Genomic DNA, 57,353 nt, shown 5'->3' with positions numbered 1-57,353 from the left:
GGTGGTGTTCGTGCCGACCGGGCAGCCCTGGCAGAAGAGCCACAAGACGGTGTCCCCGGCCGAGGACCGCTACCTCATGACGGTCATCGCCACGGCGTCGAACCCGCAGTTCTCGGTCAGCCGCATCGACATCGACCGGGCGGGCCCCACGTACACCATCGACACCCTGCGGGACCTGCGCTCCCTCAACCCGGACACGGATCTGTTCTTCATCACCGGCGCGGACGCGCTGTCGCAGATCATGCCGGGGTGGCGCAACGCCGAGGAGCTCTTCTCCCTCGCGCACTTCATCGGAGTGACCCGTCCCGGCCACGACCTGTCGGACGACGGCCTGCCCGAGGGCGGCGTCTCCCTCGTCGAGGTGCCGGCCCTGTCCATCTCGTCGTCGGACTGCCGTCAGAGGGTCGCGCAGGGCGATCCCGTCTGGTACCTGGTACCGGACGGCGTGGTGCGCTACATCGACAAGCGCCAGCTGTACCGGGGCCAGTGAGCCGCGGAGAGGGGCACCGGTGAACGACCAGAACAGCCAGTACGACCCGTACCACCCACCGCAGCCGCAGATCGTCGGCTACGACGAGTACGGGCAGCCGGTGTACCAGCAGGCCCAGCAGCCGTTTCCGCCCCAGCCGCCCCAGTACGCGGGGCAGCAGGACCACGGGTACGGCCACGACCCGTACGCGCAGGCGACCCAGCCGTACCCCGAGCCGCAGCAGTATCCCGGCGACCAGGCGTACCAGGGGTACGAGGGGTACGAGGGGCAGCCGGCCCACGGCGGCCACGACCCGTACGGCCCCTGGCAGTGGCAGGCCCCGCAGCCCCCGCCGTCTCCGCATCCCTCCGCCGCCCGGCCGCCGGAACCGTCCGCGCCGCCGGCGCCCGGCGGGGTCGCCGCGCCCCCGGGCGTGCCCGGACAGCGCCGTCCCGCCCCCGGAGCGCGGGACCTCGCGGAGTCCGAGCCGCCCGCGAAGGCCCCGGCAGGCGATGGTCCGCGCATCGACCGCGAGGCCGGCGAGTCCCACGACCGGCCCGGCTCCGGTGACTCCGGGGAACGGCGGAACGCCGGCGACGGCGGGGGCTACCGGACCGAGCAGTTCGCCTTCGTCGACGAGCCCGACGAGGAGTCCGAGGACGCCATCGACTGGCTCAAGTTCACCGAGAGCCGTTCGGAACGCCGGGAGGAGGCCAAGCGGCGCGGCCGCAACCGGATCGTCGCGCTCTGCGTCGTCCTCGCCCTCGCCCTGGTCGGCGGCGTCGGCTACCTCTGGTACGCGGGAATGCTCCCGGGTCTGTCCCGGGGGGAGGACCGGCAGGGCGGCGCCACCGCCACCGGCCCGCAGAAGCGCGACGTGATCGTCCTCCACCTGCACAACACGAGGGACGAGGCCACCTCGACGGCCCTCCTGGTCGACAACGCCACCACCGGGCGGGGCACCACGGTCCTCCTGCCGAACGCGCTCGCCGTCGCCGACGACGACGGGACGACCACCACCCTCGGCAAGTCCGTCGAGGACGACGGCTCCTCCGGCACCCGCGAGGCCATCGGCTCCCTCCTCGGCACGAGGATCACCGGCACCTGGCGGCTGGACACCCCGTACCTGGAGAACCTCGTCGAGATCGTCGGCGGTGTCGACCTCACCACCGACACGGAGGTGCCCGCCGAGAAGGAGGGTGAGCCGCCGGTCGTGCGGAAGGGCGAGAACCAGACGCTCGACGGGCGCATGGCCGTCGCCTACGCCACGTACCGGGGCCCGGGCGAGCCCGAGACGGCGCAGCTCCAGCGGTTCGGCCAGGTCGTGCACGGAGTGCTGCGCAAGGTCTCCACCGACCCCGAGGGCGCCACCGCGACGGTCCGGTCGCTGGCGCAGATCCTGGACCCCTCCCTTCCCGAGAAGGACCTCGGCGCGTCGCTGGCGAAGCTCGCCGAGCGCGCCAGGAAGGGCGCGTACAAGACCGCGCTGCTGCCCGTACGGGGCGACGGGCGGCTCACCGAGGAAGCCGGCCGCGGTGTGGTCCGGGACATCCTCGGAGGGTCCGTCAGCGCACCCGCGCCGGGCTCCGTGGTGCGGGTGGGCCTCCGCAACGCCAGCGGCGACGGCGATGCCACCGAGGCCGCGCGGATCGCCCTGGCCAACGGCGGCTACGCGGTCGTCGACGGCGGCGCCGCGGACGGCACGGAGAGCGCCTCGGAGGTCGTCTACGGCGACGCGACGCAGAAGGCCAGGGCGGAGGAGGTCGCCAAGACGCTCGGCCTCCCCGCCCGCGCGGTCCGCAAGGGCGAGGCGTCCCCGAACGCCGATGTCACCGTCGTCCTCGGCGGGGACTACCGGGGCGAGTGACGGCTCGCCGGGCTGTCGGTGCCACGTGAGACCCTTGAGATGTCCCCGATCGCCGACGAAAGCCTGCTTGTGACCGCCACCGACCGATCCATCGCGCTCGTCCACGCCGCCGCCCAGGCGGCCGCCGACCGGCTCGCCCACGACATCATCGCGTACGACGTCAGCGACGTGCTGTCGATCACCGATGCCTTCCTGCTCGCCTCCGCGCCCAACGACCGCCAGGTCAAGTCGATCGTCGACGAGATCGAGGAGCGGCTGAACAAGGAGCTGGGTGCCAAGCCGGTGCGCCGCGAGGGCGACCGCGAGGCCCGCTGGGTCCTGCTCGACTACGTGGACATCGTCGTCCACGTCCAGCACAGCGAGGAGCGGGTGTTCTACGCCCTGGAGCGGCTCTGGAAGGACTGCCCCGAGCTGCCCCTGCCCGAGGACGCCGTGAAGACCCGCGGCAAGGCCGCGGAGCACGCCAGGCTCAGCGGAACCGACGGCTCCGGCCCCGACGCGCTGCCCGGCGACGGAACGGACGGTGAGCTGCGCTGAGCGCCGGCAAGGGCCGCCGCGTCGTCCTCTGGCGCCACGGCCAGACCTCCTGGAACCTGCAGCGCCGCTTCCAGGGCGACACCGACATCGAGCTGACCGAAACGGGCTTCGCCCAGGCCCGCCGGGCCGCCCGCCTGCTCGCCGCCCTGGCACCGGACGCGATCATCGCCTCCGACCTCAAGCGGGCCGCTGCCACGGCCGCCGAACTCGCCGTGCTCACGGGGCATCCGGTCAGCCACCACGCCGCGCTCCGCGAGACGTACGCCGGCGTCTGGCAGGGGTTGACCCACGAGGAGATCCTCGCCCTCCACGGCGAGGAGTACCGCGCCTGGAAGCGCGGCGAACCGGTGCGGCGCGGCGGCGGCGAACTGGAGACCGAGGTCGCCGACCGGGCCGCCCCCGTCGTACTGGAGCACGTCGGGAGGCTGCCCGAGAACGGCACCCTTGTCGTGGTCAGCCACGGCGGGACGATCCGCACCACGATCGGCCGGCTCCTGGGCCTCCCCGCGCACCACTGGGAGAGCCTCGGCGGCCTGTCCAACTGCTGCTGGTCCGTCCTCGGGGAGGGTGCGCGGGGCTGGCGGCTGCTCGAGCACAACGCGGGCACGCTCCCCGAGCCGGTCCTCGGCGACGACGACTGACCCGGATTTCACTTTCGGGCAGGTAGCAGGCTAGAGTTCTTCTTGTTCGCAGCGCGAAGCGCGAAGAACACGAGGGGCTATAGCTCAGTTGGTAGAGCGCTTGCATGGCATGCAAGAGGTCAGGAGTTCAATTCTCCTTAGCTCCACAATCAAGGATCCCGCCCCTGCGAGGGGGCGGGATTTCTGCGTTCGAGGACGTGCGGGTCCCTCCGCGTTCCGGGACCTCCCCCACCCGCTCTCCCCGGGCCTTCCGCGAAGCCGCCCCGAAAGACACCCGGACCGTTCACCGGACGTCACCGCCGCCGCGCCGGGGCCGTGGCAGAATCGGACGGCCGGAGGGGCTACGGACCGGACGGGAGGGAGTGCGCGATGGCCGCCAGCAGATTCGAGGAACCCACCGCCCGGCCCGCCACCACACGGGTGCGCGCGGGCCTGACCTGTCCCGCCTGCGGCTCCTCGGACGTCGCCCAAGTGCTCGGCGACAACGGCGGCGTGTCCTATGTCTGCACGTCCTGCGGCCACAGCTGGAGCTGATCGATGGGTGCACACAGGCGGAAGTGCGACTGGTGCGGCAGCGGCACGCCGATCGTCCGCGACATGGACCCGGTCAACCCGGCCTACCAGTACTGGTGCGAGGAGTGCGCACGGGCGCTGATCATAAAGGGCGACCCCATCGAGACGTACCGCGAGCTGGAGGGCGAGCCGATCTACGGGCGCCTGCTCGACGAGCACTGCACCCTCAAGCGCTTCTACTCGTTCGCGACGGCCTGAGTCCGTCCGGCGCCCGGCGCCCCGCCACCGAGAGGCGCGCGCCCCGCCCGTGCCGTCCACACGGCGAACACGCCCAACAAGGCGATCCCCAGCAGCGTGTAGAGCCCCGACAGCAGCATCTGCCAGCCGTTCTGGTGGAGTTCCAGCCGTACCGGCGCGGGAGCGTGCGGCACCCACCACAGTGCGAACGACCCGAACACCAGGGCCGTCCCGGCCGTCCACACCGGACGTACGCGCGTGGCGAGCAGGACCAGCAGCGGCACGCACCACACCCAGTGGTGCGACCAGGAGATCGGGCTCACCAGCAGGGCCGTCACGGCACACGCCACCACCGCCACCGCCCGGTCCCCGCGCAGTGCCGCGAGCACCGCCACGGCGAGCCCGGCGGCCCCCACCAGAACCGCCGCGACCATCCACCACGCGCCCGGGTCGGTCGTGTGGAGCAACCGCGCCAGCACTCCGCTCAGCGACTGGTTGGCGGTCTCCTCCGTGCGGCCCACCCGGCTCGTCTCGAAGATCGCCCCGGTCCAGAAGCGGCGCGAGTCGTCCGGCAGGACCAGTGCCGACACGACCGTCACCACCAGGAACGCCCCCGTCGCCCGCATCCCGCGGCGCAGCCACTCGTTCCGCCGCGGCGTCCAGCCGCACTCCCGGGCGCGCGCCGCCCCCACGGCGAGCAGCAGCACCACGAAGAGACCCGGTGTGAGTTTCACCGCAGTGGCGAGCCCGATGCCGGCCCCGACCCAGCGACTGTCCGCCCGGCGTGTCAGATCCCACATCACCGCGACCGCCACCAGCAGGTTGATCTGGCCGTACCGGAACGTCTGCCACACCGGCTCGCACCACACCAGGACCGCCGCCGGCCACAGGGCCGCCCCCGGCCGCGTCCACAGCGTCCCGCCCCGGTGGAGCGCGGGCGTCCCGCCCGGCGCCACCAGCCGCAGCGACAGGCGGACCAGCGCCACCAGCAGCAGCAGGTTCCCGACGGTGGCCAGCGTCCGCATCTCCGGCACGCCGACCAGGGTGAGCGGTGTGAACAGCAGCGCGGCGAACGGCGGATACGTCATCGGCAGGTTCGCCGACGTGGCCCGCATCGCGTACAGGTCCCCGCCGGCCAGGGCGGTCGCCCCCTCCGCCCGGTAGACCGACAGGTCCAGCATCGACACGTGGGCGGCGCGCTGCGCGACCCAGAAGGCCGCGAAGGACAGCAGGCAAGCGGCCAGAGCGGCGAGCGGCAGACTCCGGAGGCGGGTTCGAGCGGTCACGGTCGCGGTCACGTGCGCCGACGCTACCCGGCCCGCCGCCCACCGCCCGGGGAGGGGTGAACAAAGGATTTGGCGGTTCACCGGGGGGACCGTGTAATGTTCTCCGTGTCGCCGCGAGGAAAACCTGCGAGGGAAGCCCGCAGAGCGATACACGCAAGGGGCTATAGCTCAGTTGGTAGAGCGCTTGCATGGCATGCAAGAGGTCAGGAGTTCAATTCTCCTTAGCTCCACAGTTCGAGGAAGGCGGGACACCGGTCGGGTGTCCCGCCTTCCTCGTGTCCGCATGTCCGCCCCCGCGTCGGCCCGTCCCCCCGGCCGCACGCCCCGGTGGGCCGGGAGGCAGCGGTTTCGCGGAAGGACCGGCAGCGGCCCCGGGGCCCCCGGAGCCGTACCGGCGCGTCGGATGGCCTGATGCACGCGCCGCGCGTGACCGCCCCGCGACGCGGCGTGCGCGGACGGCGTGCGCTCGATGCGGTGCGCGGGGCCCCTGCGGTACCCTGACCCCATGCGTGCCGTACGCCTCCTGCTTGGTGAGCCGCGCTGATCAGTGCCGGCGGATGAGACATCCGCTCGGAATCGGCGCGGCGCCCCCTCCTGTGCGAGGGGTTTTTTCGTTTCGCCACGCCGACGGAACCGGGGCGCGGCGGCGGCAGCGAGGCAGAGACGATCGATGGAGCTTCAGGGGATCATGACCGAGACGAATCCGGCTGCCGAGACGGCGGCCCCGCATCGTTACACGGCGGCCATGGCGGCCGACATCGAGGCACGCTGGCAGGACTTCTGGGACGCGCGGGGAACGTACGCGGCGCCGAACCCGAGCGGTGACCTGGCGGGCGACCCGGAGACGGTCGCCCGGCCCAAGAAGTTCATCATGGACATGTTCCCGTACCCGTCCGGCGCGGGCCTGCACGTCGGGCACCCGCTGGGGTACATCGCCACCGACGTCTACGCCCGGTACCAGCGCATGACCGGCCACAACGTCCTGCACACGCTCGGCTTCGACGCCTTCGGCCTGCCCGCCGAGCAGTACGCCGTGCAGACCGGCACGCACCCGCGCGTGTCGACCGAGGCGAACATGGAGAACATGAAGGCCCAGCTCCGCCGGCTGGGCCTGGGCCACGACAAGCGCCGCTCGTTCGCCACGATCGACCCGGACTACTACAAGTGGACCCAGTGGATCTTCCTGCAGATCTTCGACTCCTGGTACGACGAGGAGGCGAAGAGGGCCCGTCCGATCGCCGACCTGGTCGCGCGGTTCGAGAGCGGTGAGAAGGCCGTGCCGGGCACCACGCGCCCGTGGGCCGAGCTGACCGCCGCCGAGCGGGCCGACGTGCTGAGCGGGTACCGCCTGGCGTACGCCTCCGACGCGCCGGTCAACTGGTGCCCCGGCCTGGGCACCGTCCTGGCCAACGAGGAGGTCACCGCCGACGGCCGTTCCGAGCGCGGCAACTTCCCCGTCTTCAAGGCGAAGCTGCGCCAGTGGAACATGCGCATCACCGCCTACGCGGACCGCCTGCTGGAGGACCTGGACGCGCTGGACTGGCCCGAGGCCATCAAGCTGCAGCAGCGCAACTGGATCGGCCGTTCCGAGGGCGCCCGCGTCGACTTCCCCGTCGGCGACGACGCGATCACCGTCTTCACCACGCGCCCCGACACGCTGTTCGGCGCCACGTACATGGTGCTGGCCCCGGAACACGACCTGATCGACCGGATCGTCCCGGACGCCTGGCCGGCCGGCACCCCCGCGCTGTGGACGGGCGGGCACGCCACCCCGGCGCTGGCCGTCGACGCGTACCGCAAGCAGGCCGCCGTCAAGTCCGACGTGGAGCGGCAGGCCGAGGCGAAGGAGAAGACCGGCGTCTTCACCGGCGCCCACGCCGTCAACCCGGTCAGCGGCGAGCGGGTCCCGGTCTTCATCGCCGACTACGTGCTGATGGGCTACGGCACCGGCGCCATCATGGCCGTCCCGGCGCACGACGCCCGCGACTTCGCCTTCGCCCGCGCCTTCGACCTGCCCATGCGCTGCGTGGTCGAGCCGGGCGACGGCCGCGGCACGGACCCGGCCGCCTGGGACGACGCCTTCGACTCGCACGACGCGAAGATCATGGCGTCGGCCAACGACGACGTGTCCCTGGACGGGCTGGGCGTCGCCGAGGCCAAGGCGGAGATCACCCGCTGGCTGGAGTCGCGCGGCATCGGCGAGGGGACCGTCAACTACCGCCTGCGTGACTGGCTGTTCAGCCGCCAGCGCTACTGGGGCGAGCCCTTCCCGATCGTCTACGACGAGGACGGCGTCGCGCACGCGCTGCCCGAGTCGATGCTGCCCCTGGAACTGCCCGAGGTCGACGACTACGCGCCGCGCACCTTCGACCCGGACGACGCCGACACGCAGCCCGAGACCCCGCTGTCCCGCAACCAGGACTGGGTCGACGTCACCCTGGACCTGGGAGACGGGCCCAAGCGGTACCGCCGCGAGACCAACACCATGCCCAACTGGGCCGGTTCCTGCTGGTACGAGCTGCGCTACCTGGACCCGCACAACGACGGGAAGCTGGTCGACCCGGACGTCGAGCGGTACTGGATGGGTCCGCGCGACGGCATGCCGCACGGCGGCGTGGACCTGTACGTGGGCGGCGCCGAACACGCCGTACTGCACCTGCTGTACGCCCGGTTCTGGTCAAAGGTCCTGTACGACCTGGGCCACGTGTCGTCCGCCGAGCCGTTCCACCGGCTGTTCAACCAGGGCATGATCCAGGCGTACGTCTACCGTGACGCGCGCGGCATCGCCGTCCCGGCCGCCGAGGTCGAGGAGCGCGACGGTGCGTTCTGGTACCGGGGCGAGAAGGTCGGCCGCGTCCTGGGCAAGATGGGCAAGTCCCTGAAGAACGCGGTCACCCCGGACGAGATCTGCGCCGAGTACGGCGCCGACACCCTGCGGCTGTACGAGATGGCCATGGGCCCCCTGGACGTCTCCCGCCCCTGGGACACACGCGCGGTGGTGGGCCAGTACCGGCTCCTGCAGCGGCTGTGGCGCAACATCGTCGACGAGTCGACGGGCGAGGTCACCGTCGTCGACGCCGAACCGGACGAGGACACGCTGCGGGCCCTGCACAAGGCCGTCGACGGGGTCTCCCAGGACATGGCCGCGATGCGCTTCAACACGGCCATCGCCAAGATCACCGAGCTGAACAACCACCTGACCAAGGCGGCCGGCCCGGTGCCCCGGTCCGTCGCCGAGCGACTGGTGCTGCTGGTCGCGCCGCTGGCACCGCACATCGCCGAGGAGCTGTGGCACCGGCTGGGCCACACCGACTCCGTCGTCCACCAGGACTTCCCGGTCGCCGACCCGGCGTACGTCGTCGACGAGACCGTGACGTGCGTGGTGCAGGTCAAGGGCAAGGTCAAGGCGCGCCTGGAGGTCTCCCCGTCGATCACGGACGCGGAGCTGGAGGCACTGGCCCTGGCCGAGCCAGCGGTCGTCGCGGCCCTGGGCGGCGCGGACATCCGCAAGGTCGTCACCCGCGCGCCGAAGCTGGTGAACATCGTCCCGGCGTGACCCGCCGCCGGGCCCCGCCGCGCGGCGGCGTCCCGGATTCGACCCCTAGGGGCGGGTTGGGGGTTCCCCGGAACCCCCGACCCGCCCCTCGGCGTTTACCGTGGAGGGAACACACGACGACGAGGGGACCCCATGACGACAGCCGCGATCGTGATCCTGGCGCTGCTTCTCACCGCCTTCGTCGCGCTCGGCGTGTACGCGAGCGTGAAGGTCGTCAAGGCCGCCAAGCGCGGTGTCGACCGTACCGTCACGCAGGCCCGGCGCACCGTCGAGGACACCGCCCTCCGCGCCAAGAGCTACGGGCAGGGCGGCGTCGCGGGGGAACTGGCGCAACTGCGGCTGTCCCTGCGCACCTCCATGCGGGCCACGCAGGACGCCCTGGAGGCCGGTACTCCGCAGGACGCCTCGCTCCAGGAGTCGCTGCAGCTGTTCCGCCAGCTCAGCGCCCACGGACACGAACTCGACGAGGAGCTCAAGCGGCTGGAGCGCGACCCCGACAAGGCCAGGATCGCCGAACGGCTGCCCGACCTGCAGGAGCGCACACGGCGGATCACGGACTCGGCCGACTCCCTGCGCTGGGCCGCCAGGGACCGGGCGCAGCAGTTCGCGCGGGACGACCTGGACCTGCTCAGCGCGCAGATCGACGTGGAGGCCGGCGCGCTGCGCCACTGGTCCGAGCCGGAGGCCCCCGAACCGGCCGGCCGCTCCGGGGCGAAGGCCGCCGCGCCCGGACACGACCACGCCCGGGCTCCGTGGCCGGAGCCGGCGGGGACCGCCCCCGCCCAGACCTGGCCCGCCGGAGCACACACGGAGGAGGACGCGGAGGCGGACGCCCGCCGGACCGCCGGGAAGGGCCCGGCCGACACGGCCCGGCCCGCCATCACCGCGCGGGACCCGCGCATCGACGCCGGTTACCCCTGGCAGAAGTCGGCGCGCCCCGAGACCGCCGACTGATCCCGGCCGCCGGGACGGGCGGAGCCGGGATGCCTTCCGGCGCCACCTGCGGGTAACCTCCCGGTCATGTCCCGCCATGTCGCGATCGTCACCGATTCCACGGCCTACCTGCCGCCGCAGACGATGGAGCGGCACGGTGTCACCGCGGTGCCCCTGACCGTCGTCCTGGGCGGCAGGGCGATGGAGGAGGGCGGCGGGATCTCGGCCCGTTCCCTCGCCCACGCCCTGCAGAGGCGACGCTCCGTCACCACGTCGCGGCCCAGCCCGGAGACGTTCGCCGCCCACTACCGCCGGGTCGCCGAGAAGGGCGCCACCGGGATCGTCTCGCTCCACCTGTCTGCCGAGTTGTCCGGTACGTACGAGGCGGCGCTGCTCGCGGCCCGGGAGGCGCCGGTTCCGGTGCGGGTGGTCGACACCGGGATGATCGCCATGGCGCTGGGCTTCTGCGCCGTCGCGGCGGCCGAGGCGGCGCAGGCGGACTGCGGCATGGACGAGGTCGTGGCGGCCGCGGAGAAGCGCGCCTCCGGTACCTCCGCGTACTTCTACGTCGACACCCTCGACCACCTCCGGCGCGGTGGGCGCATCGGGGCCGCCCGGGCCCTGCTGGGCTCGGCGCTGGCCGTGAAACCCCTGCTGGAGCTGAACGGCGGGCGCATCGAACCGAGGGAGAAGGTGCGCACCGCGTCGAAGGCCATCGCCCGGCTGGAGGAGATCGCGGTCGAACGGGCGGGCCGCGCCCCCGTCGACATCGCCGTCCACCATCTCGCCGCCGCCGGACGGGCCGACACGCTCGCCGGGCACCTGCGCGACCGTGTACCGGGCCTGGTCGACCTGCATGTCAGCGAAGTCGGCGCGGTGATCGGCGCGCACACCGGGCCGGGGCTGCTGGGAGTGGTCGTCTCGCAGCGGTGACGCCAGCCGTTTCACCCTCACGGGTGACCGTGTTTTCCACAACTGCCGGGTTGTCCACGGAAACGGGCGCGGACCACCGGAATCGCACGGGTGTGTCTACCGTGCTGTGACATGGCGACACGAACACGTTCGGTAATCAGGGCCGCTGCGGCGGCCTCCCCCCGCGGCTCCCTCCCCGCCCGCACGCCCGCGGCGACGAGCGGGCCGGGGCGGGCCCGCGGATCCGACGGCCGGACACGCGACCGCGCGAACGGAAGAAGCCGGGGGCGGCATCGCGCCGGAGACCCCGCGGCCCACCGCACCGCGTCACCCGAACCGGCCCTCAGAAGCAGGGCGGACGCGTTGATGAGGGGCGTCGAGCCGCCGCACCGGCCCGCCGGGCCCACGACTCCCCCCGAGACCCCGGACCAGCCGTACGCGCCGCCCGCGGCGCCCCCGGTCGGGGTGAGGGGCGGTGGAGGCTCGCGCCNTGCNCACGACCTCCCGCCNTACGCNTCACACTCCATCTCCGAGCNGGCCGTCGTCCTGGTCGTGGGGGTGGTGCTCGCCGCGCGGTACTTCTGGGCCGGCGGCCCGGAGACCGCGGCCGCGGTGGCCGCCCCGGCGGACCCGCCCCCGCCGGCCGCCGCCCCGAGGGCGGGCCCGCCGTCGGCGGCCCCGCCCTCCGGTGTGGTCGTCGTCGACGTGAACGGCAGTGTGCNGNNNNCGGCTCCCGGCGGGCGCCCGTGTCGTCGACGCGCTCCGCGCCGCTGGCGGCGTCCCACCGGGCACGGACACGACCGGACTGAACAAGGCCCGCGTCCTGGTGGACGGCGAGCACGTCCTGGTCGGTGTCCCCGCAGCCGCCGGCCCGCCCGNCGCCCNCCCGCNCCGCCGGANNNNGNNCNGCGACAGGTCCGGTCAGCCTCAACACCGCCACGGTCGAACAGCTCGACACGTTGCCCGGCGTGGGTCCGGTCCTCGCCCGCCACATCGTCGAGCACCGCGCGCGGCACGGCGGGTTCCGGTCGGTCGACGAACTGCGCGAGGTCCGCGGCATCGGCGCCCGCCGCTTCGCCGACCTCCGCCCCCTGGTACGCCCGTGACGCCCGGTCGGGCGGCGCCGTCCGAACCCGGCCGGGCCGCCCCCCTGACCCCGGAGGAACCGGGCGCGCGCCCCGAGCCGCGTGCCGCGACCCACAGCGCGTCGGGCCACCGGCTGGGCGCCGCCAACCCGCGGTGGGAAGGCCCGGCCGACCTGCGGCTGGTGGCGCCCGCCCTGGCCGCGTGGGCGGCGGCCGCGGTCACCCTGCCCCTTCCCGGCTGGTGGACGGCGACCGGCGCCGCCCTGTGCGGAGCGGGAGGAGCCGCGCTCCTGCTGGGCGGGCGGCGGAGGCGTACGGCCCGGGTGCCCGGCCGGCGGGGGAACGCCACCGCGTGCGCCGCCGTACTGCTGTGCGCCGCGGCCGGCGCGGCCTCGGCGGGGCTGCACGGGGCCGACCTGCGGCGCGGACCGGTCCCCTCCTTGGCGGAGGAGCACGCGACGGTCACCGCCGAGGTGACGGTCCGCTCCGACCCGAGGCCCATCGCCCCCCGGGTGCGCGGGGACCGGCCGATGCCCGCCTCCATCGTCCTGAACGCGGAGGTGACACGGGTGAGGGCGCCGGACGGAACGGCCACGCGGGTCCGCACACCGGTCCTCGTGATGGCCCGCCCCGGGGAGGACGGGCGGCACGGCGCCGCCTGGCTGCGGCTGCTGCCCTCCACCACCCTGCAGGTGACCGGGAGGCTCGCTCTTCCGCGCCGCTCCGGCGACCCGTTCGCCGCAGTGCTGTACGCGGGCACGGGACCGCCCCGCGTCACCGGCCCGCCGAGTGCCCTGCACCGTACGGCGGGACGACTGCGCGCCGGGCTGCGCGAAGCCACCGACGAACTCCCACCGGACGCCCGGGCGCTGCTGCCCGGTCTCGTCGTCGGCGACACCTCGCGCATCCCCGAGGACCTGCGCGGGGCGTTCGAAGCGACGGACCTCACCCACCTCCTGGCCGTCTCCGGCAGCAATCTGACCATCGTCCTCCTGCTGCTCATCGGGCCCGCCGGTACGGCGGCGAGCGCCGAACGGGGCGGGCTGGCGCCCCGGCTGGGCCTCCCGCTCCGGGGGACGGCGCTGCTGGGCGGGGCACTGACCCTGGCGTTCGTGGTGGTGTGCCGGCCCGAGCCGAGCGTGCTGCGTGCCGCCGCGTGCGGACTGATCACCCTGCTGGCCATCGGCACCGGGCGGCGCAGGTCGCTGGTTCCCGCTCTCGCCGGGGCGGTTCTGCTGCTGGTGCTGTACGAGCCGTGGCTGGCCCGCAGTTACGGATTCCTCCTGTCGGTCCTGGCGACCGGCGCGCTCCTCACGATCGCCCCGCGCTGGAGCCTCGCCCTCCGGGCACGCGGACTCCCACCACGTGCCGCGGAGGCCCTGGCCGCGGCGGCCGCCGCGCAGGCGGTGTGCGCGCCGGTGGTGGCCGTCTTCGCGGCACGGGTGAGCCTGGTGGCGATCCCCTGCAACCTGCTCGCCGAGCTCGCGGTGGCGCCGGCCACGGTCCTCGGTTTCGCCGCACTGGCGACCGCCCCGCTCGCCATGCCGGCGGCCCGGCTGCTCGCCGAGTGCGCCGCCTGGCCCGCCGGGTGGGTGGCGTCCGTCGCGCGGACCGGGGCGTCCCTGCCCGGGGCGCAGGCGGACTGGCCGGGCGGCTGGCGGGGCGGGCTGCTGCTGGCCGCCGCGACCGCGGCGCTGCTGCTCGCGGTACGCCGGTTGCCGTACCGGCCGTGGGTGGCCGCCGGTTGCGTCGGGCTGCTGTTGCTCGCCGTGGTACGGCCCGTGCCGCTCGTCCGCGTCGTCACCGGGTGGCCGCCGCCCGGCTGGGTCTTCGCGATGTGCGACGTGGGCCAGGGCGATGCCACGGTCCTGGAGGCGGGGGACGGCACGGCCGTCGTGGTCGACGCGGGACCGGACCCCGAACCGGTCGACCGGTGCCTGCGGGACCTGGGCGTCAGCCGGGTGCCGCTCGTACTGCTCACCCACTTCCACGCCGACCACGTGACGGGGCTGCCGGGCGTGCTGCGCGGCCGGTCCGTGGGGGTGATCCAGACGACCGGGCTCCTCGACCCGCCGGGACAGGCCGCGTTCGTCCGCCGCACGGCCGCCGCCGCGCGCGTGCCCGTGGTCCACGCGGCACCCGGGGAGCGGCGCCGGGCCGGGCCGCTCGACTGGCAGGTGCTGTGGCCCGCACCCGTCGTCGGGTTCGCCCCGGAGGGCCCCAACGACGCCAGCGTCACCCTGCTCGTCCGCGCCCGCGGCGGGGTGACCCTGCTCCTCCTCGGCGACTTGGAGCCGCCGTCCCAGCGCGGCCTCTCCCGGGCCCACCCCGCGTTGCCGAGGGTGGACGTCCTCAAGGTCGCGCACCACGGCTCGGCGCACCAGGACCCCGAACTGCTCGGCAGGGCCAGGCCGCGGCTCGCTCTGGTGTCGGCCGGACGGGACAACCCGTACGGGCACCCGTCGCCGCACACGCTCGACGCCCTGCGGGAAGCGGGTGCGGCCGTGCTGCGCACCGATCGGGACGGCGCCATCGCGGTGACCGGCTCCGGCCGGGACCTGCGGGCGGTCGCCCGCCGCCCGCCGTAGGCGCCCGCCGGACCCGCCGGGACGGTCCGGGCGCCGCCATGCAGCGGGAGCCGGCCGGGCGGTTCGGCTTCGCGCCGGGCCTTCACGGACGGGGCGGCACCACGGCGGGCGTGCCCGCGCCTCGGCCGTCGGCATCGACGGCAACGCGCAGACGGCGTCACCACGCGGGCGTGCCCGCGCCTCACGATCGCGGAGGCGTCGAGGGGCCCGGCCCGGCTTGTCCGCGGGCGCGCCGGCCGAGCGCCCGGCAGGTCGCGTCCCGGCTCGCCTCCGCCGAGGCGCCTCCGCCAGGTCGCCTCCGCCAGGGCGCCTCCGCCGGGTCGACCGCCGGTGCCATGTCACGGTGCCCTACGGGCCGTCCGGTGCGGCGCCTCGGCCCCCGGCCCGCGGACGGAGGACCGGCGGAACGGACCGGCCCCGGGGGTCCGCCTCGCGGGAGGGGACCGACAATGGTGCCGTGAACGCAGTGAACGAGAACCGCACCGGCGACGTCGGACACGTGCTGGTCCTGCCCGACCGGGACGCGGCCGAGGAGGCCGCCGAGGCGTTCGCCGACCGCTACGGGGCGGACGAGGAGCCCCGGTTGGTACGGGACGCCCTCGCCGGGGAGGACGACGCCGAGGACGCCCAGTGGCTCCTGCTGATCGAGGATCCGGAGGGAAGCCTGTCCGCGGCGCAGATGGACGACTTCGCCGCCGAGTGGGACGGCTGGCGCGAGGAGCCGTAGGCGTCCGGCGTCCGGGCCGGGAGCGGAGCCGCCACCACGGGCGGCGGCCGGTGCGGGATGTCGGTGGGCCGTGGGATGCTGGCCGCGATGGCTGCCAAGAAGACGACCGACGACCCGCTCGCTCCCGTCACCCTCGCCGTGGGCCAGGAGGACCTGCTGCTGGACCGCGCCGTCCGGCAGGTGGTGACGGCCGCGCGGGCCGCCGACACCGACACGGACGTGCGCGACCTGACCGCCGACCAGCTCCAGCCCGGCGGCCTGGCCGAGCTGACGAGCCCGTCGCTCTTCGCCGAACGCAAGGTCCTGATCGTGCGCAACGCGCAGGACCTGTCCGCCGACACGGTCAAGGACGTCAAGGCGTACCTCGCGGCGCCCGCGGAGGAGATCAGCCTCGTCCTCCTCCACCCGGGCGGCGCCAAGGGCAAGGGCCTGCTGGACGCGGCCCGCAAGGCGGGAGCGCGCGAGGTGGCGTGCCCCAAGACCACGAAACCGGCGGAGCGCCTGACGTTCGTGCGGCAGGAGTTCCGGGCGCTGGGGCGGTCGGCCACTCCGGAGGCGTGCCAGGCGCTCGTCGACGCGATCGGCAGTGACCTGCGGGAACTCGCCAGCGCGGTCTCGCAGCTCACGGCGGACGTCGAGGGCACGATCGACGAGTCCGTCGTCGGCCGCTACTACACGGGCCGGGCGGAGGCGTCCAGCTTCAACGTCGCCGACCGCGCCGTGGAGGGACGGGCGGCCGAGGCCCTGGAGGCGTTGCGCTGGTCCCTGTCGACCGGTGTGGCGCCCGTACTGATCACCAGCGCTCTGGCGCAGGGCGTGCGGGCCGTCGGCAAGCTCTCCTCCGCCCGGGGCGGGCGGCCCGCCGACCTCGCCCGCGAGCTGGGCATGCCGCCGTGGAAGATCGACCGCGTACGGCAGCAGATGCGCGGCTGGACCCCCGACGGCGTGGCCGCGGCCCTGAGGGCCGTCGCCGAGGCCGACGCGGGGGTCAAGGGCGGCGGCGACGACCCCGAGTACGCCTTGGAGAAGGCGGTGGTCGCCGTCGCCCGTGCCGCCCGCTCCCGCCGTTGACCCCGGCGCCCGCACGCACCCGCGATCGCCGTCCCGCCGCCCGCCCCGCCCGCGGGTACGCCGAAGGCCCCGGTCGCCCGTCTGGGGAAAGAGCGGGGGCCGAGGCCTTCGGTGTGTTCCTGGTGAGTCCGTACCCGCGTGGCGAACGCAGGCCGCGTACGGGCTCGGGGTGCCGGGCGGGAGCGTGGTTGAGAGGGCCCGCTGGATCCCTTCCGGCGATCAAGTCGTCCGGTCCGTCACCCCGGGGCGCAGGCCCGCGGGAGTACCGGCCGGTTCCGGGGACGGTGCCCCGGGACTACAGGAGCTCAGCCCTGCAGGGCGGTCAGCTTGGACGCCAGCGCCGACTTCTTGTTGGCGGCGGCGTTCTTGTGGATGACGCCCTTGGAGACGGCCTTGTCCAGCTTGCGGGACGCCTCGCGAGTGGCCGCGGTGGCCTTCTCGACGTCGCCGGAGGCGGCGGCCTCACGGGCCTTGCGAATCGCGGTCTTGAGCGACGACTTGACGGCCTTGTTGCGCAGGCGCGCCTTCTCGTTCGTCTTGTTCCGCTTGATCTGGGACTTGATGTTCGCCACGAAAGAGCCTTTTCAGGTTCGTAAGGATTCCTCGATGTGTGCCACGCCGCTGAGAGGGCCACGAGACACAGCTGCCCAGGCTACCAGCAGCGCTTCGAGCAGCCCAAACCGAGCGTCCGTCCCCGCCCGTGGGACCCCCGCCCCCGTCCGTGGGACCATGGAACCTACGTATCGATACCGACGTCGACCCGAGCAGAGACACCGGCGTACGCCCGGGCGTCTCGAGAATCAGGACCCTGCGTGCCCGCGACCCCTACCCACGTGCCCGAGCCGAGCCGTACCGACCCGGCGCTGATCCGCAACTTCTGCATCATCGCGCACATCGACCACGGCAAGTCGACCCTTGCCGACCGGATGCTCCAGCTGACCGGCGTGGTCGAGCAGCGGCAGATGCGCGCCCAGTACCTCGACCGCATGGACATCGAGCGCGAGCGCGGCATCACCATCAAGTCCCAGGCGGTCCGTCTGCCCTGGGCGCCCACCGAGGGCGAGCTGCGGGGCACCACCCACATCCTCAACATGATCGACACCCCGGGGCACGTGGACTTCACGTACGAGGTGTCGCGCTCCCTCGCCGCCTGCGAGGGCACGATCCTCCTCGTCGACGCGGCCCAGGGCATCGAGGCGCAGACCCTGGCCAACCTGTACCTGGCGATGGAGAACGACCTCGCCATCGTCCCGGTCCTCAACAAGATCGACCTCCCGGCCGCCCAGCCGGAGAAGTTCGCCGAGGAGCTGGCGAACCTGGTGGGCTGCGAGCCCGACGACGTGATGCGGGTGTCGGCCAAGACGGGCCTGGGCGTCGAGGCCCTCCTCGACCGCGTCGTCAGGGACGTGCCGGCCCCGGTGGGCGTCGCCGACGCCCCCGCCCGCGCGATGATCTTCGACTCGGTCTACGACTCGTACCGGGGCGTCGTCACCTACGTCCGCGTCGTCGACGGACAGCTCAACAAGCGCGAGCGCATCCGCATGATGTCGACCGGCGCCACCCACGAGCTGCTGGAGATCGGCACCAACTCGCCGGAGATGCTCGCGGCCGACGGCCTCGGCGTGGGCGAGGTGGGCTACCTGATCACCGGTGTGAAGGACGTCCGCCAGTCGAAGGTCGGCGACACGATCACCAGCCAGTCGAAGGGGGCCCAGGAGGCGCTCGGCGGCTACAAGGACCCCAAGCCGATGGTGTTCTCCGGCCTGTACCCGCTGGACGGCTCGGACTACCCGGAGCTGCGCGACGCCCTGGACAAGCTCCAGCTCAACGACGCCGCCCTGGTGTACGAGCCGGAGACCTCCGCGGCGCTCGGCTTCGGCTTCCGCGTGGGCTTCCTCGGCCTGCTCCACCTGGACGTGATCCGCGAGCGCCTGGAGCGGGAGTTCGGCCTCGACCTGATCGCCACCGCGCCGAACGTGGTCTACCGGGTCGTGATGGAGGACGGCAGCGAGCACACCGTCACCAACCCGAGCGAGTTCCCCGAGGGCAAGATCGCCGAGGTGTACGAGCCGGTCGTCCGCGCCACGATCCTCGCGCCGTCCGAGTTCATCGGCTCGATCATGGAGCTGTGCCAGAACCGCCGCGGCACCCTCCTGGGCATGGACTACCTCTCCGAGGACCGCGTCGAGATCCGCTACACCCTGCCCCTCGCCGAGATCGTCTTCGACTTCTTCGACCAGCTGAAGTCCAAGACCCGCGGCTACGCGTCCCTGGACTACGAGCCCACCGGCGAGCAGAGCAGCTCCCTGGTGAAGGTCGACATCCTGCTGCACGGCGACAAGGTCGACGCCTTCTCCGCCATCACCCACAAGGACGCGGCGTACGCGTACGGCGTGCGGCTGGTGGCGAAGCTGCGCGAGCTCATCCCGCGGCAGGCGTTCGAGGTGCCGATCCAGGCGGCCATCGGTTCCCGGGTCATCGCCCGCGAGACGATCCGCGCCATCCGCAAGGACGTCCTCGCCAAGTGCTACGGCGGTGACATCTCCCGGAAGCGGAAGCTGCTGGAGAAGCAGAAGGAGGGCAAGAAGCGGATGAAGATGGTCGGCTCCGTGGAGGTTCCGCAGGAGGCCTTCATCGCGGTGCTGTCCAGCGACGAGTCCGGGGGCAAGGCCAAGAAGTAGCCCCGGCGTCCGGCCGCCGACCCGGCCGCCGTTCCGCGCCCCCCGTCGTACGGAGGCGCCCGTCCGGATGACGGACGGGCGCCTCCGTGTTTTCACCGGGAGGCCACAGTCGTTATGAACCGGGTATGAACACCCAGGCCACGGCCTCTTACGCAGGGGACGACGGCGTTCTAACCTGATCCCGCTCGGTGGTTACCCGCGAGTTAAACATCCAGCCGTCGACCCGCTTTTCCCGCAGCAGCGAAGTGCCCGCACGCCGCGTGCGCGGTACCTGCCAGGCCCGCCGGAGGACGCCCGTGAGCGACACGCAGAAGCAGATCGAGAACCGCCCGCCCTCCGTGGCGAGCCTCTTCCTCGAGCGGGTGGCGAAGACCCCGGACGCGGAGGCGTACCGCTATCCGGTGCCGTCCCCCGCCGGCCGGGGGCCCGACGAGTGGAAGTCGCTCACCTGGGCCCGGACCGCGGACCGCGTGTACGCGATCGCCGCGGGCCTCATCGCCCTCGGCCTCCGGCCGGAGGAGCGCGTCGCCCTCGCCTCCGCCACGCGCGTGGAGTGGATCCTGTGCGACCTGGGCGTCATGTGCGCCGGGGCCGCCACCACCACCGTCTACCCGCAGACGGACGCCGGGGAGGCCGCGTACATCCTCGCCGACTCCGGGAGCCGCGTCCTGATCGCCGAGGACGCCGCCCAGCTCGCGAAGGCCCGGGAACGCCGCTCCGACCTGCCCGAACTGCGGCACGTCGTGGTGATCGATGCGGCGGCGGCGGTGCCCGCCGAGGGCGACCCGGAGGGCTGGGTGCTGTCCCTGGCGGAACTGGAGGAGCGCGGCAGGGCCCATCTGGAGGAGCACCCCGAGGCGGTCCGGGAGCGGGTCGCGGCGATCACCGCCGACCAACTCGCCACCCTCATCTACACCTCCGGCACCACGGGCCGCCCCAAGGGCGTGCGCCTGCCGCACGACAACTGGTCGTACATGGCGAAGGCCATCGCCGCGACCGGCCTGGTGCGCGGCGACGACGTGCAGTACCTGTGGCTGCCGCTCGCCCACGTCTTCGGCAAGGTGCTCACCTCCGGGCAGATCGAGGTGGGCCACGTCACCGCCGTCGACGGCCGCATCGACAGGATCGTCGAGAACCTGCCGGTCGTCCGGCCGACGTACATGGCGGCCGTCCCGCGGATCTTCGAGAAGGTCTACAACGGCGTCGCCGCCAAGGCCCGGGCCGGCGGCCCCGTCAAGTACCGGATCTTCCAGTGGGCGGCCGGCGTGGCCCGCGACCACGCCAGGACCGTCCAGGACGCCTTCCGGCGGACCGGCCGGGCGAAGGCCCCCCTGGGCCTGGCCGTGAAGCACCGGATCGCGGACGCGCTCGTGTACTCCAAGCTCCGCGCCGCGTTCGGCGGACGGCTGCGCGCCGCCGTCTCCGGTTCCTCCGCGCTCGCCCCGGAGATCGGCTACTTCTTCTCCGGCGCCGGCATCCACATCCTGGAGGGGTACGGCCTGACGGAGTCGTCCGCGGCCTCCTTCGTGAACCCGGGGGAGGGGTACCGCACCGGCACGGTCGGCAAGCCGCTGCCCGGCTGCGAGGTGCGCATCGCCGACGACGGCGAGATCCTGCTGCGCGGCCCCGGCATCATGGAGGGCTACCACAAGCTGCCCGAGAGGACCGCCGAGGTGCTGGAGCCGGACGGCTGGCTCCACACCGGGGACATCGGGGAACTGTCCGCCGACGGCTACCTGAAGATCACCGACCGGAAGAAGGACCTGTTCAAGACGTCCGGCGGCAAGTACATCGCGCCGACGGAGATCGAGGGCCGCCTCAAGGCGCTGTGCCCGTTCGTGTCCAACGCCCTCGTCCTCGGCGCCGACCGCAACTACTGCAGCGCGCTCGTCGCGCTCGACGAGACGGCACTGCGGGACTGGGCGCGGGAGCAGGGCCTCGCCGACCGGCCGTACGCCGAGCTGGTCGCGACGCCGCAGGTCCGGGACCTGGTGCAGGGGTACGTGGACCGGCTCAACGAGGGCCTGCAGCGCTGGCAGACGATCAAGAAGTTCCGGCTGCTGCCCCGCGACCTCGACGTGGAGCACGGCGAGCTGACTCCCAGCCTGAAACTGAAGAGGCCCGTGGTGGAGCGCGCGTACGGGAACCTCATCGAGGAGATGTACCAGGGGACCCGCGAGGCGTGACCCGCGCGGCCCCGCCCGCCACCGCCGCGCCGCGCCGCGCGGCGGTGACGGACAATGGACCCCATGCCTTCCGTACTGCCCGATGGTGAGCCCGTGCCCGAGGACGGGTCCCTGCCCCCGTCCGCCCTCGACGGGCGCGCGGAGCGGCCGCTCGGGTTCTACCTGCACGTGCCGTACTGCGCGACCCGCTGCGGCTACTGCGACTTCAACACCTACACCGCCACCGAGCTGCGCGGTTCCGGCGGCGTCCTCGCCTCCCGCGACAACTACGCGGCGACCCTCGCCGACGAGGTCCGGCTCGCCCGCAAGGTCCTCGGCGACGACCCCCGCCCCGTGCGGACGGTCTTCGTCGGCGGCGGCACGCCCACGCTGCTCGCCGCGGAGGACCTCGTCCGCATGCTCGGCGCCGTCCGCGACGAGTTCGGCCTCGCGGACGACGCGGAGGTCACCACGGAGGCCAACCCGGAGTCCGTCGACCCGGCGTACCTGGCCGCGCTCCGCGAGGGCGGCTTCAACCGGATCTCCTTCGGCATGCAGAGCGCCCGGCGGCACGTCCTGGAGGTCCTCGACCGCACCCACACCCCCGGCCGCCCCGAGGCGTGCGTCGCCGAGGCCCGCGCCGCCGGCTTCGACCACGTCAACCTCGACCTGATCTACGGCACCCCCGGCGAGAGCGACGACGACTGGCGGGCCTCCCTCGACGCCGCCGTCGGCGCCGGCCCCGACCACGTCTCCGCGTACGCGCTGATCGTCGAGGAGGGCACCGGGCTGGCCCGCCGCATCCGGCGCGGCGAGGTGCCGACGACCGACGACGACGTGCACGCCGACCGGTACCTGATCGCGGACTCCGTCCTCGCCGGGGCCGGTTTCCACTGGTACGAGGTGTCGAACTGGGCGACCTCCGAGGCGGCCCGCTGCCTCCACAACGAGCTGTACTGGCGCGGCGCCGACTGGTGGGGCGCCGGGCCCGGCGCGCACAGCCACGTCGGCGGCGTCCGCTGGTGGAACGTCAAGCACCCCGGCGCCTACGCCGCGGCCCTCGCCCGGGGGTGCTCGCCGGGCGCCGGCCGGGAGGTCCTCACGGAGGAGGACCGCCGCGTGGAGCGGATCCTGCTGGAGTTGCGGCTCCGGGACGGCGCCCCCCTGTCGCTGCTGCGCCCGGCGGGCCGGGCCGCCGCCGAGCGCGCCGTGGGCGACGGGCTGCTCGACCCGGCCCCGTACGGCCGGGGGCGCGCCGTGCTCACCCTGCGCGGCCGGCTCCTCGCCGACGCGGTGGTGCGGGACCTGGTGGACTGAGGGCGCCCGGCGCGGGACGCTACGGCGCCGTCACGAAGTCGATCAGCTCCTCCACCCGGCCCAGCAGGGCCGGCTCCAGGTCCCGGTACGACCGGACCCGGCCCAGGATGCGGCTCCAGGCCGCGCCGGTGTTCGCGGGCCAGCCCAGGGCCCGGCACACGCCCGTCTTCCAGTCCTGGCCGTGCGGCACGGCCGGCCAGGCCGGAATGCCCAGCGACGACGGCTTCACGGCCTGCCACACGTCGACGTACGGGTGCCCCACCACCAGGACGTGCGGGTCCGTGACCGAGGCGGCGATCCGCGACTCCTTCGACCCCGGCACCAGGTGGTCCACCAGCACCCCGAGCCGGGCGTCCGGGCCGGGCCGGAAGTCGCGGACCACCGCGGGCAGGTCGTCGACGCCCTCCAGGTACTCCACGACGACGCCCTCGATCCTCAGGTCGTCGCCCCACACCTTCTCCACCAGCTCCGCGTCGTGACGGCCCTCCACGTAGATCCGCCCCGCCCGCGCCACCCGCGCCCGCGCCCCCGGCACGGCGACCGACCCGGACGCCGTGCGGGACGGCCGGGACGGAGCGGGCGCGGGCGGGCGCACCAGCGTCACCGGGCGGCCCTCCAGCAGGAAGCCGCGCGGTACGAGGGGGAAGACCCGGCACCTGCCGAACCGGTCCTCCAGCGTCACCGTGCCCGCCTCGCACCCCACCACCGCCCCGCAGAACCCGGTGCCGGCCTCCTCGACCACCAGGTCCGGTTCGGCCGGCACCTCGGGAACGGGGGCCTGCTTCTTCCACCGGGGGGTCAGATCGGGGTCGTAGGCGCGCATCCACCAGACGCTACGACACGCCGAACCGGCGGGCCAGCTCATCGCGTTGGGCGTGTACGAACGCGGCGTCCACCGCCGCGCCGTGCCCCGGCACGTACACAGCGTCCCGCCCGCCCAGCTCCAGCAGCCGGTCCAGCGCGGCCGGCCAGCACGACGGGACCGCGTCCGGGCCCGCCTGGGGCTCGCCCGACTCCTCCACCAGATCCCCGCAGAACACCACTCCGGGCGACGCCCCGCCCGCCCCGCCCGGCACCAGCAGCGCCAGGTCGTGACCGGTGTGCCCGGGGCCCGCGTCCACCAGCAGCACCTGCCTGCCGCCCAGGTCGAGGGTCCACTCCCCGCACACCAGGTGGTGCGGGTGGACCAGGACGTCCACGGCCTCGCCCGCCTCGTCCGCGGCGACGCCGTGCCGCACGGCGTCCGCCCGCAGCGCGTCCCGCTCCCGCACCAGCAGCTCGTCGAGGCCCACGGCGCCGAACACCTGCGCCCCCGCGAACGCGGCGGCGCCCAGCACGTGGTCGAAGTGCGGGTGGCTCAGTGCGATGTGCGTCACGCGCCGCCCGCCCAGCAGCCCCTGCACCTGCCCCCGGAGCTCGGCCCCCTCCCGCAGCGTGGAACCCGCGTCGAACAGCAGCGCGGCGCCCTCGCCGACGACCAGCCCGACCGTGGCGTCCCACCCCGGGAGCCGCCTGCGGCCCACACCGGCCGCGAGTCGCTCCCACCCGAACTCTTCCCAAGCGACGTCCATACCGCGACGCTAGCGGCAATGCCCGCGGCGGGCGCGCGGTACGCCGGCCGGCCCGCGTGCCGGACGCCCGACCCGTCGCCCTTGCCAGGCATCGACTCCGGCCCCGTACACTGGCCGCGGGGATGGTTGGCACTCGGACAGGGCGAGTGCCAGCAGACGTCAGCCGACCGGAGCCAGCTGGAGGTGCGCCGTGCTCAGTGAACGCAGACTCGAGGTGCTGCGCGCCATCGTCCAGGACTACGTCGGCACGGAGGAGCCCGTCGGCTCCAAGGCGCTCACCGAGCGCCACAACCTGGGCGTGTCGCCGGCCACCGTGCGCAACGACATGGCGGTGCTGGAGGAGGAGGGGTTCATCGCCCAGCCCCACACCAGCGCCGGGCGCATCCCCACGGACAAGGGCTACCGCCTCTTCGTCGACAAGCTCGCCGGAGTCAAGCCGCTGTCGCCGCCGGAGCGCCGGGCCATCCAGAACTTCCTGGGGGGCGCGGTGGACCTGGACGACGTCGTGGGGCGCACGGTCCGGCTGCTCGCCCAGCTGACCCGCCAGGTCGCGGTCGTGCAGTACCCGTCGCTGACCCGGTCGACGGTGCGCCACGTCGAGCTGCTGTCGCTGGCCCCGGCCCGGCTGATGCTCGTCCTGATCACGGACACCGGGCGGGTGGAGCAGCGCATGGTCGACTGCCCCGCCCCGTTCGGCGAGACGTCCGTGGCCGACCTGCGCGCCCGGCTGAACAGCAAGGTCGCCGGCCGCCGGTTCACCGACGTGCCGCAGCTGGTGCAGGACCTCCCGGAGTCCTTCGAACCGGAGGACCGCGGGACGGTCTCCACGGTGCTCTCCACGCTGCTGGAGACGCTGGTGGAGGAGACCGAGGAGCGCCTGGTGATCGGCGGGACCGCCAACCTCACGCGCTTCGGGCACGACTTCCCGCTCACCATCCGGCCGGTGCTGGAGGCGCTGGAGGAGCAGGTCGTGCTCCTCAAGCTGCTCGGCGAGGCGACGGATCCGGCCATGACCGTGCGCATCGGCCACGAGAACGCCCACGAAGGGCTCAACTCCACGTCCGTCGTCGCGGTCGGCTACGGTTCGGGCGACGAGGCGGTCGCCAAACTCGGCGTGGTCGGACCGACCCGCATGGACTACCCCGGAACGATGGGAGCGGTACGCGCAGTGGCACGTTACGTCGGACAGATCCTGGCGGAGTCGTAAGTGGCCACGGACTACTACGCCGTACTCGGCGTGCGCCGCGACGCGTCCCAGGACGAGATCAAGAAGGCATTCCGCCGGCTCGCCCGCGAGCTGCACCCGGATGTCAACCCCGATCCCAAGACGCAGGAGCGCTTCAAGGAGATCAACGCCGCCTACGAGGTGCTGTCGGACCCGCAGAAGAAGCAGGTCTACGACCTCGGCGGCGATCCCCTGTCGTCCGGCGGGGCCGGCGGGGGGCCGGGCTTCGGCGCGGGCGGCTTCGGGAACTTCTCCGACATCATGGACGCCTTCTTCGGCACGGCGTCCCAGCGCGGCCCCCGGTCGCGCACCCGCCGCGGCCAGGACGCGATGATCCGGCTGGAGATCGAGCTCGACGAGGCGGCCTTCGGCACGACGAAGGACATCCAGGTCGAGACGGCCGTGGTGTGCGCCACCTGCTCCGGCGAGGGCGCGGCGCCCGGCACCTCGGCGCAGACCTGCGACATGTGCCGCGGCCGCGGCGAGGTGTCGCAGGTGACGCGGTCCTTCCTGGGCCAGGTCATGACGTCCCGCCCGTGCCCGCAGTGCCAGGGCTTCGGCACGGTCGTGCCGACGCCGTGCCCCGAGTGCGCGGGCGACGGCCGGGTGCGGTCCCGGCGGACGCTCACGGTCAAGATCCCGGCCGGCGTCGACAACGGCACCCGCATCCAGCTCGCCGGCGAGGGCGAGGTCGGCCCCGGCGGCGGTCCGGCGGGCGACCTGTACGTGGAGATCCACGAACTGCCGCACCCCGTGTTCCAGCGGCGCGGCGACGACCTGCACTGCACGGTGACGATCCCGATGACGGCAGGCGCCCTCGGCACGAAGGTGCCGCTGGAGACGCTCGACGGCCTGGAGGAGGTCGACATCCGGCCGGGGACCCAGTCGGGCCAGTCGATCCCGCTGCACGGCCGCGGCGTGACGCACCTGCGCGGCGGCGGTCGCGGCGACCTGATCGTCCACGTCGAGGTGCTGACGCCCACGAAGCTCGACGCGGAGCAGGAGCGCCTCCTGCGCGACCTGGCGAAGCTGCGCGGCGAGGAGCGGCCGACGGGCCAGTTCGCCCCCGGCCAGCAGGGGCTGTTCTCCCGGCTGAAGGACGCGTTCAACGGGCGCTAGCGGGTCCCGGGCGGTACGGCTCCGGGGGGCGGGGGCGCCCCGGAGCCGTACCGCCTCCCGCGAACCCCCGGACGGCGGCCGGGCCCCGCACGGCGCCCGCGGTCCGGCGGGGCGCGGGGCGTGACACCATGCGTCCATGCCCTCCGCGCTGACCGGTCTCTGCCGCCACCCGATCGTGCAGGCCCCCATGGCCGGCGGCGCCTCGTGCCCGGAGCTCGCCGCCGCCGTGTCCGAGGCGGGCGGCCTCGGCTTCCTGGCCGCCGGGTACAAGACGGCCGACGGGATGTACCGGGAGGTCCAGCGGACCCGGGGCCTCACCGCCCGCCCCTTCGGCGTGAACCTGTTCCTGCCGCAGCCGGGCCAGGCGGACGCCGCCGCCGTCGGACTGTACGGCCAGCAGCTCGCCGGGGAGACCGCCTGGTACGAGACGCCGCTCGGCGACCCGGACGCCGGCCGGGACGACGGCTACGACGCGAAGCTGGCGATCCTCCTCGACGACCCGGTGCCGGTGGTGTCCTTCACCTTCGGCTGCCCCGCCCGGGACACGCTGGCGGCCCTGGCGCGCGCGGGCACCCGCACCGTCGTGACGGTCACCGACCCCGACGAGGCGCGGGCCGCCGAGCACGCCGGCGCCGACGCCGTGTGCGCGCAGGGCGTCGAGGCCGGCGGCCACCGGGGCACCCACCGCGACGACCCGGAGGCCGAGGGCTCGGGGACCGGGCTGCTGACGCTGGTCGCCCAGGTCCGCGAAGCCGTGCGGCTGCCGGTGCTCGCCGCGGGCGGTCTGATGCGCGGCGCGCAGGTCGCCGCCGTCCTCGCGGCGGGCGCCGAGGCCGCGCAGCTCGGCACCGCGTTCCTGGCGTGCCCGGAGTCCGGCGCCGACCCCCTGCACAAGCGGGCCCTGACGGACCCCCTGTTCACCCACACCGAGCTGACCCGCGCCTTCTCCGGACGCCCCGCCCGGAGCCTGGTCAACCGGTTCGTGCGGGAGCACGGGCCGTACGCCCCGGCCGCCTACCCCGAGGTGCACCACCTCACCAGCGGGCTGCGCAGGGCCGCGGCCAGGGCGAAGGACCCGCAGGGCATGGCCCTGTGGGCCGGCCAGGGCCACCGCCTGGCCCGGGAGCTGCCCGCCGGGCGGCTCGTCGAAGTACTCCGCCGCGAAATCCGGTCGGCCCTCGCGGCACCGGCCCTGAGAGGTGTGTCATGACCGCCCCCGTCTTCGTCGTCGAGCAGGTCCCCGCCGGGCCCGAGTACGTCCTGGAGGGCCCGGAGGGCCGGCACGCGGTGTCCGTGCGGCGGCTCGGCCCCGGCGAGGACGTGATCCTCACCGACGGGCACGGCCGCTGGACCGGGGGCGTCGTCAAGGCCGCCGAGGGCAAGGACCGGCTCGTCGTCGTGGACCTGCACGGGGTCCGGGAGGAGCCGGAACCCGAGCCGCGCATCACCGTCGTCCAGGCCCTCCCCAAGGGCGACCGCGGCGAGCTCGCCGTCGAGACGATGACGGAGACCGGGGTCGACGCGATCGTCCCCTGGCAGGCGTCCCGCTGCATCACCCAGTGGCGCGGCGACCGGGGCGCGAAGTCGCTGGCGAAGTGGCGGGCCACCGCCCGCGAGGCCGGCAAGCAGTCCCGCCGGGTCCGCTTCCCCGACGTCGCCGGGGCCATGACCACCAAGCAGGTCGCCGGACTGCTGACCGGGGCGGACTTCGCGGCCGTGCTGCACGAGGAGGGCGCCGAACCGCTCGCCACCGCCCCGCTGCCCGCGGCCGGCCGCTTCGTGCTGGTCGTGGGCCCCGAGGGCGGCGTCGCACCCGACGAACTCGCCGCGTTCGCGGAGGCCGGCGCCCGGCCCTACCGGCTCGGACGGAGCGTCCTGCGCACCTCCACGGCCGGCACGGCCGCGACGGCGCTCCTCCTGGGGCGTACCGGGCGGTGGTCCTGAGGCGGTCGCCCGGCGGCGATAGGGTACGGGCGTACCTGCCGTGAGACACGAGGGAGGGCCGCCGGCATGGCCGGAGAGCCGCGCAGCGACTGCCTGTTCTGCAAGATCGTGGTGGGGGAGGTGCCCGCGACCGTCGTCCGCGAGACGGAGACCACCGTCGCGTTCCGCGACATCAACCCCCAGGCGCCCACCCACGTGCTGGTGATCCCCAAGGCGCACCACGCCGACGCCGCCGCCCTCGCCGCCGCGGCGCCGGAGATCGCCGCCGACGTGCTGCGCGAGGCGGGGGAGGTGGCCGCGCAGGAGGGGGCCGGCGGCACCGGGTACCGGATCGTCTTCAACACGGGTGCCGGGGCCGGCCAGACCGTCTTCCACGCGCACGCCCACGTCCTCGCCGGACGCGGCCTCGAGTGGCCCCCCGGGTAGACCGCGTGTCCGTACGGGAACTCGTCGTGCTGGGCACCGCCAGCCAGGTGCCCACACGCCACCGCAACCACAACGGCTACCTGCTCCGCTGGGACGGCGAGGGCATCCTCTTCGACCCGGGCGAGGGCACCCAGCGCCAGATGCTGCGCGCCGGGGTCGCCGCGCACGACATCGACCGGATCTGCATCACGCACTTCCACGGCGACCACTGCCTCGGCCTCGCCGGGGTCGTCCAGCGCATCAACCTGGACCAGGTCCCGCACCCCGTCACCGCCCACTACCCGGCGTCCGGGCAGCGGTTCTTCGAGCGGCTGCGGTACGCCACCGCCTACCGCGAGCGCGCCGACATCGTGGAGGCGCCCGTCGCCGCCGACGGGCCCGTCGCGCGGACGGCGGGCTACACCCTGGAGGCACGCCGCCTGTCGCATCCCGTCGAGTCGTTCGGCTACCGGCTGACGGAGCCGGACGGGCGCCGCATGCTGCCCGACCGGCTCGCCGCGCACGGCGTCAGGGGCCCCGACGTGGGCGTCCTCCAGCGGGAGGGCACCCTGCGCGGGGTGCGGCTGGAGGACGTCAGCGAGGTGCGGCCCGGCCAGCGCTTCGCCTTCGTCATGGACACCCGCCTGTGCGACGGCGTCCACGCGCTCGCCGAGGGCTGCGACCTGCTCGTCATCGAGTCGACGTTCCTCGACGAGGACGCCGCCCTCGCCGTCGAGCACGGCCACCTCACCGCGGGGCAGGCCGCCGCGGCCGCCCGCGACGCGGGCGTCCGGCACCTGGTCCTCACCCACTTCTCGCAGCGCTACGGCGATCCGTCCGCCTTCGAGCGGCAGGCCCGCGCGGCCGGGTTCGACGGCGAGCTGACCGTCGCCAGGGACCTCGTCCGCGTCCCCCTCCCCAAGCGCTCCTAGGCACCGGGCCGGGCCCCGGNCCCGGCGGCCCTCCCACGTGCCGTCCGGGGAGCCGCCCTCCCCGCGGCGGGTCTCCCCGGCCCGCCTTCCGCCGGTCCGCCCGGGGGTCGCCCCGGGGCGGGGGAAAAGCCTTCTGGGTTCCGATCCGCACGCCGTACCCTGGAGGGCAGAGGTTGTCGAGCCGCGAGAACCCCGCAACAGGAGGTATGCGCAGGCCACAGAGCCGGCCCATGACTCACACACCGACAGATCAGGTACGAGCCCACTTCACCGTACCCGCCAAGCACCCCATGGTGACCGTGCTCGGTTCGGGCGACGCCCTGCTCCGGGTGATCGAGCAGGCGTTCCCCCGCGCCGACATCCACGTGCGGGGCAACGAGATCAGCGCGGTGGGCGAGGCCGCCGAGGTGGCCCTCATCCAGCGGCTGTTCGACGAGATGATGCTGGTGCTGCGCACGGGGCAGCCCATGACGGAGGACGCGGTGGAACGCTCGATCGCCATGCTCAAGGAGGAGACCGGGGGAGCGGCCGCCGAGACGCCGTCCGAGGTCCTCACCCAGAACATCCTCTCCAGCCGTGGCCGCACCATCCGTCCCAAGACGCTCAACCAGAAGCGGTACGTCGACGCGATCGACAAGCACACGATCGTCTTCGGCATCGGCCCGGCCGGCACCGGCAAGACCTACCTCGCCATGGCGAAGGCGGTCCAGGCCCTGCAGTCCAAGCAGGTCAACCGGATCATCCTGACCCGGCCCGCGGTCGAGGCGGGCGAGCGCCTCGGCTTCCTGCCCGGCACGCTCTACGAGAAGATCGACCCGTACCTGCGGCCGCTGTACGACGCGCTGCACGACATGCTCGACCCCGACTCGATCCCGCGGCTGATGGCGGCGGGCACGATCGAGGTCGCGCCGCTGGCGTACATGCGCGGCCGGACGCTCAACGACGCGTTCATCATCCTCGACGAGGCGCAGAACACGAACCCCGAGCAGATGAAGATGTTCCTGACCCGGCTCGGCTTCGACTCGAAGATCGTCATCACCGGCGACGTGACCCAGGTCGACCTGCCGAACGGCACCAAGAGCGGCCTGCGGCAGGTCCAGGACATCCTCGACGGCGTCCAGGACGTCCACTTCTCCCGCCTCACCTCGCACGACGTCGTACGGCACAAGCTGGTCGGCCGTATCGTCGACGCGTACGAGAAGTACGACACCCACAACGGGCGCTGACCAATCGAAGCGAGAGACCGAACAACCACATGTCGATCGACGTCAACAACGAGTCCGGCACCGAGGTCGACGAGCGGGCGATCCTCGACGTCGCCCGCTACGCGCTCGCGCGGATGCGGATCCACCCCCTGTCCGAGCTGTCGGTGATCGTGGTGGACGCCGAGGCGATGGAGCAGCTGCACCTGCAGTGGATGGACCTGCCGGGTCCGACGGACGTCATGTCCTTCCCGATGGACGAGCTGCGCCCGCCGTCGAAGGACGACGAGGAGCCCCCCCAGGGGCTCCTCGGGGACATCGTGCTCTGCCCGGAGGTCGCCGAGCGGCAGGGCCGCGAGGCGCCCACGCGGCACTCCATGGACGAGGAGCTCCAGCTGCTCACCGTCCACGGGGTGCTGCACCTCCTCGGCTACGACCACGAGGAGCCCGACGAGAAGGCCGAGATGTTCGGGCTCCAGGCGGCGATCGTCGACGGCTGGCGGGCGGAGAAGGGCCTGACCGGCCCCTCCCCGGCGCCGACCGTCTCATGACCGGCGGGCTCGTCGCGGGCGCGGTCGCGCTCGTCGTGGTCGCGTGGCTCGCCGCGTGCGCGGAGGCGGGCCTGGCGCGGGTCTCCGGTTTCCGGGCCGCCGAGGCGGTGCGGTCGGGGCGGCGCGGCGCGGCCAGGCTCGCCCAGGTGGCCTCCGACCCCACCCGCTACCTGAACGTGGCGCTGCTCGTCCGGGTCGCCTGCGAGATGGCGGCCGGCGCGCTCGTCACGTACGCCTGCCTGGAGGAGTTCGCCGGGACGTGGAGCGCGCTGGCCGTGGCGATCGGCGTGATGGTGCTCGTGTCGTACGTCGCCGTCGGCGTCTCGCCGCGGACGATCGGCCGCCAGCACCCGCTGAACACGGCGACGGCCGCCGCGTACGTGCTGCTGCCGCTGGCCCGGATCATGGGCCCGGTCCCGCAGCTGCTGATCCTCATCGGCAACGCCCTCACCCCCGGCAAGGGCTTCCGCAAGGGGCCGTTCGCGTCCGAGGCGGAGCTGCGCGCCATGGTCGACCTGGCGGAGCGGGAGTCCCTCATCGAGGACGAGGAGCGCCGGATGGTGCACTCGGTCTTCGAACTGGGCGACACCCTGGTCCGCGAGGTGATGGTGCCGCGCACGGACCTGGTGTCGATCGAGCGGTACAAGACCGTCCGGCAGGCCCTCACCCTCGCCCTGCGCTCGGGTTTCTCGCGCATCCCGGTCACCGGGGAGAGCGAGGACGACGTGGTCGGCATCGTCTACCTGAAGGACCTGGTCCGCAAGACCCACATCAACCGGGAGGCGGAAGCCGACCTGGTGTCCACGGCGATGCGGCCGGCGGCGTTCGTGCCGGACACCAAGAACGCCGGCGACCTGCTGCGCGAGATGCAGCGGGAGCGCAACCACTGCGCGGTGGTGGTCGACGAGTACGGCGGCACGGCCGGGATCGTGACCATCGAGGACATCCTGGAGGAGATCGTCGGGGAGATCACCGACGAGTACGACCGCGAACTGCCGCCCGTCGAGGAGCTGGGCGACGGCCGCTACCGGGTGACGGCCCGTCTCGACATCGGCGACCTCGGCGAGCTGTTCGGGCTCGACGCGTACGACGACGAGGACGTGGAGACGGTCGGCGGCCTCCTCGCCAAGGCCCTCGGCCGCGTCCCGATCGCCGGGGCGTCCGCCGTGGTCGGCCTGCCCGACGGGCGGGCGCTGCGGCTGACCGCCGAGTCCCCGGCGGGCCGCCGCAACAGGATCGTGACCGTGCTGGCGGAGCCGGTCCCGCCGGAGCCGGAGGACGAGGCCGCGTGACCCCCGAGCGGCTGAGGGCGCTCTGCCTGGGCTTCGAGGGCGCGGTGGAGGAGTTCCCCTTCGGCCCCGGCACCTCCGTCTTCAAGGTCGCGGGCAGGATGTTCGCCCTCGGCGCGCTCGACGCGCGGCCCCTCGCGGTGAACCTCAAGTGCGAGCCGGAGAACGCGGTCCGCCTGCGGACCGAGCACCCGGACGCCGTCGCCCCCGGCTACCACATGAACAAGCGCCACTGGAACACGGTCACCGTCTCCGCCCTGCCGGACGCGCTGGTCGAGGAGTTGGTCGAGGACTCCTACGACCTGGTCGTCGCCGGCCTGCCGAAGGCCGAACGGCTGCGCCTGGACCGGCCGTAGGCCCGTCGGCCACCGGTGCGCCGGTGTGCCGTCGTCAGCGGCGGCAGTTACCCTCACTGCGGCCCGCAAGGGCGGGGAGGGGGAACGCTGGCTCCCCGAGACGACCACAGCGATGGGGAGCACACCTCTATGCGTATCCGTACGTACCGCGGCACCGTCGTGGCGCTCACCGCGTCCGCCCTCCTCCTGACCGCCGCGTGCGGCGGCCCGTCCGACGGGAAGGACGGCGGGGGCGGTCCGGACGGCGGCCGCGGCACCGGGCAGAAGCCGGCGTCCGCCCCGCTCACCGAGGCCCAGATGAAGGCCGGCCTCCTGGAGGCCGGCGACCTGCCGGCCGGCTGGAAGGTCGGGACCACCATGCCCGCGGAGGGCCGGCCGAAGGCGGAGAAGCCCGAGTGCCAGCCGCTGGCGACGCTGATGTCCGCCGAGGTGGAGGGCACCACGAAGGGCGGTGAGCGCGACTTCCGCGGGCCGGGCGACAGCGTCTTGGCCCAGATGGTCCTCACGTACCCCGACAGGGCCGGCGCGGCGGCGTTCGTGAAGGGGCTCGACGGCGCCGTCGGCAGGTGCCGGTCCTTCACGACCGTCCAGGACGGCCGGAGGATGTCGGTCGCCGCGGAGGAGCTGACCGCTCCGAAGGTCGGAGAGGAGGCCTTCGCCGTGCGGCTCACGATGGACATCCCGCAGCTCGGCATGGTGCTGAAGACCGACGTGCTGGTCGCCCGCCAGGGCGCCGGGATCACCCGCCTCGGGTACCTACCGGGCGCCGAGCCGGACCCCGCCGCCTTCGAGGACCTGGCCAAGCGCGGCGGCGACAAGTTCGCCGAGGGCGCCCGGAGCTGAGGCTCCCGGCGTACGGGGCGGCCGGGCTCCCCGGCCGCCCTGCTTATGCTCGGGGCATGACGCACAGCACCGAACTCGACCCCGAGGACCGCAAGATCATCACACTGGCGCGCAGTGCCCGCGCCCGCAACGGCGTTCCCGAGGGCGCGGCGGTGCGGGACGAGACCGGGCGCACCTACGTCGCCGGGACGGTCGAGCTGGAGTCGCTCCGGCTGAGCGCGCTGCGGACCGCCGTGGCGATGGCGGTGGCCAGCGGAGCGAAGTCCCTGGAGGCGGCGGCCGTCGTGTCCGAGGCCGAGACCGTCCCCGACGCCGACCGCGCCGCCGTTCGCGACCTGGGGGGCCCTGCCACCCCGGTCCTCCTCGCCGGCCCGGACGCGCGGGTGCGCGCCCGCGTGACGGCGGGCTGAGCGCCCGGCCGGCGGGGGCCGGACCGCGTCCCGCGCGGGGCCGCGGCGGCGGTCCCCGCCCGGCGCGGTACGTGGCCCGTGCCGGGATCGGGGAGAATGGCCCCCATGAGCGTTCGCACATCAGAGACCGAGGCGACCCACCGCGCGGGCTTCGCCTGCTTCGTAGGCCGTCCCAACGCCGGCAAGTCCACCCTCACGAACGCTCTGGTCGGTCAGAAGGTGGCCATCACCTCCAACCGCCCCCAGACGACCCGGCACACCGTGCGCGGCATCGTGCACCGGCCCGACGCCCAGCTCGTGCTGGTCGACACCCCCGGCCTGCACAAGCCGCGCACCCTCCTCGGCGAGCGGCTCAACGACGTCGTCCGCACGACGTGGGCGGAGGTCGACGTGATCGGCTTCTGCCTCCCCGCCGACCAGAAGGTCGGCCCCGGCGACCGGTTCATCGCCAAGGAGCTGGCGGGGATCAGGAAGACCCCGAAGGTCGCGATCGTCACCAAGACCGACCTCGTCGACTCCAGGGCGCTCGCCGAGCAGCTCGTCGCCGTCGACCGGCTCGGCGAGGAGCTGGGCATCGAGTGGGCGGAGATCGTCCCGGTGTCGGCCGTCGGGGACCAGCAGGTCCAGCTCCTCGCCGACCTGCTCGTCCCGCTGCTGCCCGAGGGTCCCGCGCTCTACCCCGAGGGCGACCTCACCGACGAGCCCGAGCAGGTCATGGTCGCCGAGCTGATCCGCGAGGCCGCGCTGGAAGGCGTGCGGGACGAGCTGCCGCACTCCATCGCGGTGGTCGTGGAGGAGATGCTGCCCCGCGAGGACCGCCCCGCCGACAAGCCGCTGCTGGACATCCACGCCAACGTCTACATCGAGCGCCCCAGCCAGAAGGGCATCGTCATCGGTCCCAAGGGCAAGCGCCTGAAGGAGGTCGGCATCAAGTCACGCAAGCACATCGAGGCGCTGCTCGGCACCCCGGTCTTCCTCGACCTGCACGTCAAGGTCGCCAAGGACTGGCAGCGCGACCCCAGGCAGCTGCGGAAGCTCGGGTTCTGACCCGGGCCGCCGGGAGGGCGTCCGTCAGGCGCCCTCCCGCAGCACGCGGGAGACCAGCTCGCGCTGCGCCCCGGTCAGGTGCGGCTCCGCGCAGCGGACCGTGCGGCCGTCGACCGTGATCTCGTAGCCGAAGCCGTCCGGCACCCCGGGCCCACTCCGCGCGCTGCCCCTCGCCGCGGCCTCCTCCAGGACCGCCCCGGCCAGGGCCTGCCAGGCGTCGGCGTCCGGCCGGCCGGAGGTGTCCACCTCCGCCCGGCGCTCGATCCCCGCGAAGCCGCCCGTGCGCCGCACCTCGATACGCATGACCCCTGTCTACCCCCCGGTGGGCACTCCCACCGCCGACCACGCCTTGAGCACCGCCCCGGCCTCCGCCCCGCCGGCGCCGAACCGTCCGCGCGCCGCCGCCACCGTCAGCCGGGCGAACGCCGCGAAGTCGGCCCGCTCCCCGAGCTTGCCGCCGGTCAGCACGTCGTACCAGATCCGCCCGGCCCGCTCCCAGGCGTACCCGCCCAGCTCCGTGGCCGTCAGGTAGAAGGCGTGGTTGGGAATGCCGGAGTTGATGTGCACCCCGCCGTTGTCGGCGGCCGTGTCGACGTAGTCCTCCATCGTCGCGGGCTGCGGGTCCTTGCCGAGGACGTCGTCGTCGTACGCCGTGCCGGGGGCCTTCATGGAGCGCAGCGCCACGCCCCGCACCCGGTCCGACAGCAGTCCCGCGCCGATCAGCCAGTCGGCCTCCCCGGCCCGCTGGCCCAGCGTGTACTGCTTGACCAGCGAGCCGAACACGTCCGACACGGACTCGTTCAGCGCGCCCGGCTGGCCGGAGTAGAGGAGGTTCGCGGTGTGCTGCGTGACGCCGTGGGCCAGCTCGTGGCCGATCACGTCGACCGCCAGGGTGAAGTCCTCGAAGACCTCCCCGTCGCCGTCGCCGAACACCATCCGCTCGCCGTTCCAGAAGGCGTTGGCGTACTTCCGGTCGTAGTGCACCGTCGCCTCCAGCGGGAGCCCGGCACCGTCGACGGAGTCCCGCCCGTAGGCGTGGAGGAGCAGTTCGAACGTCGAGCCGAGACCGGTGTAGGCGCGGTTGACGGTCGCGTCCCGCACGGGCCCGTCGCCCTCGCCGCGGACCTTCCTGCCGGGCAGGCGGGTGCGGTGCTCGGCGTCGAAGATCGTGCGGCGCGGCCTGCCCAGGGCCGCCGGCGCGCCGTGCGGGGCCGGGCGGACCGCGCCGGCGGCGNCGAGGCGGCGGGCGGTGCGGTTCGCCTCGTCGACGGCGAGGGTGCGGCGGGCGGACTCGGCGACGGCGGGGTCGGCGGAGCGGGCGAGCCTGTCCAGGAGGTGGGGCGGGACGATCGTGCAGAGGACTCCGGTGGGGGAGGGGTACGCAGTCATGTCCGGCAATGTGGCAGTCTGTCACGGTGTTGTCACCAGTGGTGACGCTGATTGACGAAAAGGAGTGATAGTTCACTGTTCGGCGGTTATCGACCGGGAATCCCGCATACTGGAACGGCACCTCCCCCTCGCCGCTCCCCGGCTACTCTGCTGCGCATCATGCGTTTCGGGCTGCTTCTCCTTAGCCGCCGCGGCGAGGGCCTGTAGTCGTAGGCCGACCCCCTCCCCGCGGAGTCCGGTGTTGCTTCGATCCCGTCGGCCGTCCCTCAGCCCAGATTCGAGGAGCCCGCGCGATGCCACACCCCGCACCCCAGCCCGTCGGCCGCCCCACGCCGGTCACCAACGCGACGCACGCCCAGAAGCCGTCCGGGATGCCGATCCACAGGTACGGCCCGTACGAGGCCGTCGACCTCCCCGGCCGCACCTGGCCGGACCGGCGGATCACCAAGGCGCCGCGCTGGCTGTCGACCGACCTGCGCGACGGCAACCAGGCGCTGATCGACCCGATGTCCCCCGCCCGCAAGCGGGCCATGTTCGACCTGCTCGTACGCATGGGCTACAAGGAGATCGAGGTCGGCTTCCCGTCCTCCGGCGAGACCGACTTCGCGTTCGTCCGGTCGATCGTCGAGGAGGGGGCGATCCCCGAGGACGTGACGATCTCCGTGCTGACCCAGGCCCGCGAGGACCTGATCGAGCGGACCGTGGAGTCCCTGCGCGGCGCCCACCGGGCGACCGTGCACCTGTACAACGCCACCGCGCCGCTCTTCCGCCGGGTGGTCTTCCGCGGCTCCAGGGACGACGTCAGGCGGATCGCCGTGGACGGCACGCGCCTGGTGATGGAGTACGCCGACAAGATCCTCGGCGACGACACGGTCTTCGGCTACCAGTACAGCCCGGAGATCTTCACCGACACCGAGCTGGACTTCGCGCTGGAGGTCTGCGAGGGCGTCATGGACGTCTGGCAGCCCGAGGAGGGCCGCGAGATCATCCTGAACCTGCCGGCGACCGTGGAGCGCTCGACCCCCTCCACGCACGCCGACCGGTTCGAGTGGATGTCCCGCAACCTCTCCCGCCGCGCGTTCGTCTGCCTGTCCGCGCACCCGCACAACGACCGCGGCACGGCCGTCGCGGCGGCGGAGCTGGCCGTCATGGCCGGCGCCGACCGCGTCGAGGGCTGCCTGTTCGGGCAGGGCGAGCGCACCGGCAACGTCGACCTGGTCACCCTGGGCATGAACCTGTTCAGCCAGGGCGTCGACCCGCAGATCGACTTCTCGCAGATCGACGAGATCCGCCGGACCTCCGAGTACTGCAACCAGATGGAGGTCCACCCGCGCCACCCGTACGTGGGCGACCTGGTCTACACCGCCTTCTCCGGCTCCCACCAGGACGCCATCAAGAAGGGCTTCGACGCGATGGAGGCCGACGCGGCGGCCCAGGGCAAGACCGTCGACGAGATCGAGTGGGCCGTGCCGTACCTGCCCATCGACCCCAAGGACGTGGGCCGGTCCTACGAGGCGGTCATCCGGGTCAACTCGCAGTCCGGCAAGGGCGGCATCGCGTACGTCCTGAAGCACGACCACAAGCTGGACCTGCCGCGCCGGATGCAGATCGAGTTCTCGAAGATCATCCAGGCGAAGACCGACGCCGAGGGAGGGGAGGTCACCCCGGCCGACATCTGGGCCGTCTTCCGGGACGAGTACCTGCCCAACCCGGAGAACCCGTGGGGACGCATCCAGCTGCGGTCCGGCCAGACCACCACCGACAAGGACGGCACGGACACCCTGACCGTCGAGGCCGTCGTCGACGGTGCCGACACGGTGCTGACCGGCTCCGGCAACGGCCCGATCTCCGCGTTCTTCGACGCGCTGAACGCCGTCGGGGTCGACGTCCGGCTGCTGGACTACCAGGAGCACACGATGAGCGAGGGAGCCTCCGCCCAGGCCGCCTCGTACATCGAATGCGCCATCGACGGCAAGGTGCTGTGGGGCGTCGGCATCGACGCCAACACGACCCGCGCCTCGCTGAAGGCGGTCGTCTCGGCCGTCAACCGCTCCGCGCGCTGATCCGTCCCCCCGGCCCNNNNTCCCNGCNCNNGGNCGTCCGNNNCTCCGGNCCCCNGTGGGCAGGGACGAAGGGGCCGGGGGCCGCCCGCGCCCGCCCTCCCCGGGTCCCGCCCCGGGGAGGGCGGGCGCGTTCCCCGGGGCTCGCGGGCACCTTTGCCCGCGGTCCGCGCCGCGAGCGGGCTTCGGCCATGTCCGGGCGTTCTCGCGACGAGGTGCTGACGTCACATCACCGATGTGGTTAACATCACGTCCACCCCGGCAGGACGGCCGGGGCGTCAGGAGGTGCGACGTGCGGCCAGCGCGGGAAACACACGGATCGAACGGCCGGAAGCTCCGCATCTGCTCCGTCCGCACCTCGTGGCACACCGTCGGCGACGGCGAGTTCTTCTGCCCGGGCTGCGGCGGCGACCGCAGCTACCGGCGCCGCACGGGACGCCGCCGCCTCACCGTCCTCGGCGTCCCGGTGCTGGCGCGCGGGCCGGCGGGCCCGGTCGTCGAGTGCGCCGCCTGCCACGGCCGGTTCGGCACGGAGGTGCTGGACCACCCCACGACGGCCCGGTTCTCGGCGATGCTCCGCGACGCCGTGCACACGGTGGCCCTCGCCGTCCTGGCCGCCGGCGGCACGTCGTCGCACGCCGCCGTGCGGACCGCGGTGCGCGCCGTACGGGACGCCGGGTACGACGACTGCACGGCCGGCGCCCTCACCGGTCTCGTCGAGGCGCTCGCCGCGGACACCGGCCGCTACCTCGCGGACATCGGCGGGCCCTACGGTGCGGCCCTCGCCGTCGAGCTGCACGAGGCCCTGGAGCCGCTCGCCCCCCACCTGGCGACCGCCGGGCGGGAGTCGATCCTCCTCCAGGGCGCCCGCATCGCCCTGGCGGACGGCGCCTACGTCCAGGCCGAGCGGGACGTGCTCGCCACCGTGGGCAACGCCCTGCTCCTCCCGCCCGGCGACACGGCCCGCCTCATGGAGACGGCCCGCGCCCCGTTCTGAGCGCCCCGCCGTGACGTGGGCGCCGGGCCGGGGCGCGCGGAGCGCCACCCGGCCCGGCGGCCCGCGTCAGACCTCGACGCCGCTCGCGCGCAGCATCTCCTCGCGCTCCACGATCTTCACGCGCTCGCGGCCCTCGGCCTCGCCGCGGGCCCGCTCGGCCGCGTCCAGCCGGTACCAGCCCTCCCACGTCGTGTACGCGACGCCCCGGCCCTCCAGGAACTCCACCACGGCGTCCTCGCCCGGCGCCTCCGGCGTGCGCAGCCGGCCCTCGCGGTGGTCCTCCAGCAGGTTGGCGACGGTCTCGTTGGCGTCGCCCTTGGTGTGGCCGATCAGGCCGACCGGACCGCGCCGGATCCAGCCGGTGACGTAGGTGGACGCCAGGTGCTCGCCGCCCTCCATCACCCGGCCGCCCTCGTCCGGGACGGTGCCGGAGGCGGCGTCCCACGGCAGCTTCGGCAGCTCCTCGGAGAGGTAGCCCACCGCGCGGTACACGGCCTGGACGTCCCAGGTGGTGAACTCGCCGGTGCCCCTGACGTTGCCGGTGCCGTCCAGCTCGGTGCGCTCGGTGCGCAGGCCGACGACCCTGCCGTCCTCGCCGAGGATCTCGACGGGCGACTCGAAGAAGTGCAGGAACAGCTTGTGCGGCCGGTCGCCGACGTCGCGGATCGCCCAGTTCTCCAGGGTCTTGGCGACCATGTCGACCTGCTTGTTGGAGCGCCGGGCGTCGATGGACCCCTGGTCGTAGTCGATGTCCTCGGGATTGACGACGACCTCGATGCTGGGGGAGTGGTCCAGCTCGCGCAGCTCCATGGGGCTGAACTTCGCCTGGGCCGGGCCGCGGCGGCCGAAGACGTGGACCTCACGCGCCCTGTTGGCCTTCAGGCCGTCGTGGACGTTCGGCGGGATCTCCGTCGGCAGCAGCTCGTCGGCGGTCTTGGCGAGGATGCGCGCCACGTCCAGGGCGACGTTGCCGACGCCCAGCACGGCGACCTTCTCGGCCTCCAGGGGCCAGGTGCGCGGCACGTCGGGGTGGCCGTCGTACCAGGAGACGAAGTCGGCGGCGCCGTGGGAGCCGTCGAGGTCGATGCCCGGGACGTTCAGGTCCCGGTCGGCGTCGGCGCCGGTGGAGAAGACCACGGCGTCGTAGAAGGCGCGCAGGTCGTCCAGGGTGATGTCGGACGGGTAGGAGACGTTCCCGAAGAGGCGGACCTGCGGCTTGTCCAGGACCTGGTGGAGCGCCGTGACGATGCCCTTGATCCGGGGGTGGTCGGGGGCGACGCCGTACCGGATGAGGCCGAACGGCGCCGGCATCCGCTCGAACAGGTCGATGGAGACGCCCGGGTCGCCGGCGGCCTCGGACTTCAGCAGCGCGTCGGCGGCGTAGATGCCGGCCGGGCCGGCACCGACGATCGCGACCCGCAGGGGGCGGGGCATGGCAGGTTCCCTTCGACGATCAGCACTTCTCACCCGCCAGCCTCACAAGCACCGGGGTGGAGCGGTACCCGCTCCGGAGCTATGGCCGCATAAGGCAGGCTTATGAGAGCTCGAAGCGGGAACGGGGGCGCACGATCCGGTCGGACCGCGCACACCAGCCTATGGGGGGCCTTTCGGCGTCCCGCCCCGGGGGTCGGCGTCCGGCGCGGGGAGCCGGAACGGAGGCTCCGCCGCGTACGGGAGAATGGGGTCATGAGTCTGTTCCGGGATGACGGCGTCGTGCTGCGTACGCAGAAGCTGGGCGAGGCCGACCGGATCATCACGTTCCTCACCCGCGGCCACGGGCGCGTGCGGGCCGTCGCGCGCGGGGTGCGCCGCACCAAGTCGAAGTTCGGGGCCCGGCTCGAACCCTTCTCCCACGTGGACGTCCAGTTCTTCGCCCGAGGCTCCGAACTCGTCGGGCGCGGCCTGCCGCTGTGCACCCAGACCGAGACCATCGCCCCGTACGGCGGCGGCATCGTCACCGACTACGCCCGCTACACGGCCGGCACGGCCATGCTGGAGACCGCCGAGCGGTTCACCGACCACGAGGGCGAGCCCGCCGTCCAGCAGTACCTGCTGCTCGTCGGCGCCCTGCGCACCCTCGCCCGCGGCGAGCACGCCCCGCACCTGGTCCTCGACGCCTTCCTGCTGCGCTCGCTCGCCGTCAACGGCTACGCCCCCTCCTTCGACGACTGCGCCCGCTGCGGCCTGCCCGGGCCGAACCGGTTCTTCTCCGTCGCGGCGGGCGGCGTGGTCTGCGGCGACTGCCGGGTGCCCGGCAGCGTCGTACCCTCGGCGGAGGCGGTCGGCCTGCTCGGCGCGCTGCTGACCGGCGACTGGGAGACGGCGGACGCCTGCGAGCCGCGCCATGTCAGGGAGGGGAGCGGACTGGTGTCCGCCTATCTGCACTGGCACCTGGAGCGCGGGCTGCGCTCGCTCCGCTACGTGGAGAAGTAAGAGAACTAGGAGATGTGAGCCGCATGGCCATGGCACGACGCGGAATCCTCGGGCGCTCCAAGCGGCGGTACGAGGACCCCGAGCCGCACCCGTCCGGCGCCCGCCCGCCGAAGATCCCCGGCGAGATGGTGCCCGGGCACGTGGCGATCGTCATGGACGGCAACGGCCGCTGGGCCAAGGACCGCGGCCTGCCCCGCACCGAGGGCCACAAGGTCGGCGCCGAGCGCGTCCTGGACGTGCTGCAGGGCGCGATAGAGATGGGCGTCGGCAGCGTCTCCCTGTACGCCTTCTCCACCGAGAACTGGCGGCGCTCCCCCGAGGAGGTCCGCTTCCTGATGAACTTCAACCGGGACTTCATCCGCAAGACCCGCGACCGGCTCGACGAGCTCGGCATCCGGGTCCGCTGGGTCGGCCGGATGCCCAAGCTGTGGAAGTCGGTCGCCCAGGAGCTGCAGATCGCCCAGGAGCAGACCAAGGGCAACGACCGCCTCACGCTGTACTTCTGCATGAACTACGGCGGCCGGGCCGAGATCGCCGACGCGGCGCAGGCGCTCGCGCAGGACGTGAGGGCCGGCCGGCTGGACCCGTCGAAGGTCACCGAGAAGACCTTCGCGAAGTACCTGTACTACCCGGACATGCCGGACGTCGACCTCTTCCTGCGGCCCAGCGGCGAGCAGCGCACCTCCAACTACCTGCTGTGGCAGAGCGCGTACGCCGAGATGGTCTTCCAGGACGTGCTGTGGCCCGACTTCGACCGCCGGGACCTGTGGCGGGCCTGCCTGGAGTACGCCCGGCGCGACCGCCGCTTCGGCGGCGCCGTGCCGAACGAGCAGCTCCTCGCGATGGAGGCGGCGATACGGGGCGACGAGCCCGCCGGCGCGGAGGGCTGACCCGGAACGGCCGCCGCACGTGCGGGAGGGCGCGGCCCCGAAGGAGCCGCGCCCTCCCGCGCCGTCGGACGGCGGTCAGCCGCGGGACGCCGCCGCGCACTGGGCGCAGGTGCCGAAGATCTCGACCGTGTGCGCCACGTTCACGAAGCCGTGCTCGGAGGCGACGGACTCGGCCCACTCCTCGACGGCCGGGCCCTCCACCTCGACGGCCTTGCCGCAGCCGCGGCACACCAGGTGGTGGTGGTGCTCGCCGGTCGAGCAGCGGCGGTAGACGGCCTCGCCGTCGCTGGTGCGCAGCACGTCGACCTCGCCCGCGTCGGCGAGGGACTGCAGGGTGCGGTAGACCGTGGTGAGGCCCACGGAGTCCCCGCGGTGCTTCAGCATGTCGTGCAGTTCCTGCGCGCTGCGGAACTCGTCCACCTCGTTCAGTGCCGCCGCGACGGCGGCACGCTGCCGGGTCGACCGCGCGCGTACGCCGGATCCTGCCGTCGCCACAGGTGCCTCCTTGCCCTCGGCCCGCTCACGCGTACGTCTGGTACGTCCGCTCACGTCGGGCCATTGTGCCAGTCCCCGCGCCGGGGCCCCGCAGCCGAGGTGCCCCCACCCGCCGTTTTCAGACCCGGACGTCGTCCGCCGTCCCCGGGGAGGGCCGCACGCCGTCGTACCCCTTCGCCGCGGCCTCCGCCGCCCGGGCGCGGCGCCGGGCCAGCGGCGCCGCCAGCGCGGCGAACAGCGCGAACACCGCGATGGCCAGCAGCACGATCGTCGCGCCGGGCGGGACGTCCTGGTAGTACGTGGTGACGGTGCCGGCCAGCGTCACGGACGTGCCGATGAGCACCGCCACCGCCAGCGTGGCGCGGAAGCTCCGGGTGAGCTGCTGCGCCGCCGCCACGGGCACCACCATCAGGGCGCTGACCAGCAGCAGCCCGACGACGCGCATCGCGACGGTCACGGTCACCGCGGCCGTCACGGCGACGAGCAGGTTCAGCGCCCGCACCGGCAGGCCGGTCACCCGCGCGAACTCCTCGTCCTGGCTGACGGCGAACAGCTGGCGGCGCAGCCCCAGCGTGACCGCCATCACGAACGCCGCGAGGACGCAGATCGCGGTCACGTCCTCCGGGGAGACCGTCGCCAGCGAGCCGAACAGGTAGCTGACCAGGTTCGCGTTGGAGCCGCTCGGGGAGAGGCTGGTCAGCAGCACGCCGCCGGCCATGCCGCCGTAGAAGAGGAGGGCGAGCGCGATGTCGCCGCGCGTGCGCCCGTACATGCGGATCAGCTCCATCAGGACGGCCCCCGCCACCGAGACGAGGCCGGCGACCCACACGGGATTGGCCGACATCAGGAAGCCGAGGCCGACACCGGTCATGGCGACGTGGCCGATTCCGTCGCCCATCAGGGCCTGCCGCCGCTGCACCAGGTGGATGCCGACGGCGGGCGCGGTGACGCCGACCAGGACGGCGGCGACGAGCGCCCGCTGCATGAAGGCGTGGTCGAGGAATTCCATGGTCAGGTCAGCAGTCCCAGGCGGAGCGGCTCGTCGGCCGCGTGCGGATGTACGTGGTCGTGACCGGGCAGCGCGTGCTGGCCGACGGCCTTCGGAGGCGGCCCGTCGTGGACGACGCACCCGTCGCGCAGGACGACCGCGCGGTCGATCAGCGGCTCCAGCGGCCCCAGCTCGTGCAGGACGAGCAGCACGGTCACGCCGTTCGCGACCTGCTCGCGCAGGGTCGAGGCGAGCACCTCCTGGCTGGCCAGGTCGACGCCCGCCATCGGCTCGTCCATGATCAGCAGGTCCGGCTCCGAGGCGAGGGCCCGGGCTATCAGCACCCGCTGGTGCTGGCCGCCGGAGAGCGCCCCCACCGAGTCCTTCGCCCGGTCGGCGAGGCCGACCAGCTCGACGGCCCGGTCCACGGCCTCCCGGTCGGCGCGGGAGAGCCGGCGCAGCCCCGCCCGCGAGAGCCGGCCGGACGACACGACCTCGCGGACCGTCGCCGGGACGCCGCTGGCGGCCGTGGTGCGCTGCGGTACGTAGCCGACGCGCGCCCAGTCGCGGAAGCGGCGCAGCTCGGTGCCGAACAGGGAGACGGTGCCGCCGGTGAGCGGGACCTGGCCGATGACGGAGCGGACGGCGGTGGACTTGCCGGAGCCGTTGGCGCCGAGCAGGGCGACGACCTCGCCGCGCTGGACGGCGAAGTCGACGCCGCGCAGCACGGGTCGGGAGCCCAGCGTGGCCGTGGCCGCCCGGACGGAGATGACGGGCTCGATGCTCACCGGGCCTCCAGGGGGGTGCGGGAAGGGGGGAGACGGGTCACTTCGCGCCGAGGGCCTTGCGGAGGGCCGTCAGATTGGCCTCCATGACCTCGAAGTAGTCAGTGCCCTTGGAGCGGTCGGTGATTCCCTCCAGCGGGTCCAGGACGTCGGTCTTCAGGCCGGTGTCCTTCGCGAGGGTCCGGGCGGTGCGGTCGCTGGCGAGGGTCTCGAAGAAGACGGTGGTGACCTTCTCCTTCCTGGCGATGGCCTGGAGCTCCTTGACGCGGGCGGGGCTGGGCTCCGACTCGGGGTCGAGGCCGGAGATGCCCTCCTGGTCCAGACCGTAGCGCCCGGCGAGGTGGCCGAAGGCGGAGTGGGTGGTGATGAAGGTGCGGGTCGCGGTGTTCTTCAGGCCGTCGCGGAACCGGGTGTCGAGGGCACCGAGCTTCCCCACCAGCTCGTCGGTGTTCTTCCGGTAGGTCGCCGCGTTGTCCGGGTCGGCCTTGGCGAACCGGGCGCCGACGCCCTTGGCGACCTCCGCGTACTTCACCGGGTCCAGCCAGACGTGCGGGTCGCCGCCGGTCCCGGCCGCGTGGTCGTGCCCGTCGTGCCCGCCGGACTCCTCGGCCGCGTGGTCGTGCCCGCCGGGCTCCTCGGCGTGGGGCTCGCCGGAGTGCGACTCCTCGCCGTGCGGCTCCTCGGCGTGGGGCTCGTCCGTGTGGGGCTCCCCGGAGTGCGACTCCTCCGCGTGGGGCCCGTCCTCGTGCGCGCCGTGCGCGTCGAGGGTGGTGAGGGCGGCCGCGTCCACGGTGTGCTCGACGCCCGCCTGCCCGACCGCCTCGTCGACGGCGGGCTGGAGCCCCTTGAGGTAGAGGATGAAGTCGGCGTCGCCGAGCTCGGCTATCTGGCGCGGCTTGAGCTCCAGGTCGTGCGGCTCGACCCCCGGCCGGGTCAGCGTGGTCACGGAGACCTTGTCACCGCCGATCCGCTCGGCCAGGAACTGCATTGGGTAGAACGACGCCACGACATCCAGTCTGCCGCCTCCGTTCTCCTTCGCGCCTCCCGAGGTCCCGGAGCAGGCGGAGAGCGTGACCAGGGCGAGGGCGGCGGCGCCGGCGGCGGCGGTCTTGGATATGGGACGGCGTACGTTCATGACACTCATTTTCATCCTTTCTGGAAACGATTGTCAACAAAGTGGCCCAGTGGCCCCCGCCACCCACCGATTTGATCCCGGGGGCGCGCCCGCCGCTAATCTGGGGCATTCGCCGTCCGTCACCGTCGTATGAAGAGAGCACCGTGGCCGCCGACAAGATCGACACCATCGTCAGCCTGAGCAAGCGCCGTGGCTTCGTCTACCCCTGCAGCGAGATCTACGGTGGTCAGCGCGCCGCCTGGGACTACGGGCCGCTCGGTGTGGAGCTGAAGGAGAACATCAAGCGCCAGTGGTGGCGCTACATGGTCACGTCCCGCGAGGACGTCGTCGGCCTCGACTCGTCGGTGATCCTGGCCCCCGAGGTCTGGGAGGCCTCCGGCCACGTCGCGACCTTCACCGACCCGCTCACCGAGTGCACCTCCTGCCACAAGCGCTTCCGCGCCGACCACCTGGAGGAGGCGTACGAGGAGAAGCACGGCCGCCTGCCCGAGAACGGCCTCGCCGGCCTCAACTGCCCCAACTGCGGCAACAAGGGCACCTTCACCGAGCCCAAGCAGTTCTCCGGCCTGCTCTCCACGCACCTCGGCCCGACCCAGGACTCCGGTTCCGTCGCGTACCTGCGCCCCGAGACCGCGCAGGGCATCTTCACCAACTTCGCCCAGGTGCTGCAGACGTCGCGCAAGAAGCCGCCGTTCGGCATCGCGCAGATGGGCAAGTCCTTCCGGAACGAGATCACTCCGGGCAACTTCATCTTCCGCACGCGCGAGTTCGAGCAGATGGAGATGGAGTTCTTCGTCAAGCCGGGCGAGGACGAGCAGTGGCAGGAGTACTGGATGGAGCAGCGCTGGAACTGGTACACGGGCCTGGGCCTCCGTGAGGAGAACATGCGCTGGTACGAGCACCCGCAGGAGAAGCTCTCCCACTACTCGAAGCGCACCGCCGACATCGAGTACCGCTTCCAGTTCGGCGGCAGCGAATGGGGCGAACTGGAGGGCGTCGCCAACCGCACCGACTACGACCTGAAGGCCCACTCCAAGGCGTCCGGCAACGACCTGCTCTACTTCGACCAGGAGGCCCAGGAGCGCTGGACGCCGTACGTCATCGAGCCCGCCGCCGGTGTCGGCCGCACCATGCTGGCCTTCCTGCTCGACGCGTACGTCGAGGACGAGGCGCCGAACGCCAAGGGCAAGATGGAGAAGCGCATCTCGCTGCGGCTCGACCCGCGCCTCGCGCCGGTCAAGGTCGCGGTCCTGCCGCTCTCCCGCAATCCGGAGCTGTCCCCGAAGGCCAAGGGCCTGGCGGCGGACCTCCGCCAGAACTGGAACATCGAGTTCGACGACGCGGGCGCCATCGGCCGCCGCTACCGCCGCCAGGACGAGATCGGCACGCCGTTCTGCGTCACCGTCGACTTCGACACGCTCGAGGACAACGCGGTGACCGTCCGCGAACGCGACTCGATGCAGCAGGAGCGCGTCTCCCTCGACCAGATCCAGGGCTACCTCGCCACCCGCCTGGTCGGCTGCTGACGCACCCCGGAACGCCGCGCGGAGCCCCCGGTCCCCAGTGGGACCGGGGGCTCCGCGCCGCCGTGCGCCGAACGGAAAACCGGATGCCCGCCCGTGCGCCGGCCGGTACCGTCGTACCGGCCGGCGCACGCTCCGCCTCGCGGACGAGCGCGCCGCCCCCGCGCCTCCGGCGCCCCGCCCGGCACCCCGGGCGGCTCCTCACCCTCAAGGGAGGCCCCCGTGGCCAAGAGCCGCAACAACCTGCTCGGCGTGGGCGGGCAGCGCAGGAAGCCGTCCCGCCCGGAGCAGCAGGGCGCCGCCTCGCGGGGCGGCCGTACGAAGGAGGCCGCCGAGGCGAAGGCGGACCTGCTCCGCAGGATGCGCGAGCGCACCCGCGTCCAGGAGCGGGGCGAGGACTGACCCGCCGGCGAAGGGCCCGGCCGCCGGACGACGGCCGGGTCCTTCCCGCGTCCGCCTCCCGCGCCGTCCTACCGGACGCGACCCGACCGCCGCGCCGGTCCCGGGCGGCCGCCGGGGACCGCGGGGCGCGGGGATTGCCGGGGGGTGCGGGACAATGGGGCGCATGACCGCGTTCAGCCCCCTGTCCATCGGCCCGCACACCGTGCAGCCGCCGGTGGTGCTCGCCCCGATGGCCGGTATCACCAACGCACCGTTCCGCACGCTCTGCCGCGAGTTCTCAGGCGGCAGGGGCCTGTTCGTGAGCGAGATGATCACCACCCGGGCGCTGGTCGAACGCAACGAGAAGACCATGCAGCTCGTCCACTTCGACGCCTCCGAGACGCCGCGCTCCATCCAGTTGTACGGGGTGGACCCCGTCACCGTCGGCAAGGCCGTCCGCATGATCGTGGACGAGGACCTGGCGGACCACGTCGATCTGAACTTCGGCTGCCCCGTCCCCAAGGTGACCCGCAAGGGCGGCGGCTCGGCGCTGCCGTTCAAGCGGCCCCTGCTGCGGGCGATCCTCCACGAGGCGGTGGCCAACGCCGGGGACCTGCCGGTCACGATGAAGATGCGCAAGGGCATCGACGACGACCACATCACGTACCTCGACGCGGGCCGCATCGCCGTCGAGGAGGGCGTCACGGCGATCGCCCTGCACGGCCGCACGGCCGCCCAGCACTACGGCGGCACCGCCGACTGGGACGCGATCGCCCGGCTGAAGGAGCACGTCCCGGAGATACCGGTGCTCGGCAACGGCGACATCTGGTCCGCCGGCGACGCGCTGCGGATGATGCGCGAGACCGGCTGCGACGGGGTCGTCGTGGGCCGCGGCTGCCTGGGGCGCCCGTGGCTGTTCGGGGACCTCGTGGCGGCGTTCGAGGGGACGGGGGCGGCGGCGAAGCCGACCCTGCGGGAGGTCGCGGACGTCATGGTGCGCCACGCCCGGCTGCTCGGGGAGTGGATCGGGGACGAGTCACGGGGTGTCATCGACTTCCGCAAGCACGTCGCCTGGTACCTGAAGGGCTTCGCTGTCGGATCGGACATGCGCAAGCGGCTGGCGGTCACCTCCTCCCTGGAGGAGCTGCGTGCTCAACTGAGCGCGCTCGACCTGGACCAGCCCTGGCCCGCGGGCGCCGACGGGCCCCGGGGCCGGACCTCGGGGAACAACCGGGTCGTCCTGCCGGACGGCTGGCTGAAGGACCCCTACGACTGCGCCTCGGTGGGCGTGGACGCCGAGTTGGACACGTCGGGGGGCTGATCCCGGGGTGGACTCCAGGCGTCCGGATCATGGATTCCCCGGTCCAGCGGGAGCGTGATTCTCGCCACCCCTGATCGCGTGCATGCTCAGATGAGCATCCTCCGGATGGCTGCACTTCTCAAAGGGTGGCACTCAGTGCCACCCCTGCTTCCTTCACATGATGAAGACATGTGTGAGAGGAGGGTGCTCACATGAGCGATGCATGGGCGATTTTTGACCATGACGCTTCAAGGGGTGAAGCGTTCGTGCTCCCGCCGGTGCTCATTACGTAACTTTCGATCTGCTGGCGGACGGGTGGTTAAGGCCGCAGGACGGGTAGGCGTACCTCCCCAGACGCCTTCGATCTGGGTATGTTCCTCGCCGTCAGGGCAGCCACGTCGTCCTCGAGGAGTCGAGACCCGTGTCGGAAAACAAAGATCAGAAGTTCGTGTACGACTTCACCGAGGGCAACAAGGACCTCAAGGACCTCCTCGGCGGCAAGGGTGCCAACCTCGCCGAGATGACCAACCTCGGTCTCCCGGTGCCTCCGGGCTTCACGATCACCACCGAGGCGTGCAAGGTCTACCTGGAGAGCGGTGACGAGCCGCCCGCGCTCCGCGACGAGGTGAGCGCCCACCTCGACGCCCTCGAGCGGAAGATGGGCAAGAAGCTCGGCCAGGCCGACGACCCGCTCCTGGTCTCCGTCCGCTCCGGTGCCAAGTTCTCCATGCCCGGCATGATGGACACGGTCCTCAACATCGGTCTCTCCGACGCGTCCGTCGAGGGCCTCGCCAAGCAGTCCGGCGACGAGCGGTTCGCGTGGGACTCCTACCGGCGCCTCATCCAGATGTTCGGCAAGACCGTCCTCGGCGTCGACGGCGACCTCTTCGAGGAGGCCCTGGAGGAGGCGAAGAAGGCCAAGAAGGCCGCGGTCGACACCGACCTGGAGGCCGCGGACCTCAAGAAGCTCGTCAAGCAGTTCAAGAAGATCGTCAAGTCCGAGGCCGGCCGGGAGTTCCCGCAGGACCCCCGCGAGCAGATGGACCTCGCCATCAAGGCCGTCTTCGACTCCTGGAACGGCGACCGCGCCAAGCTGTACCGCCGCCAGGAGCGCATCCCGCACGACCTCGGCACCGCCGTCAACGTCTGCTCGATGGTCTTCGGCAACCTCGGCCCGGACTCCGGCACCGGCGTCGCCTTCACCCGCGACCCCGCCTCGGGCCACCAGGGCGTCTACGGCGACTACCTGCAGAACGCCCAGGGCGAGGACGTCGTCGCCGGCATCCGCAACACCGTGCCGCTCGCCGAGCTGGAGTCGATCGACAAGAAGTCGTACGACCGGCTCATGGGCATCATGGAGACGCTGGAGAACCACTACAAGGACCTCTGCGACATCGAGTTCACCATCGAGCGCGGCCAGCTGTGGATGCTCCAGACCCGCGTCGGCAAGCGCACCGCCGCGGCGGCCTTCCGGATCGCCACCCAGCTCGTCGACCAGGGCCTCATCGACGAGGCCGAGGCGCTCCAGCGCGTCAACGGCGCGCAGCTCGCCCAGCTGATGTTCCCGCGCTTCGACGAGGGCGCGGAGGTCGAGCAGATCGGCCGCGGCATCGCCGCCTCGCCGGGTGCCGCCGTCGGCAAGGCCGTCTTCGACTCGTACACCGCCGTCAAGTGGTCCCGCTCCGGCGAGAAGGTCATCCTCATCCGCCGCGAGACCAACCCGGACGACCTGGACGGCATGATCGCCGCCGAGGGCATCCTCACCTCGCGCGGCGGCAAGACCTCCCACGCCGCCGTCGTCGCCCGCGGCATGGGCAAGACCTGCGTCTGCGGCGCCGAGGAGCTGGAGGTCGACACCAAGCGCCGCCGGATGACCGTGCCGGGCGGGCACGTCGTCGAGGAGGGCGACGTCGTCTCCATCGACGGCTCCACCGGCAAGGTGTACCTCGGTGAGGTCCCCGTCGTGCCGTCGCCGGTCGTCGAGTACTTCGAGGGCCGGATGCACGCCGGCGCCGACGACGCCGACGAGCTGGTCCAGGCCGTCCACCGGATCATGGCGTACGCGGACCGCGTCCGCCGGCTGCGCGTCCGCGCCAACGCCGACAACGCCGAGGACGCCTCGCGCGCCCGCCGCTTCGGCGCCCAGGGCATCGGCCTGTGCCGCACCGAGCACATGTTCCTCGGCGACCGCCGCCAGTACGTCGAGCGGCTGATCCTCGCGGACACCGACAGCGAGCGCGAGGAGGCCCTCCAGGCGCTGCTCCCGCTGCAGAAGGGCGACTTCGTCGAGTTGTTCGAGGCGATGGACGGGCTGCCCGTCACCGTCCGCCTGCTCGACCCGCCGCTCCACGAGTTCCTGCCCGACATCACCGAGCTGTCGGTGCGCGTCGCCCTCGCCGAGGCCCGCAAGGAGCCGCACGAGAACGAGCTGCGCCTGCTCCAGGCCGTGCACCGGCTGCACGAGCAGAACCCGATGCTGGGCCTGCGCGGCGTCCGCCTCGGCCTGGTCATCCCCGGCCTGTTCACGATGCAGGTGCGGGCCATCGCGGAGGCGGCCGCCGAGCGCGTCGAGGCCAAGGGCGACCCGCGCGTCGAGATCATGATTCCGCTGGTCGGCACCGTGCAGGAGCTGGAGCTGGTCCGCGACGACGCCGAGCGGGTCATCGCCGAGGTGCAGCGGAGCACCGGCGTCGAGCTGAAGCTGGCGCTGGGCACGATGATCGAGCTGCCGCGCGCCGCGGTCACCGCCGGGCAGATCGCCGAGTGCGCCGAGTTCTTCTCCTTCGGCACCAACGACCTCACGCAGACCGTCTGGGGCTTCTCCCGCGACGACGTGGAGGCCAGCTTCTTCACCGCGTACCTGGAGAAGGGCATCTTCGGGGTGTCGCCGTTCGAGACGATCGACAAGGACGGCGTCGGGTCCCTGGTCCGCAGCGCCGTGGAGTCCGGCCGGGCCACCCGCCCCGACATCAAGCTCGGCGTGTGCGGCGAGCACGGCGGCGACCCGGAGTCGGTGCACTTCTTCCACGAGGTGGGCCTCGACTACGTCTCCTGCTCGCCGTTCCGGATCCCGGTCGCCCGCCTGGAGGCCGGCCGGGCCGCGGCCCAGTCGAGCGGCAGCGACAGCCGCTGACCCCGCCGGTCCCGCCGCGGCGCCCCGCGGCGGGACCGCGCGGTCACCGGAGCCGCCGCCATCCGGACCTCACCGGTCGGTGGCGGCTCCGGACCACGGAACAAGGAGGACGGGGCGGACGTCTCCATCGGGAGACGTCCGCCCCGTGCCGTTTCCGCCGGCCGTTCCCGCGAGGTGCGTGCCCTGTGAATTGACACCGGTCGAATTCCGTGCCGGTCGAAGGGCGGACCGTTTACGGAAGGCCGACGCGAGGCGGATTCCAAGCCTCAGTAGAGCAAACGAACGGCGGAGCGCGGCCACCGGATCCCCACCCGCCGACCGCGCCCCATTACCCCTGCCGGACAGGAGAGCCGCAACCTTTCAGTCCCGCCGCCAGGCGCGAGGAGCCCCCCACGGTCTCCCGACGCGCCGTCTCGGTCCTGAAGGTTTCCCGTCCGACGGCGTACAGCTTTTCGTTTTTCGGCCGTTCCCCGCGACGTGTTTCAACTGTGGCTGAAATGCCATGGTAACAACGTGTGATGACATGCATACTCTTCGGCGGGAGGTGATTGCGCATGCAACAGGTGGGGGTTCAGTGCTTCGCATACATTTCACCGGCGCGGATCTCGCGGGCGTCCGGATGGCGGCCCGCCCGGACGCGCTGTGGGAAACGATCCTCAGCTTTCACCGCCTGCGGGACCGCCGGGGCGCCCCGGTCTACGGGGAGTGGCGTTCCGAAACCCGGACACGGCTGAACGGCGAGACGCGGCTGCTGGGCGCGCTCGTCCCCGCGCGGGGGTACTTCCCCGACTTCCTGACCCCGCCGGAGGGCCTCCAGGGCCTGGACGCGGCGCTGGAGGCGGTGCGCGCCACACCGCCCGACCGCATCCGCGCGGAACTGTCCGTGCTCACCTCCGAACGCCCGTCCGCCGCCTCCCCGCCCGCCTGGACGGCGGCCCTGGCCGAAGGGCGCCCGGAGCCCCTCAGCCGGCTCCTGGGGGCGCTGCGCGGCTACCACCGGGCGGCCGTCGAACCGTACTGGACGTACATCCAGGCGCGGGTGGAGGCGGACCGGGCGGTGCGCGGCCGGGCACTGCTCGACGGCGGCACCGAGGAACTGCTGGCGTCCCTGCCCCCGATGCTGCGCTGGCGCGCACCCGTCCTGGAGGCGGACTACCCGGTCGACCGCGACGTACGGCTCGACGGGCGCGGACTGCTGCTCCAGCCGTCGTACTTCTGCCGGGGCACCGCCGTGACGTACCGGGACCCCGCGCTCCCCCCGGTCCTCGTCTACCCGGTGACCCACGCGGACGCCCCCGCCGCGGCCGGCGAACCGGGCGGGGCGCCGCTGGGGCGGCTGGTGGGCCACACCCGCTCCGCCGTCCTCAAAGCCATCGGCCAGGGCGGCACGACCAGCGAGCTGGCCCGCCGGGCCGGAGTGTCCCTCGCCTCGGCGAGCCAGCACGCGGGGGTGCTGCGCGACGCGGGGCTGGTGGTGACCCTGCGCCGGGGCAGCTCGGTGCTGCACACCCTGACGCCGCTGGGCGCCGCCCTGCTGCACGGCGGCGCCCAGCCCGTGGGTGAGAACGGCCGCTACGCGCGGAACGGCCCCGTCACCTCGTAGGTGATGCCGCCGGACGAGCTCCCCGTGGTGCCGCGCTGGCTGGAGAAGTACAGCCGCCGGCCGTCGGGGGAGAACGCCGGGCCGCAGATCTCCGAGCCGGACTGGCCGTTGATCCGCAGGAACGGCGAGACCACGTCGGCCGGTGTGATCAGGCAGATCTCCATGTTGCCGCCGTCCTCGGCGACGTACAGGTCGCCCGAGGACGAGCCGGTGATGTTGTCGACGCCCGTCAGCGGGGCGCCGGACGCCAGCGAGTCGTCGTACGCCAGCTCGTAGGTGTTCGCCGTCAGGTTCAGCCGCCACACGCGGCCGTCGCCCTTGGTGGTGAACCAGACGGTGCCGTCGGCGTAGTGGCAGCCCTCGCCGCCGTTGAACCGCTTGGCGCCGGACACCTGGTTGCGGGTGGCGGTGGGGGAGCCGTCCGGGTCGGGCACGGTGGCCCAGGTGAACGAGCCCGACGTGGCCGTGCCGGCCCGCAGCACCTGGAGGGTGCCGGTCGACAGGTCGCCCCAGGTGTTCGGGACGAAGCGGTAGAAGCAGCCGTCCGACGCGTCCTCCGTCAGGTAGACCACCCTGCGGACCGGGTCGGCCGCGGCGGCCTCGTGGTTGAAGCGGCCCATCGCGGCGCGGCGGACCGCGGCCTTCGCGCCCCAGGGGTCGGTCTCGTACACGTAGCCCGTGCTGACCTCCTCGCAGGACAGCCAGGTGTTCCACGGCGTCGCGCCGCCCGCGCAGTTGCGGTTGGTGTTGGACAGGATGCGGTACGCGCTGGTGACGTTGCCCGCGGAGTCGAAGCGGATGGCGCTCGCGCCGCCCGTGGTGGAGATCTCGGAGTTGGACACGTAGATCCAGCCGTTTCCGTCGGCGAAGCAGGCGCCGCCGTCCGGGGCGTCGTGCCAGACGTAGGACGTGGCGCCGACCCGCTGCCCGGACCGGGCGACGACCCGGCTGGTGAAGCCGGCCGGGAGCTGGATGCCGTTGGCGTCGGCCGCGCCGAGCGCTCCGTACGGGCCGGGACCGGGCTGGGCCGGGGCGGCGTAGGCCGCGCCCCGCATCAGCGTGTAACCGAAGGCCGCGGCCGCGCCGCCCGCGACCGCTCCGCGCAGGAAACTACGACGTTCCATTCATCACTCCACTGGGGTGGTGACCGCCCCGCCGCACCGGTCGGCGGCGGAGTCGCGCGTTGCCGGAAACTAGGGGTCCGGGATTGCCGGAGGGACAACGACCGGTGAAGGGCGGGGGGAGTCCGGCGGTCGGCTCTCCGGCAGGCGCCCCGCGCCCCCGCCGGCGGACCTGTCGGCCGGGCGGCGGTCCCACCGGGCGGCGGCGCCCGCCGTGCGTCCACCGCCCCCGCCCGGGGTACTCGCGGGGGCCGGATCCGGCGGGCGCCGCCCACCGGACGGATCCGGCCGCGCGGCGGCGATGAGTTCCGCCGGGCCCGGCAGTCCACCCTCTCGCAACGACCGCACCGGATGGAGGGATCCACCATGGAACAGATGATCTTCGTGAACCTGCCGGTCAAGGACCTCGACAGGGCCAAGGCCTTCTGGACGGAGCTCGGCTACTCCTTCAACCCGCAGTTCACCGACGAGAACGCCGCCTGCCTGGTCTTCAGCGACACCGTCTTCGCGATGCTCCTGACGGAGCCCTTCTTCGGGAAGTTCACCAAGAAGGCCATCGCCGACGCGTCCTCCACCACGGAGGTCATCGTCGCGCTGAGCGCCGAGAGCCGCGCCAGGGTGGACGAGCTCGTCGACAGGGCGCTGGCCGCCGGCGCGTCCCCCGCCGGGGAGACGCAGGAGTACGGCGACTTCATGTACAGCCGCTCCTTCCAGGACCCCGACCACCACATCTGGGAGATCGCCTGGATGGACGTCGAGAAGGCGCGGGAGCAGGCGGGGGAGCAGGGCGCCCCGCAGGGCTGAGCCGGGTGCGTCCGCCCGCGGCGGCGTGCCACCGGGCCCGTCCGTCCGGCGCGGGGTGCCCCGCCGCGGCGCGCGTCCCGGCGGGGCGGGGCACCCGGCCGGGCACCCGTGCGACGGGGCCCCGCACGCCACCGTGGCCCGCGGATCCGCCGCCGTCCGGCTCCTTTCCGCGGGAGGGGCCGGGCGGCGGGCGGGGAGCCGGAGCCGTCAGTACGCGCCGACGAGGTGGGCGTACGCGACGACGTTGCCCTGGTAGCCGGTCTCCGGGGAGAAACCGCCGCCGCAGGTGATGACGCGCAACTCGGCGCGGTCGGACGGGCCGTAGACCTTGTCGTCGGGGAAGTCGTCGTTGTCGTACACCTCGACGGCGTCGACGGCGAACACGGCGGTCCGCCCGTCCCGGCGCGCCACCTCGACGCGGTCGCCCTTCTTCAGCGCCCCCAGTGCGTAGAACACCGCGGGGCCCTCCCGGGTGTCGACGTGGCCCGCCATGATCGACGTGCCGCGGGCGCCGGGCGGGGTGCCGCCCTCGTACCAGCCGGCCACGTTGCGGTCGCCGGCGGGCGGCACCTCCAGGCTGCCGTCGGGGGCCAGACCGAGCCCGACGACGGGCGCGTCGACACCGATGCGGGGGATGCGGACCCGGGCCGGCGCGGACGGCGGCATCGGCTCCACGGCCGCGGCGGCGTACCGGCCGGGCCCGGCCGCGAACCCCTCGGCGGCGGACGGGGCGGGCGGAGCGCCCCCGCCGGAGCCGCTCTGCACCAGCCACAGGCCGACGCACGCGGCGACGGCCACGCCCCAGCCCTTGCGGGGGGCCTTGGTCTCGGGGGCGCT

The 57,353-nt window shown here is 73.3% G+C and carries 51 protein-coding genes, 2 tRNA genes and 2 pseudogenes (1 of these 55 running past the window's edge); 41 read left to right on the top strand and 14 right to left on the bottom strand.

Annotated features, from left to right (window positions below):
* From nadD to MW084_RS08770, 7 genes are all read left to right on the top strand, one after another.
* Nucleotides 1–490: the 3' portion of a nicotinate-nucleotide adenylyltransferase gene (gene nadD / locus MW084_RS08800; RefSeq protein ID WP_029553283.1), read on the top strand. The gene continues 131 nt to the left of window position 1, outside the view; the window shows 490 of its 621 coding nt (coding positions 132–621); the start codon falls outside the window, past its left edge; its stop codon occupies nt 488–490.
* A 19-nt stretch (nt 491–509) separates the two neighbouring features.
* Nucleotides 510–2,336, top strand: a complete 1,827-nt coding sequence (locus MW084_RS08795) for an LCP family protein (RefSeq protein WP_010468477.1) — start codon at nt 510–512, stop codon at nt 2,334–2,336.
* Nucleotides 2,337–2,375: 39 nt separating this feature from the next.
* The gene (rsfS, locus tag MW084_RS08790) at nt 2,376–2,873 is read left to right on the top strand and encodes a ribosome silencing factor (RefSeq protein ID WP_010468479.1); all 498 of its coding nucleotides are present in this window, start codon (nt 2,376–2,378) and stop codon (nt 2,871–2,873) included.
* Nucleotides 2,870–3,514 carry a histidine phosphatase family protein gene (locus MW084_RS08785; RefSeq protein ID WP_029553285.1) on the top strand — a complete coding sequence of 215 codons (645 nt, stop codon included), beginning with the start codon at nt 2,870–2,872 and terminating at the stop codon, nt 3,512–3,514. The genes rsfS and MW084_RS08785 overlap by 4 nt, the downstream gene beginning before the upstream one ends.
* A 73-nt stretch (nt 3,515–3,587) precedes the next feature.
* Nucleotides 3,588–3,660 (top strand) — tRNA-Ala (locus MW084_RS08780).
* Nucleotides 3,661–3,883: 223 nt separating this feature from the next.
* Nucleotides 3,884–4,048: a hypothetical protein gene (locus MW084_RS08775; protein WP_010468482.1), complete on the top strand. Its 165-nt coding sequence runs from the start codon at nt 3,884–3,886 to the stop codon at nt 4,046–4,048.
* A gap of 3 nt (nt 4,049–4,051) precedes the next feature.
* Nucleotides 4,052–4,285: a hypothetical protein gene (locus tag MW084_RS08770; RefSeq protein ID WP_010468484.1), complete on the top strand. Its 234-nt coding sequence runs from the start codon at nt 4,052–4,054 to the stop codon at nt 4,283–4,285.
* On the opposite strand, the gene MW084_RS08765 is transcribed toward MW084_RS08770, so the two are convergent.
* Nucleotides 4,264–5,562: a glycosyltransferase 87 family protein gene (locus tag MW084_RS08765; protein WP_010468487.1), complete on the bottom strand. Its 1,299-nt coding sequence runs from the start codon at nt 5,560–5,562 to the stop codon at nt 4,264–4,266. The genes MW084_RS08770 and MW084_RS08765 overlap by 22 nt on opposite strands.
* 145 nt (nt 5,563–5,707) lie before the next feature.
* Here MW084_RS08765 and MW084_RS08760 point away from each other — a divergent pair.
* The 8 genes from MW084_RS08760 (at nt 5,708) to holA (ending at nt 16,422) form a co-directional block, all read left to right on the top strand.
* Nucleotides 5,708–5,780: transfer RNA gene (locus MW084_RS08760), tRNA-Ala, on the top strand.
* A gap of 458 nt (nt 5,781–6,238) precedes the next feature.
* Nucleotides 6,239–9,106 (top strand): leucine--tRNA ligase, encoded by a 2,868-nt coding sequence (leuS, locus tag MW084_RS08755; RefSeq protein ID WP_010468489.1) that lies wholly within the window; start codon nt 6,239–6,241, stop codon nt 9,104–9,106.
* Nucleotides 9,107–9,238: 132 nt separating this feature from the next.
* Nucleotides 9,239–10,060: a hypothetical protein gene (locus MW084_RS08750; RefSeq protein ID WP_010468491.1), complete on the top strand. Its 822-nt coding sequence runs from the start codon at nt 9,239–9,241 to the stop codon at nt 10,058–10,060.
* 66 nt (nt 10,061–10,126) lie between these two features.
* Entirely contained in the window at nt 10,127–10,972 is an 846-nt protein-coding gene (locus tag MW084_RS08745; protein ID WP_010468492.1) for a DegV family protein, read from the top strand.
* An 885-nt stretch (nt 10,973–11,857) separates the two neighbouring features.
* Nucleotides 11,858–12,057, top strand: a 200-nt coding sequence (locus MW084_RS08735) for a ComEA family DNA-binding protein (RefSeq protein ID WP_275563538.1), incomplete at its 5' end; no start/stop codon positions are given.
* Between the two features lie 44 nt (nt 12,058–12,101).
* Nucleotides 12,102–14,624: a ComEC/Rec2 family competence protein gene (locus MW084_RS08730; RefSeq protein ID WP_050986714.1), complete on the top strand. Its 2,523-nt coding sequence runs from the start codon at nt 12,102–12,104 to the stop codon at nt 14,622–14,624.
* A 457-nt stretch (nt 14,625–15,081) separates the two neighbouring features.
* A complete protein-coding gene (locus MW084_RS08725) occupies nt 15,082–15,351 on the top strand; it encodes a hypothetical protein (RefSeq protein WP_010468498.1) in 270 nt (89 codons plus the stop codon).
* Nucleotides 15,352–15,438: 87 nt separating this feature from the next.
* A complete protein-coding gene (gene holA, locus MW084_RS08720) occupies nt 15,439–16,422 on the top strand; it encodes a DNA polymerase III subunit delta (RefSeq protein WP_193789318.1) in 984 nt (327 codons plus the stop codon).
* Between the two features lie 305 nt (nt 16,423–16,727).
* Here holA and rpsT read toward each other — a convergent pair whose 3' ends face one another.
* Nucleotides 16,728–16,994 (bottom strand): 30S ribosomal protein S20, encoded by a 267-nt coding sequence (gene rpsT / locus MW084_RS08715; RefSeq protein ID WP_010468502.1) that lies wholly within the window; start codon nt 16,992–16,994, stop codon nt 16,728–16,730.
* Between the two features lie 240 nt (nt 16,995–17,234).
* On the opposite strand from rpsT, the gene lepA reads away from it, so the two are divergent.
* The 3 genes from lepA (at nt 17,235) to hemW (ending at nt 22,585) form a co-directional block, all read left to right on the top strand.
* The gene (gene lepA, locus MW084_RS08710; protein ID WP_010468504.1) at nt 17,235–19,103 is read left to right on the top strand and encodes a translation elongation factor 4; all 1,869 of its coding nucleotides are present in this window, start codon (nt 17,235–17,237) and stop codon (nt 19,101–19,103) included.
* Nucleotides 19,104–19,399: 296 nt separating this feature from the next.
* A complete protein-coding gene (locus MW084_RS08705; RefSeq protein ID WP_010468506.1) occupies nt 19,400–21,289 on the top strand; it encodes an AMP-dependent synthetase/ligase in 1,890 nt (629 codons plus the stop codon).
* Nucleotides 21,290–21,343: 54 nt separating this feature from the next.
* Nucleotides 21,344–22,585 carry a radical SAM family heme chaperone HemW gene (hemW, locus tag MW084_RS08700; protein WP_078571383.1) on the top strand — a complete coding sequence of 414 codons (1,242 nt, stop codon included), beginning with the start codon at nt 21,344–21,346 and terminating at the stop codon, nt 22,583–22,585.
* 19 nt (nt 22,586–22,604) lie between these two features.
* Here hemW and MW084_RS08695 read toward each other — a convergent pair whose 3' ends face one another.
* Together MW084_RS08695 and MW084_RS08690 are read right to left on the bottom strand one after the other, a co-directional pair.
* On the bottom strand, nt 22,605–23,408 hold the full coding sequence (locus tag MW084_RS08695) for a DUF3097 domain-containing protein (protein WP_010468509.1): 804 nt from the start codon (nt 23,406–23,408) through the stop codon (nt 22,605–22,607).
* Between the two features lie 10 nt (nt 23,409–23,418).
* Nucleotides 23,419–24,156, bottom strand: coding sequence for an MBL fold metallo-hydrolase (locus MW084_RS08690; protein WP_010468511.1), 738 nt, complete (start codon nt 24,154–24,156; stop codon nt 23,419–23,421).
* Nucleotides 24,157–24,346: 190 nt separating this feature from the next.
* Here MW084_RS08690 and hrcA point away from each other — a divergent pair, with 190 nt between their 5' ends.
* The 13 genes from hrcA to era all read left to right on the top strand — a co-directional run bounded on the left by hrcA (nt 24,347) and on the right by era (nt 35,479).
* On the top strand, nt 24,347–25,363 hold the full coding sequence (gene hrcA / locus MW084_RS08685) for a heat-inducible transcriptional repressor HrcA (protein WP_010468512.1): 1,017 nt from the start codon (nt 24,347–24,349) through the stop codon (nt 25,361–25,363).
* Nucleotides 25,364–26,500, top strand: coding sequence for a molecular chaperone DnaJ (gene dnaJ / locus MW084_RS08680; protein WP_010468513.1), 1,137 nt, complete (start codon nt 25,364–25,366; stop codon nt 26,498–26,500).
* Nucleotides 26,501–26,636: 136 nt separating this feature from the next.
* Nucleotides 26,637–27,710, top strand: coding sequence for a nitronate monooxygenase (locus tag MW084_RS08675; RefSeq protein ID WP_010468514.1), 1,074 nt, complete (start codon nt 26,637–26,639; stop codon nt 27,708–27,710).
* The gene (locus MW084_RS08670) at nt 27,707–28,444 is read left to right on the top strand and encodes a 16S rRNA (uracil(1498)-N(3))-methyltransferase (protein WP_010468515.1); all 738 of its coding nucleotides are present in this window, start codon (nt 27,707–27,709) and stop codon (nt 28,442–28,444) included. Before MW084_RS08675 ends, MW084_RS08670 begins: the two co-directional genes overlap by 4 nt.
* A gap of 66 nt (nt 28,445–28,510) precedes the next feature.
* On the top strand, nt 28,511–28,870 hold the full coding sequence (locus MW084_RS08665) for a histidine triad nucleotide-binding protein (RefSeq protein WP_010468516.1): 360 nt from the start codon (nt 28,511–28,513) through the stop codon (nt 28,868–28,870).
* Between the two features lie 5 nt (nt 28,871–28,875).
* On the top strand, nt 28,876–29,781 hold the full coding sequence (locus MW084_RS08660) for a ribonuclease Z (RefSeq protein ID WP_010468517.1): 906 nt from the start codon (nt 28,876–28,878) through the stop codon (nt 29,779–29,781).
* Between the two features lie 230 nt (nt 29,782–30,011).
* Nucleotides 30,012–31,007, top strand: coding sequence for a PhoH family protein (locus MW084_RS08655; protein WP_078571385.1), 996 nt, complete (start codon nt 30,012–30,014; stop codon nt 31,005–31,007).
* Nucleotides 31,008–31,036: 29 nt separating this feature from the next.
* Nucleotides 31,037–31,534 (top strand): rRNA maturation RNase YbeY, encoded by a 498-nt coding sequence (ybeY, locus tag MW084_RS08650; protein ID WP_010468520.1) that lies wholly within the window; start codon nt 31,037–31,039, stop codon nt 31,532–31,534.
* Complete coding sequence (locus MW084_RS08645) at nt 31,531–32,826, top strand: hemolysin family protein (RefSeq protein ID WP_010468522.1); 1,296 nt, start codon at nt 31,531–31,533, stop codon at nt 32,824–32,826. Before ybeY ends, MW084_RS08645 begins: the two co-directional genes overlap by 4 nt.
* Nucleotides 32,823–33,179 (top strand): MmcQ/YjbR family DNA-binding protein, encoded by a 357-nt coding sequence (locus tag MW084_RS08640; RefSeq protein WP_010468524.1) that lies wholly within the window; start codon nt 32,823–32,825, stop codon nt 33,177–33,179. The genes MW084_RS08645 and MW084_RS08640 overlap by 4 nt, the downstream gene beginning before the upstream one ends.
* Before the next feature lie 129 nt (nt 33,180–33,308).
* Complete coding sequence (locus MW084_RS08635; RefSeq protein WP_010468526.1) at nt 33,309–34,022, top strand: sensor domain-containing protein; 714 nt, start codon at nt 33,309–33,311, stop codon at nt 34,020–34,022.
* 56 nt (nt 34,023–34,078) lie between these two features.
* Nucleotides 34,079–34,432, top strand: a complete 354-nt coding sequence (locus MW084_RS08630) for a cytidine/deoxycytidylate deaminase family protein (protein ID WP_010468528.1) — start codon at nt 34,079–34,081, stop codon at nt 34,430–34,432.
* Nucleotides 34,433–34,528: 96 nt separating this feature from the next.
* A complete protein-coding gene (gene era, locus MW084_RS08625) occupies nt 34,529–35,479 on the top strand; it encodes a GTPase Era (protein WP_039828731.1) in 951 nt (316 codons plus the stop codon).
* A gap of 24 nt (nt 35,480–35,503) precedes the next feature.
* Here era and MW084_RS08620 read toward each other — a convergent pair whose 3' ends face one another.
* From MW084_RS08620 to MW084_RS08610, 3 genes and pseudogenes are all read right to left on the bottom strand, one after another.
* Complete coding sequence (locus MW084_RS08620; protein ID WP_010468531.1) at nt 35,504–35,782, bottom strand: protealysin inhibitor emfourin; 279 nt, start codon at nt 35,780–35,782, stop codon at nt 35,504–35,506.
* Nucleotides 35,783–35,791: 9 nt separating this feature from the next.
* Nucleotides 35,792–36,713 (bottom strand): annotated as a pseudogene (locus tag MW084_RS08615) (M4 family metallopeptidase); the annotation flags it as partial.
* 1 nt (nt 36,714) lies between these two features.
* Nucleotides 36,715–36,868: pseudogene (locus MW084_RS08610) on the bottom strand (peptidase M4 family protein); the annotation flags it as partial.
* A 293-nt stretch (nt 36,869–37,161) separates the two neighbouring features.
* On the opposite strand from MW084_RS08610, the gene leuA reads away from it, so the two are divergent.
* Together leuA and MW084_RS08600 are read left to right on the top strand one after the other, a co-directional pair.
* Complete coding sequence (gene leuA, locus MW084_RS08605; protein ID WP_010468533.1) at nt 37,162–38,931, top strand: 2-isopropylmalate synthase; 1,770 nt, start codon at nt 37,162–37,164, stop codon at nt 38,929–38,931.
* 289 nt (nt 38,932–39,220) lie between these two features.
* Nucleotides 39,221–39,925, top strand: a complete 705-nt coding sequence (locus MW084_RS08600; protein WP_010468534.1) for a TerB family tellurite resistance protein — start codon at nt 39,221–39,223, stop codon at nt 39,923–39,925.
* A gap of 66 nt (nt 39,926–39,991) precedes the next feature.
* Here MW084_RS08600 and MW084_RS08595 read toward each other — a convergent pair whose 3' ends face one another.
* Nucleotides 39,992–41,359: an FAD-dependent oxidoreductase gene (locus tag MW084_RS08595; RefSeq protein ID WP_010468535.1), complete on the bottom strand. Its 1,368-nt coding sequence runs from the start codon at nt 41,357–41,359 to the stop codon at nt 39,992–39,994.
* A gap of 252 nt (nt 41,360–41,611) precedes the next feature.
* Here MW084_RS08595 and recO point away from each other — a divergent pair, with 252 nt between their 5' ends.
* Together recO and MW084_RS08585 are read left to right on the top strand one after the other, a co-directional pair.
* A complete protein-coding gene (gene recO, locus MW084_RS08590; RefSeq protein ID WP_010468536.1) occupies nt 41,612–42,358 on the top strand; it encodes a DNA repair protein RecO in 747 nt (248 codons plus the stop codon).
* A gap of 29 nt (nt 42,359–42,387) precedes the next feature.
* Nucleotides 42,388–43,248 (top strand): isoprenyl transferase, encoded by an 861-nt coding sequence (locus MW084_RS08585; RefSeq protein WP_029553287.1) that lies wholly within the window; start codon nt 42,388–42,390, stop codon nt 43,246–43,248.
* A 75-nt stretch (nt 43,249–43,323) separates the two neighbouring features.
* Here MW084_RS08585 and MW084_RS08580 read toward each other — a convergent pair whose 3' ends face one another.
* The 4 genes from MW084_RS08580 to MW084_RS08565 form a co-directional block, all read right to left on the bottom strand.
* On the bottom strand, nt 43,324–43,743 hold the full coding sequence (locus MW084_RS08580; protein WP_010468538.1) for a Fur family transcriptional regulator: 420 nt from the start codon (nt 43,741–43,743) through the stop codon (nt 43,324–43,326).
* 118 nt (nt 43,744–43,861) lie between these two features.
* Nucleotides 43,862–44,752 (bottom strand): metal ABC transporter permease, encoded by an 891-nt coding sequence (locus MW084_RS08575; RefSeq protein WP_010468539.1) that lies wholly within the window; start codon nt 44,750–44,752, stop codon nt 43,862–43,864.
* A 2-nt stretch (nt 44,753–44,754) separates the two neighbouring features.
* A complete protein-coding gene (locus MW084_RS08570; protein ID WP_010468540.1) occupies nt 44,755–45,519 on the bottom strand; it encodes a metal ABC transporter ATP-binding protein in 765 nt (254 codons plus the stop codon).
* A 37-nt stretch (nt 45,520–45,556) separates the two neighbouring features.
* Nucleotides 45,557–46,651 (bottom strand): metal ABC transporter substrate-binding protein, encoded by a 1,095-nt coding sequence (locus tag MW084_RS08565; RefSeq protein WP_010468542.1) that lies wholly within the window; start codon nt 46,649–46,651, stop codon nt 45,557–45,559.
* 143 nt (nt 46,652–46,794) lie between these two features.
* Between MW084_RS08565 and MW084_RS08560 the strand changes: the two genes are divergently transcribed.
* The 5 genes from MW084_RS08560 to MW084_RS08540 all read left to right on the top strand — a co-directional run bounded on the left by MW084_RS08560 (nt 46,795) and on the right by MW084_RS08540 (nt 54,591).
* Complete coding sequence (locus MW084_RS08560) at nt 46,795–48,177, top strand: glycine--tRNA ligase (protein WP_010468544.1); 1,383 nt, start codon at nt 46,795–46,797, stop codon at nt 48,175–48,177.
* A gap of 219 nt (nt 48,178–48,396) precedes the next feature.
* The gene (locus tag MW084_RS08555; protein WP_010468545.1) at nt 48,397–48,576 is read left to right on the top strand and encodes a DUF6243 family protein; all 180 of its coding nucleotides are present in this window, start codon (nt 48,397–48,399) and stop codon (nt 48,574–48,576) included.
* A gap of 163 nt (nt 48,577–48,739) precedes the next feature.
* Nucleotides 48,740–49,876, top strand: a complete 1,137-nt coding sequence (gene dusB / locus MW084_RS08550; protein ID WP_010468546.1) for a tRNA dihydrouridine synthase DusB — start codon at nt 48,740–48,742, stop codon at nt 49,874–49,876.
* Nucleotides 49,877–50,276: 400 nt separating this feature from the next.
* Nucleotides 50,277–52,988 (top strand): pyruvate, phosphate dikinase, encoded by a 2,712-nt coding sequence (gene ppdK / locus MW084_RS08545; protein WP_010468547.1) that lies wholly within the window; start codon nt 50,277–50,279, stop codon nt 52,986–52,988.
* 574 nt (nt 52,989–53,562) lie between these two features.
* The gene (locus MW084_RS08540) at nt 53,563–54,591 is read left to right on the top strand and encodes an ArsR/SmtB family transcription factor (protein ID WP_029553289.1); all 1,029 of its coding nucleotides are present in this window, start codon (nt 53,563–53,565) and stop codon (nt 54,589–54,591) included.
* Here the strand turns inward: MW084_RS08540 and MW084_RS08535 are convergent.
* Nucleotides 54,561–55,715 (bottom strand): alkaline phosphatase PhoX, encoded by a 1,155-nt coding sequence (locus MW084_RS08535; RefSeq protein ID WP_010468549.1) that lies wholly within the window; start codon nt 55,713–55,715, stop codon nt 54,561–54,563. The genes MW084_RS08540 and MW084_RS08535 overlap by 31 nt on opposite strands.
* Nucleotides 55,716–56,078: 363 nt before the next feature.
* Here MW084_RS08535 and MW084_RS08530 point away from each other — a divergent pair, with 363 nt between their 5' ends.
* Nucleotides 56,079–56,516 (top strand): VOC family protein, encoded by a 438-nt coding sequence (locus MW084_RS08530; RefSeq protein ID WP_010468550.1) that lies wholly within the window; start codon nt 56,079–56,081, stop codon nt 56,514–56,516.
* Between the two features lie 207 nt (nt 56,517–56,723).
* Here MW084_RS08530 and MW084_RS08525 read toward each other — a convergent pair whose 3' ends face one another.
* Nucleotides 56,724–57,314, bottom strand: a complete 591-nt coding sequence (locus MW084_RS08525) for a class F sortase (RefSeq protein ID WP_039828741.1) — start codon at nt 57,312–57,314, stop codon at nt 56,724–56,726.
* Between the last annotated feature and the right edge of the window lie 39 nt (nt 57,315–57,353).

It is taken from the genome of Streptomyces sudanensis (genome assembly GCF_023614315.1).
Lineage (GTDB): Bacteria > Actinomycetota > Actinomycetes > Streptomycetales > Streptomycetaceae > Streptomyces > Streptomyces sudanensis.
Note: the sequence above shows the minus strand (reverse complement) of the source record. Positions and strands in the feature narration are given on the sequence as shown.

Excerpts from the sequence above, each read along its gene's own strand:
- MW084_RS08585 (WP_029553287.1), top strand. The coding sequence starts at position 42,388 with ATGGCACGACGCGGAATCCTCGGGCGCTCCAAGCGGCGGTACGAGGAC.
- MW084_RS08695 (WP_010468509.1), bottom strand. The coding sequence starts at position 23,408 with ATGCGCGCCTACGACCCCGATCTGACCCCCCGGTGGAAGAAGCAGGCC.
- hemW (WP_078571383.1), top strand. The coding sequence starts at position 21,344 with ATGGACCCCATGCCTTCCGTACTGCCCGATGGTGAGCCCGTGCCCGAG.
- rsfS (WP_010468479.1), top strand. The coding sequence starts at position 2,376 with ATGTCCCCGATCGCCGACGAAAGCCTGCTTGTGACCGCCACCGACCGA.
- holA (WP_193789318.1), top strand. The coding sequence starts at position 15,439 with ATGGCTGCCAAGAAGACGACCGACGACCCGCTCGCTCCCGTCACCCTC.
- MW084_RS08690 (WP_010468511.1), bottom strand. The coding sequence starts at position 24,156 with ATGGACGTCGCTTGGGAAGAGTTCGGGTGGGAGCGACTCGCGGCCGGT.
- recO (WP_010468536.1), top strand. The coding sequence starts at position 41,612 with ATGAGTCTGTTCCGGGATGACGGCGTCGTGCTGCGTACGCAGAAGCTG.
- leuS (WP_010468489.1), top strand. The coding sequence starts at position 6,239 with ATGACCGAGACGAATCCGGCTGCCGAGACGGCGGCCCCGCATCGTTAC.
- MW084_RS08535 (WP_010468549.1), bottom strand. The coding sequence starts at position 55,715 with ATGGAACGTCGTAGTTTCCTGCGCGGAGCGGTCGCGGGCGGCGCGGCC.
- MW084_RS08620 (WP_010468531.1), bottom strand. The coding sequence starts at position 35,782 with ATGCGTATCGAGGTGCGGCGCACGGGCGGCTTCGCGGGGATCGAGCGC.
- MW084_RS08675 (WP_010468514.1), top strand. The coding sequence starts at position 26,637 with ATGCCCTCCGCGCTGACCGGTCTCTGCCGCCACCCGATCGTGCAGGCC.
- ybeY (WP_010468520.1), top strand. The coding sequence starts at position 31,037 with ATGTCGATCGACGTCAACAACGAGTCCGGCACCGAGGTCGACGAGCGG.
- MW084_RS08575 (WP_010468539.1), bottom strand. The coding sequence starts at position 44,752 with ATGGAATTCCTCGACCACGCCTTCATGCAGCGGGCGCTCGTCGCCGCC.
- leuA (WP_010468533.1), top strand. The coding sequence starts at position 37,162 with ATGCCACACCCCGCACCCCAGCCCGTCGGCCGCCCCACGCCGGTCACC.
- MW084_RS08595 (WP_010468535.1), bottom strand. The coding sequence starts at position 41,359 with ATGCCCCGCCCCCTGCGGGTCGCGATCGTCGGTGCCGGCCCGGCCGGC.
- era (WP_039828731.1), top strand. The coding sequence starts at position 34,529 with ATGGCCCCCATGAGCGTTCGCACATCAGAGACCGAGGCGACCCACCGC.
- MW084_RS08670 (WP_010468515.1), top strand. The coding sequence starts at position 27,707 with ATGACCGCCCCCGTCTTCGTCGTCGAGCAGGTCCCCGCCGGGCCCGAG.
- MW084_RS08745 (WP_010468492.1), top strand. The coding sequence starts at position 10,127 with ATGTCCCGCCATGTCGCGATCGTCACCGATTCCACGGCCTACCTGCCG.
- MW084_RS08630 (WP_010468528.1), top strand. The coding sequence starts at position 34,079 with ATGACGCACAGCACCGAACTCGACCCCGAGGACCGCAAGATCATCACA.
- MW084_RS08635 (WP_010468526.1), top strand. The coding sequence starts at position 33,309 with ATGCGTATCCGTACGTACCGCGGCACCGTCGTGGCGCTCACCGCGTCC.
- MW084_RS08665 (WP_010468516.1), top strand. The coding sequence starts at position 28,511 with ATGGCCGGAGAGCCGCGCAGCGACTGCCTGTTCTGCAAGATCGTGGTG.
- MW084_RS08645 (WP_010468522.1), top strand. The coding sequence starts at position 31,531 with ATGACCGGCGGGCTCGTCGCGGGCGCGGTCGCGCTCGTCGTGGTCGCG.
- dusB (WP_010468546.1), top strand. The coding sequence starts at position 48,740 with ATGACCGCGTTCAGCCCCCTGTCCATCGGCCCGCACACCGTGCAGCCG.
- MW084_RS08530 (WP_010468550.1), top strand. The coding sequence starts at position 56,079 with ATGGAACAGATGATCTTCGTGAACCTGCCGGTCAAGGACCTCGACAGG.
- MW084_RS08750 (WP_010468491.1), top strand. The coding sequence starts at position 9,239 with ATGACGACAGCCGCGATCGTGATCCTGGCGCTGCTTCTCACCGCCTTC.
- MW084_RS08770 (WP_010468484.1), top strand. The coding sequence starts at position 4,052 with ATGGGTGCACACAGGCGGAAGTGCGACTGGTGCGGCAGCGGCACGCCG.
- MW084_RS08775 (WP_010468482.1), top strand. The coding sequence starts at position 3,884 with ATGGCCGCCAGCAGATTCGAGGAACCCACCGCCCGGCCCGCCACCACA.
- MW084_RS08565 (WP_010468542.1), bottom strand. The coding sequence starts at position 46,651 with ATGAACGTACGCCGTCCCATATCCAAGACCGCCGCCGCCGGCGCCGCC.
- MW084_RS08655 (WP_078571385.1), top strand. The coding sequence starts at position 30,012 with ATGACTCACACACCGACAGATCAGGTACGAGCCCACTTCACCGTACCC.